50 protein-coding genes, 1 tRNA gene and 1 pseudogene (1 of these 52 running past the window's edge) are annotated in these 57671 nt (G+C 64.8%); 20 read left to right on the top strand and 32 right to left on the bottom strand.

What is annotated here, in order from left to right:
- The 4 genes in view from NKH52_RS13750 to NKH52_RS13735 are tightly spaced (at most 60 nt apart) and all read left to right on the top strand, a layout consistent with a single transcriptional unit that may run on beyond the window.
- Positions 1–210, top strand: the 3' portion of a protein-coding gene (locus NKH52_RS13750; protein ID WP_027040192.1) for a GntR family transcriptional regulator. Its footprint begins 573 nt before the window's first position; 210 of the gene's 783 nt are visible here — the last part of the coding sequence; the start codon falls outside the window, past its left edge; its stop codon occupies positions 208–210.
- A 17-nt stretch (positions 211–227) separates the two neighbouring features.
- Positions 228–1262 (top strand): SIS domain-containing protein, encoded by a 1035-nt coding sequence (locus NKH52_RS13745; RefSeq protein ID WP_352730516.1) that lies wholly within the window; start codon positions 228–230, stop codon positions 1260–1262.
- Entirely contained in the window at positions 1259–2437 is a 1179-nt protein-coding gene (gene nagA, locus NKH52_RS13740) for an N-acetylglucosamine-6-phosphate deacetylase (protein WP_352730234.1), read from the top strand. Before NKH52_RS13745 ends, nagA begins: the two co-directional genes overlap by 4 nt.
- A 60-nt stretch (positions 2438–2497) precedes the next feature.
- On the top strand, positions 2498–4537 hold the full coding sequence (locus NKH52_RS13735) for an ABC transporter ATP-binding protein/permease (RefSeq protein ID WP_352730514.1): 2040 nt from the start codon (positions 2498–2500) through the stop codon (positions 4535–4537).
- A 26-nt stretch (positions 4538–4563) separates the two neighbouring features.
- Here NKH52_RS13735 and NKH52_RS13730 read toward each other — a convergent pair whose 3' ends face one another.
- From NKH52_RS13730 to NKH52_RS13710, 5 genes are all read right to left on the bottom strand, one after another.
- Positions 4564–6078 carry a malonate--CoA ligase gene (locus tag NKH52_RS13730; RefSeq protein WP_352730232.1) on the bottom strand — a complete coding sequence of 505 codons (1515 nt, stop codon included), beginning with the start codon at positions 6076–6078 and terminating at the stop codon, positions 4564–4566.
- Positions 6079–6242: 164 nt separating this feature from the next.
- The gene (locus NKH52_RS13725) at positions 6243–6983 is read right to left on the bottom strand and encodes a GntR family transcriptional regulator (RefSeq protein ID WP_352730230.1); all 741 of its coding nucleotides are present in this window, start codon (positions 6981–6983) and stop codon (positions 6243–6245) included.
- A gap of 409 nt (positions 6984–7392) precedes the next feature.
- Positions 7393–8070, bottom strand: a complete 678-nt coding sequence (gene rpe / locus NKH52_RS13720) for a ribulose-phosphate 3-epimerase (RefSeq protein ID WP_352730229.1) — start codon at positions 8068–8070, stop codon at positions 7393–7395.
- 220 nt (positions 8071–8290) lie between these two features.
- Complete coding sequence (locus NKH52_RS13715; protein WP_352730227.1) at positions 8291–12136, bottom strand: DUF7929 domain-containing protein; 3846 nt, start codon at positions 12134–12136, stop codon at positions 8291–8293.
- 10 nt (positions 12137–12146) lie between these two features.
- Entirely contained in the window at positions 12147–14402 is a 2256-nt protein-coding gene (locus NKH52_RS13710) for a hypothetical protein (protein ID WP_352730225.1), read from the bottom strand.
- A gap of 213 nt (positions 14403–14615) precedes the next feature.
- Between NKH52_RS13710 and dnaK the strand changes: the two genes are divergently transcribed.
- The 9 genes from dnaK to NKH52_RS13665 all read left to right on the top strand — a co-directional run bounded on the left by dnaK (position 14616) and on the right by NKH52_RS13665 (position 22419).
- Complete coding sequence (gene dnaK / locus NKH52_RS13705) at positions 14616–16532, top strand: molecular chaperone DnaK (RefSeq protein ID WP_023810872.1); 1917 nt, start codon at positions 14616–14618, stop codon at positions 16530–16532.
- A gap of 212 nt (positions 16533–16744) precedes the next feature.
- On the top strand, positions 16745–17875 hold the full coding sequence (gene dnaJ / locus NKH52_RS13700) for a molecular chaperone DnaJ (RefSeq protein ID WP_013528587.1): 1131 nt from the start codon (positions 16745–16747) through the stop codon (positions 17873–17875).
- Between the two features lie 166 nt (positions 17876–18041).
- Positions 18042–18647, top strand: a complete 606-nt coding sequence (gene pmtA, locus NKH52_RS13695; RefSeq protein WP_128305147.1) for a phospholipid N-methyltransferase PmtA — start codon at positions 18042–18044, stop codon at positions 18645–18647.
- Positions 18648–18976: 329 nt separating this feature from the next.
- Positions 18977–19573 (top strand): NADPH-dependent FMN reductase, encoded by a 597-nt coding sequence (locus NKH52_RS13690; protein ID WP_023814188.1) that lies wholly within the window; start codon positions 18977–18979, stop codon positions 19571–19573.
- Positions 19574–19584: 11 nt separating this feature from the next.
- The gene (gene pyrF, locus NKH52_RS13685) at positions 19585–20298 is read left to right on the top strand and encodes an orotidine-5'-phosphate decarboxylase (RefSeq protein WP_352730512.1); all 714 of its coding nucleotides are present in this window, start codon (positions 19585–19587) and stop codon (positions 20296–20298) included.
- Positions 20299–20330: 32 nt separating this feature from the next.
- Entirely contained in the window at positions 20331–20618 is a 288-nt protein-coding gene (locus tag NKH52_RS13680; RefSeq protein WP_352730222.1) for a DUF1330 domain-containing protein, read from the top strand.
- A gap of 582 nt (positions 20619–21200) precedes the next feature.
- Complete coding sequence (locus NKH52_RS13675; protein ID WP_056592605.1) at positions 21201–21521, top strand: ArsR/SmtB family transcription factor; 321 nt, start codon at positions 21201–21203, stop codon at positions 21519–21521.
- Positions 21518–22000, top strand: a complete 483-nt coding sequence (locus NKH52_RS13670) for an SRPBCC family protein (RefSeq protein WP_128305149.1) — start codon at positions 21518–21520, stop codon at positions 21998–22000. Before NKH52_RS13675 ends, NKH52_RS13670 begins: the two co-directional genes overlap by 4 nt.
- Before the next feature lie 2 nt (positions 22001–22002).
- Positions 22003–22419 carry a GFA family protein gene (locus NKH52_RS13665; RefSeq protein ID WP_128305150.1) on the top strand — a complete coding sequence of 139 codons (417 nt, stop codon included), beginning with the start codon at positions 22003–22005 and terminating at the stop codon, positions 22417–22419.
- Positions 22420–22455: 36 nt separating this feature from the next.
- Here the strand turns inward: NKH52_RS13665 and NKH52_RS13660 are convergent, their stop codons facing one another.
- The 6 genes from NKH52_RS13660 to NKH52_RS13635 form a co-directional block, all read right to left on the bottom strand.
- On the bottom strand, positions 22456–23523 hold the full coding sequence (locus NKH52_RS13660; RefSeq protein ID WP_352730220.1) for a D-alanine--D-alanine ligase family protein: 1068 nt from the start codon (positions 23521–23523) through the stop codon (positions 22456–22458).
- A gap of 126 nt (positions 23524–23649) precedes the next feature.
- Positions 23650–24531 carry an SMP-30/gluconolactonase/LRE family protein gene (locus tag NKH52_RS13655; RefSeq protein WP_352730218.1) on the bottom strand — a complete coding sequence of 294 codons (882 nt, stop codon included), beginning with the start codon at positions 24529–24531 and terminating at the stop codon, positions 23650–23652.
- Positions 24528–25169, bottom strand: a complete 642-nt coding sequence (locus tag NKH52_RS13650; protein ID WP_128305153.1) for a 2-dehydro-3-deoxy-6-phosphogalactonate aldolase — start codon at positions 25167–25169, stop codon at positions 24528–24530. The genes NKH52_RS13655 and NKH52_RS13650 overlap by 4 nt, the downstream gene beginning before the upstream one ends.
- Complete coding sequence (locus NKH52_RS13645; protein WP_128305154.1) at positions 25166–26119, bottom strand: 2-dehydro-3-deoxygalactonokinase; 954 nt, start codon at positions 26117–26119, stop codon at positions 25166–25168. Before NKH52_RS13645 ends, NKH52_RS13650 begins: the two co-directional genes overlap by 4 nt.
- Complete coding sequence (locus tag NKH52_RS13640) at positions 26116–26883, bottom strand: SDR family NAD(P)-dependent oxidoreductase (RefSeq protein ID WP_352730216.1); 768 nt, start codon at positions 26881–26883, stop codon at positions 26116–26118. Before NKH52_RS13640 ends, NKH52_RS13645 begins: the two co-directional genes overlap by 4 nt.
- A gap of 270 nt (positions 26884–27153) precedes the next feature.
- Positions 27154–28503 (bottom strand): putative bifunctional diguanylate cyclase/phosphodiesterase, encoded by a 1350-nt coding sequence (locus NKH52_RS13635; protein WP_109667529.1) that lies wholly within the window; start codon positions 28501–28503, stop codon positions 27154–27156.
- A gap of 230 nt (positions 28504–28733) precedes the next feature.
- On the opposite strand from NKH52_RS13635, the gene gshB reads away from it, so the two are divergent.
- From gshB to NKH52_RS13620, 3 genes and pseudogenes are all read left to right on the top strand, one after another.
- Positions 28734–29675 (top strand): glutathione synthase, encoded by a 942-nt coding sequence (gshB, locus tag NKH52_RS13630; protein WP_352730213.1) that lies wholly within the window; start codon positions 28734–28736, stop codon positions 29673–29675.
- 183 nt (positions 29676–29858) lie between these two features.
- Positions 29859–31380: pseudogene (locus NKH52_RS13625) on the top strand (YifB family Mg chelatase-like AAA ATPase).
- Positions 31381–31658: 278 nt separating this feature from the next.
- Positions 31659–32198: a DnaJ domain-containing protein gene (locus NKH52_RS13620; RefSeq protein WP_127296986.1), complete on the top strand. Its 540-nt coding sequence runs from the start codon at positions 31659–31661 to the stop codon at positions 32196–32198.
- A 130-nt stretch (positions 32199–32328) separates the two neighbouring features.
- Here NKH52_RS13620 and NKH52_RS13615 read toward each other — a convergent pair whose 3' ends face one another.
- From NKH52_RS13615 to cysK, 8 genes are all read right to left on the bottom strand, one after another.
- The gene (locus NKH52_RS13615; RefSeq protein ID WP_352730211.1) at positions 32329–34497 is read right to left on the bottom strand and encodes a malate synthase G; all 2169 of its coding nucleotides are present in this window, start codon (positions 34495–34497) and stop codon (positions 32329–32331) included.
- Between the two features lie 98 nt (positions 34498–34595).
- Positions 34596–36638 (bottom strand): hydantoinase/oxoprolinase N-terminal domain-containing protein, encoded by a 2043-nt coding sequence (locus NKH52_RS13610; RefSeq protein WP_352730209.1) that lies wholly within the window; start codon positions 36636–36638, stop codon positions 34596–34598.
- Between the two features lie 125 nt (positions 36639–36763).
- Positions 36764–37159, bottom strand: a complete 396-nt coding sequence (locus NKH52_RS13605) for an endonuclease domain-containing protein (protein ID WP_352730207.1) — start codon at positions 37157–37159, stop codon at positions 36764–36766.
- Between the two features lie 104 nt (positions 37160–37263).
- A complete protein-coding gene (locus NKH52_RS13600) occupies positions 37264–37890 on the bottom strand; it encodes a CDGSH iron-sulfur domain-containing protein (RefSeq protein ID WP_352730205.1) in 627 nt (208 codons plus the stop codon).
- 113 nt (positions 37891–38003) lie between these two features.
- Positions 38004–38375, bottom strand: coding sequence for a hypothetical protein (locus NKH52_RS13595; RefSeq protein ID WP_352730203.1), 372 nt, complete (start codon positions 38373–38375; stop codon positions 38004–38006).
- 125 nt (positions 38376–38500) lie between these two features.
- Entirely contained in the window at positions 38501–38857 is a 357-nt protein-coding gene (locus NKH52_RS13590) for a hypothetical protein (protein WP_352730201.1), read from the bottom strand.
- A 49-nt stretch (positions 38858–38906) separates the two neighbouring features.
- On the bottom strand, positions 38907–40394 hold the full coding sequence (locus NKH52_RS13585; protein WP_352730200.1) for a pyridoxal phosphate-dependent decarboxylase family protein: 1488 nt from the start codon (positions 40392–40394) through the stop codon (positions 38907–38909).
- 13 nt (positions 40395–40407) lie between these two features.
- Positions 40408–41496 (bottom strand): cysteine synthase A, encoded by a 1089-nt coding sequence (cysK, locus tag NKH52_RS13580; RefSeq protein ID WP_352730510.1) that lies wholly within the window; start codon positions 41494–41496, stop codon positions 40408–40410.
- Between the two features lie 254 nt (positions 41497–41750).
- Between cysK and NKH52_RS13575 the strand changes: the two genes are divergently transcribed.
- The 3 genes from NKH52_RS13575 (at position 41751) to NKH52_RS13565 (ending at position 44509) form a co-directional block, all read left to right on the top strand.
- Positions 41751–43736 carry a BTAD domain-containing putative transcriptional regulator gene (locus NKH52_RS13575; protein WP_352730508.1) on the top strand — a complete coding sequence of 662 codons (1986 nt, stop codon included), beginning with the start codon at positions 41751–41753 and terminating at the stop codon, positions 43734–43736.
- Positions 43737–43862: 126 nt separating this feature from the next.
- On the top strand, positions 43863–44045 hold the full coding sequence (locus NKH52_RS13570; protein WP_013528612.1) for a hypothetical protein: 183 nt from the start codon (positions 43863–43865) through the stop codon (positions 44043–44045).
- An 89-nt stretch (positions 44046–44134) separates the two neighbouring features.
- On the top strand, positions 44135–44509 hold the full coding sequence (locus NKH52_RS13565) for a YkvA family protein (RefSeq protein WP_352442634.1): 375 nt from the start codon (positions 44135–44137) through the stop codon (positions 44507–44509).
- A gap of 87 nt (positions 44510–44596) precedes the next feature.
- On the opposite strand, the gene NKH52_RS13560 is transcribed toward NKH52_RS13565, so the two are convergent.
- From NKH52_RS13560 to NKH52_RS13510, 11 genes are all read right to left on the bottom strand, one after another.
- A complete protein-coding gene (locus NKH52_RS13560) occupies positions 44597–44905 on the bottom strand; it encodes a UBP-type zinc finger domain-containing protein (protein WP_352673182.1) in 309 nt (102 codons plus the stop codon).
- Positions 44902–46587, bottom strand: coding sequence for an FAD-dependent oxidoreductase (locus NKH52_RS13555; protein ID WP_352730197.1), 1686 nt, complete (start codon positions 46585–46587; stop codon positions 44902–44904). Before NKH52_RS13555 ends, NKH52_RS13560 begins: the two co-directional genes overlap by 4 nt.
- A 149-nt stretch (positions 46588–46736) precedes the next feature.
- Positions 46737–46821 (bottom strand) — tRNA-Leu (locus tag NKH52_RS13550).
- A gap of 73 nt (positions 46822–46894) precedes the next feature.
- A complete protein-coding gene (locus NKH52_RS13545; protein WP_352730196.1) occupies positions 46895–47515 on the bottom strand; it encodes a 2,3-bisphosphoglycerate-dependent phosphoglycerate mutase in 621 nt (206 codons plus the stop codon).
- Between the two features lie 32 nt (positions 47516–47547).
- Positions 47548–48369 carry a 4-hydroxy-tetrahydrodipicolinate reductase gene (gene dapB, locus NKH52_RS13540; protein ID WP_352730194.1) on the bottom strand — a complete coding sequence of 274 codons (822 nt, stop codon included), beginning with the start codon at positions 48367–48369 and terminating at the stop codon, positions 47548–47550.
- Positions 48366–50225 (bottom strand): ABC transporter ATP-binding protein, encoded by a 1860-nt coding sequence (locus tag NKH52_RS13535; RefSeq protein ID WP_352442639.1) that lies wholly within the window; start codon positions 50223–50225, stop codon positions 48366–48368. Before NKH52_RS13535 ends, dapB begins: the two co-directional genes overlap by 4 nt.
- Positions 50226–50363: 138 nt before the next feature.
- On the bottom strand, positions 50364–51389 hold the full coding sequence (locus NKH52_RS13530) for a glucokinase (protein ID WP_352730192.1): 1026 nt from the start codon (positions 51387–51389) through the stop codon (positions 50364–50366).
- A gap of 186 nt (positions 51390–51575) precedes the next feature.
- Entirely contained in the window at positions 51576–52664 is a 1089-nt protein-coding gene (mepA, locus tag NKH52_RS13525) for a penicillin-insensitive murein endopeptidase (RefSeq protein ID WP_352730190.1), read from the bottom strand.
- A gap of 65 nt (positions 52665–52729) precedes the next feature.
- Positions 52730–53629, bottom strand: coding sequence for an SDR family oxidoreductase (locus NKH52_RS13520; RefSeq protein WP_352730188.1), 900 nt, complete (start codon positions 53627–53629; stop codon positions 52730–52732).
- Positions 53626–54780, bottom strand: a complete 1155-nt coding sequence (queG, locus tag NKH52_RS13515) for a tRNA epoxyqueuosine(34) reductase QueG (RefSeq protein ID WP_352730186.1) — start codon at positions 54778–54780, stop codon at positions 53626–53628. The genes NKH52_RS13520 and queG overlap by 4 nt, the downstream gene beginning before the upstream one ends.
- Positions 54761–55453 (bottom strand): glutathione S-transferase family protein, encoded by a 693-nt coding sequence (locus NKH52_RS13510; protein WP_013528622.1) that lies wholly within the window; start codon positions 55451–55453, stop codon positions 54761–54763. Before NKH52_RS13510 ends, queG begins: the two co-directional genes overlap by 20 nt.
- A gap of 160 nt (positions 55454–55613) precedes the next feature.
- On the opposite strand from NKH52_RS13510, the gene NKH52_RS13505 reads away from it, so the two are divergent.
- The gene (locus NKH52_RS13505) at positions 55614–56420 is read left to right on the top strand and encodes an undecaprenyl-diphosphate phosphatase (RefSeq protein WP_352730184.1); all 807 of its coding nucleotides are present in this window, start codon (positions 55614–55616) and stop codon (positions 56418–56420) included.
- A 274-nt stretch (positions 56421–56694) separates the two neighbouring features.
- Here the strand turns inward: NKH52_RS13505 and NKH52_RS13500 are convergent, their stop codons facing one another.
- Both NKH52_RS13500 and rsmI read right to left on the bottom strand, forming a co-directional pair.
- Complete coding sequence (locus tag NKH52_RS13500) at positions 56695–57072, bottom strand: YraN family protein (RefSeq protein ID WP_352730182.1); 378 nt, start codon at positions 57070–57072, stop codon at positions 56695–56697.
- On the bottom strand, positions 57065–57671 hold a 607-nt coding region (rsmI, locus tag NKH52_RS13495), incomplete at its 5' end, for a 16S rRNA (cytidine(1402)-2'-O)-methyltransferase (RefSeq protein ID WP_352967161.1). The genes rsmI and NKH52_RS13500, both read right to left, overlap by 8 nt.

Below are 57671 nucleotides of genomic sequence, written 5' to 3'. Positions count from 1 at the left end.
GTGCAGCGCATTTCCGCCGCCAATCTCGGCGACAGCGACGCGCGCCTGCTCGAAGTGCCGCCAGGCATTGCCGGCCTGCACATCGAACGCATTTCCTATCTGGCGAGCGGCAAGGTGATCGAATTCACCCGCTCCATCTACCGGGGCGACGCCTATGATTTCGTCGCCGAACTGCGGCTGACAGGGCCGAGCGAAGAGGGCCGACCATGAGCACGACAGAGCCGACCATGTCGGCAGAAATGACCTATATGCGGCGCGAGATCGAGGAGGTCCCGCAAGCGGTCGCCCGCCTGCTCGACGGCTCCGGCGCCGTGTTGACCGAGGCCGGGCGCGGCATCCGCGAACGCGACCCGCAGTTTGTCGTCACCGTGGCGCGCGGCTCGTCCGACCATGCCGCCACCTTCATGAAATATGCCGTCGAACTGACCGCCGGCCTCGCCGTCGCATCGGTCGGCCCGTCGATCGCCTCGATCTATGGCCGCAAACTCAGGCTTGCCGGCTCGGCCTGCCTGGCGATCTCGCAGTCGGGCAAGAGCCCCGACATCGTCGCCATGGCCGAAACCGCGCGGGCGGGGGGCGCGCTGACCGTCGCCATCACCAACACCGCCGATTCGCCGCTGGCGCGCGCTTCGGACTATGCGATCGATATCCTGGCCGGCCCCGAGCGCAGCGTGGCGGCAACCAAGACCTTCATCAATTCGGCCGTCGCCGGCCTCGCTCTGATGGCGCATGCCACCGGCGACGATGCGCTGTTGGCCGCACTTGCCCGCCTGCCGGAGCATTTCGGCAAGGCGATCGCCTGCGACTGGATGAGCGTGCTGTCTGAGACGATCGAGAAGCAGAAGTCGCTGTTCATCCTCGGCCGCGGACCCTCGGCGGCGATGGCCAATGAGGCGGCGCTGAAATTCAAGGAAACCTGCGGCATGCATGCCGAGGCCTATAGTGCGGCCGAAGTCATGCATGGCCCGCTGGCGCTGATCGGCCCCGACTTTCCGGTGCTGGCGCTGGCCGCGCGCGATGCGTCCGAACCGTCGATCGCCGAGGCCGCCGACAGCCTGGCGGCCAAGGGCGCGCCGGTGTTCGTCACCTCCGCACTAGCCCAGCGCGCCGTGCGCCTGCCGCACGTCGCCACCGGCCATCCGCTGACCGATCCGCTGACGCTGATCGTCTCCTTCTACATGTTCGTCGAGGCCTTTGCCCGCCATCGCGGTCTCGACCCGGACACGCCGCGCAATCTTCGCAAGGTGACGGAGACAGTATGAGCGATCGCTTTGCCCTGACTGGCGCCCGGATTTTCGATGGAGACGACTGGCATGAAGGCCACGCACTTGTCGTGCGCGACGGTCTCGTCGAGGCCATTTTGCCCGCCGGCGCCATCCCCTCGGATATCCGCGTCGTCGACACCGGCAGCGGCGTGCTGGCGCCGGGCTTCGTCGACCTGCAGGTCAATGGCGGTGGCGGCGTCATGCTCAATGACCACCCCGATGTCGCTTCGATCGAGACCATCTGCCGCGCACATGCGCCCTTCGGCACGACGGCGCTGCTGCCGACGCTGATCACCGACACATCAGACATCACCGCCGCCGCTGTCGCCGCCGGCGAGGCAGCGGCGCGCCAAAAGGTGCCTGGATTTCTCGGGCTGCATCTCGAAGGCCCGCATCTGTCGGTCGCCCGCAAGGGTGCACATGATCCGGCACTGATCCGGCCGATGACGGATGCAGATCAGGCGATGCTGATCGCCGCGCGGCAGAAACTACCGGTGCTGCTCACCACCATTGCCCCGGAATCCGTCGAGCCGGCGCGCGTCGCGGCACTCGCCAAGGCCGGCATCATCGTCAGCCTTGGCCATTCCGATACCGGCTATGCCACCGCCAGCGCTTTTGCCGCGGGCGGCGCCTCGATGGTCACCCATCTGTTCAATGCGATGAGCCAGATCGGCAACCGCGAGCCCGGACTGGTCGGCGCGGCCATCGACATCGGCACCTTGTCGGCCGGTCTCATCGCCGACGGCATCCATGTCGATCCGGCCACGATCAAGATCGCGCTGCGCGCCAAGCAAGGTCCCGGCAAAATCGTGCTGGTCACCGACGCCATGGCGACAATCGGCACCGACATGACGTCGTTCACGCTCAACGGCCGCACCATCTATCGAAGGGATGGCAGCCTGAGGCTCGCCGACGGAACGCTGGCGGGCGCCGATCTCGATATGATCTCGGCCGTTCGTTTCATCCACCGCGTCGTCGGGGTCGAGCTTTCCGAGGCCTTGCGCATGGCTTCGCTCTATCCGGCGCAAGCAATCGGTCAGTCGCACCGGCTTGGCCGATTCGCCAACGGCACGGCTGCGGATATTGTCGCGCTGTCGGACGATCTCGACACGAAGGGCGTCTGGATCGGCGGCGAAAAGGTTTTTGCGGCCGGCTCCGACACTGTGCGTTGATATCAGGTCAAGTCGGCTGACGTCATGAAACCTTTTGATTTTGAGGTCGTTGTCGGACGTATGTCCGAGGCGAAACCCAAATTGAAACAGGCCGACGGCATCAAACCGCGCGGTGCCTTGAAGCCGCGACAGCAAGCGCCGCGTGACCAGAGGCCACGCCACGAGGAGCTGCGCGAAAAAAAGCCGTCGACCGCCGAAGCTGCCCCCGAGGTCGACGGCCAGCCGGGACCGCCGCCGGAGGCTGTCGAGCCCGATCCGCAGCTGACGCCGGAAGAGGCCGAGCAGGCGCGCAGAAAATACCTGCTACGGCGTTTCTGGATCAGCGGGCGCGGCTACTGGGCCCGGCGCGGCGACGGGCTTGCCTGGCCGCTCACGATCGGGCTGTTGATCCTGATCTGCGTCAATGTCGGCTTTCAATACGGGATCAACGTCTGGAACCGCGCGTTCTTCGACGCCATCGAGCAACGCAACGTCCACACCGTCTATGTGCTCAGCGCCATATTCCTGCCGCTCGTGGCTGGAAACGCGGGCCTTGTGGTCGCGCAGGTCTATCTGCGCATGACAATCCAGCGCCGCTGGCGTTCCTGGCTGACCACCGCCGTCATCGCGCGCTGGCTCGCCAATGGCCGCTACTATCAGTTGAACCTCGTCGCCGGAGACCACTCCAATCCCGAAGCCCGCCTCACGGAGGATCTGCGGATCGCCACCGAGTCACCCGTCGATTTCGTCTCCGGCGTCCTCAACGCGTTCCTGTCGGCCTCGACCTTCATCGTGGTGCTGTGGACGATCGGCGGCGCGCTCACTTTGCCGATCGGCGGCGAAAGTCTGACCATTCCGGGCTTCCTCGTCATCACCGCGGTCATCTATGCTGCCATCACCTCCACGTCGATGGTGGTCATCGGCCGCCATTTCGTCCGGCTCTCCGAGCAGAAGAACCAGGCGGAAGCCGAATTCCGCTATACGCTGACGCGCGTGCGCGAAAACGGCGAGAGCATCGCATTGCTCGGCGGCGAGGAGGAGGAGCGCAGCGGCATCGACAGGAATTTCGGCCATGTGCTCCGGCAATGGGCGCTGCTGACGGGCCAGCACATGCGCACGGCGCTGGTGTCGCAGGGGTCGAGCCTGTTTGCACCGGTCGTGCCGGTCCTGCTTTGCGCACCGAAATTCCTCGAAGGCTCGATGTCGCTCGGACAGGTGATGCAGGCTGCCTCCGCCTTCGCCATCGTGCAAGGCGCGTTCGGATGGCTGGTCGACAACTATCCGCGTCTTGCCGACTGGAACGCCTCGGCGCGGCGCATCGCCTCGCTGATGATGTCGCTCGACGGGCTCGAGCGTGCGGAGCAGAGCGACGCGCTTGGACGCATCCAGCACGGCGAAACCGAAGACGGTGCGATGCTCAGCCTCGACGATCTCTCCGTCACGCTCGACGACGGCACCTCCGTGGTCAAGGAAACCGAGGTTGCGATCGAACCGGGTGAGCGCGTGCTGGTGGCTGGCGAATCCGGCTCGGGAAAGTCGACGCTGGTGCGGGCGGTTGCTGGCCTGTGGCCATGGGGCGGCGGCAGCGTCAATTTCCACGCCGACAGGCGACTGTTCATGCTGCCGCAACGCCCCTACATCCCCTCGGGCACGCTTCGCCGCGCGGTCGCCTATCCCGCAGCGGCGGACAAGTGGACGATCAAACAGATCAAGGCCGCCCTGGACAAGGTCGGCCTTGCCTATCTTGCCGAAAGGATCAAGGAAGAAGCGCCATCGGACCAGACGCTGTCAGGCGGCGAAAAGCAGCGTCTTGCCTTCGCGCGCCTGCTGCTGCACCGCCCCGACATCGTCGTGCTGGATGAAGCAACCTCGGCGCTCGACGAGAAGAGCCAGGAAACCATGATGGCGACGGTGATCCGTGAATTGCCTGATGTCACCATCATCAGCGTGGCGCACCGGGCCGAGCTGGAAGCCTTCCACAGCCGCAAGATCACCCTGGAACGGCGCGAGGGCGGCGCCAAGCTTGTCAGCGACATCAACCTCGTCCCACGCAAGCGCAACCTGCTGAAGCGCGCGTTGTGGGGCTCCGGCAGTCGGGTCGAAAGGCCGCGCAAGGAGTAGGCGCCCCTGCCCCAGGCACCGCGCAACTATGATGCGTATATGTCCTTGTAGGTGTCGCGCAGCAGGTTCTTCTGTACCTTGCCCATGGTGTTGCGCGGCAGCTCATCGACGAAGATCACCCGTTTCGGGTGCTTGTATTTCGCCACCCGTCCGGCGATGGCGCCGAGAATTTCGGCACCGGTGATCCGCGATGACGGCGCCCGTACGACGACAGCGGTGACGCCCTCGCCGAAATCCGGATGGGCAACGCCGATGACGGCGCTTTCACTAACCCCGTCGAGCGCGTCGATCTCGCTTTCGAGCTCCTTCGGATAGATGTTGTAGCCGCCTGATATGATCAGGTCCTTGCCGCGGCCGACAATGTGGACGTAGCCGTCGGCGTCGACCATACCGAGATCGCCGGTGATGAAGAAGCCGTCGGGGCGGAATTCCGTCTTGGTCTTCTCCGGCATGCGCCAATAGCCGCCAAAGACGTTTGGGCCCTTGACCTCGATCATGCCGACCTCGCTTTGCGCAAGTGCTGCCCCGCTGTCGGGATCGGCGATGCGAAGCGTGACGCCGGGCAAGGGGAAACCGACCGTGCCGGCGCGCCGCTCGCCCTCATAGGGGTTCGAGGTGTTCATGTTGGTCTCGGTCATGCCGTAGCGTTCGAGGATCGCGTGGCCGGTGCGCTCGCGCCAGGCCTTGTGTGTCTCGGCCAGCAGCGGCGCCGACCCGGAAATGAACACACGGATGTTTTTTGCCGCCTCATGGTCCAGCCCATCCTGCTGCAGCAGGCGCACGTAGAAGGTCGGCACGCCCATCAGGGCCGTGGCACGCGGCATCAGCGAGACGATGCGGGCCGGATCGAACTTCTGCTCGAACAGCATCGAGGCGCCGGCCATCAGGATGACGTTGATGGCGACGAACAGGCCGTGCGTGTGGAAGATCGGCAGCGCGTGGATCAGCACGTCGTCCCCGGTGAAGCGCCAGTGCTCGACCAGCACGCGCGCGTTGGAGGCGAGGTTGTCGTGGCTGAGCATGGCGCCTTTCGAACGGCCGGTGGTTCCCGACGTGTAGAGGATTGCCGCGAGGTCATCCCGCCCGCGCGCCACGTCACGAAAATCCGTCGGCAGCCGCGAGGCCTGATCAGTCAGAGATCCCCGGCCTTCGCGGCCGAGCGTGACGGTGACGGCGCCCGTCCTTTCCGCCAGCGCGCCGATGTCGGCCGCTCTTGCCGGGTCGCAGACGACCAGGCGTGGTTCCGCGTCGCCGAAGAAATACTCCAGCTCGGCCAATGTGTAGGCGGTGTTGAGCGGCAGGAAGACGGCGCCGGCGCGCAGGCAGGCGAGATAGAGCAGGACCGCTTCCGGGCTCTTCTCGACCTGCACGGCAACGCGGTCACCGGGTTCGACATCCAGTTGCAAGAGCGCATGCGCAAGCTGCGCCGAGCGGGCCAGCATATCGCCATAGGTGAGCGAGCGGCCATCATCGGTTTCCATCAGCAAGCGCGCTGGCGACGGCATCCGGGACCGGAACGCATCGAACAGATGATTGCTCATGAAGACTTCCCTGGGTGCGGCGGCGCTGGGGCATGCGCCTGTCGCGGCATGCCTTGGCGGCGAGAGTTCGCGGTTCTTGGCCGCGCCGTCAAGTCCGCCGGCAGCGGTTCACGCCAGCCGCGCCGACGCAGGTCGAGCGCAAGAGACCCACCAGGAAACGACTGCTATCGCCGAGCGCGTTTGCCGGCGAGTTCCTTCGTTTCGTCGTCCTGCTCGAAGCGTTTCATGCACATGGCGGCAGTCAACCGGTAGTGGTTGAGCAGTGCCTCGACGGCACCGTCGGCATTGCCGTCCAGGGCACATTCGGCGATCAGGCGATGCTCGCCGAAATCATCGCGCTGGACGCCTTCGCCATCATTGGCCATTTGCCGGTAGCGATAGGCGTGATCGGAGAGCTGGTCGCAAAACCCCACCAGCCATTGCGACCGGCAGGCCGAAATCAGCACCCTGTGAAAGATGCGATGCAGCCTCTCCCAATCGGGATTGAGCGAGACGAGGTTCTGCGGCGAAAAACGTGACGCACGGCCCAGGCGATGCAGCGCCAGCACGAGTTGTTCTTCCCATTCGGCGGTGCGGTGGGCGATGGATTCGCGAAGCGCCCGCTCCTCGAGCCAGCAGCGGGTGCGCGTCAGCTCTTCGAGTTCCGACGCACTGACCGGCATGATGAAGAAGCCGCGCTGGTCGTGCCGGCCGAGAAGTCCTTCCGAGGCGAGGCGATTGAGAGCCTCGCGGACAGGTGAGGCGCCGGCCCCATATTTGGAGACAACCCATTCGACCCGCAGTTTGCTCTCGGTTTCAAGGACACCGCCGAGAAGATCGTCCCGCAATTGCTGATAGACCGTACTGGCAAGCGTGCTCTTCGGTCCCGCAGCGTCGTCGTTCAGATTGGCAGCTCCGTATGTCATAGCGACTCCTTGTCCCGAGGACTTGTCCTGGGCGATTCGAGTCCGAAAGCATTCGCCTTCTCGTACTTGTACCATACAGTGCGAGCATTCGCCTGCTCAAGCAGAAGATCACGTTATTGTACTTTAGCACAAAGGAATATGTGGCATTCCGGAGTTCAATGCTGTAATTCCGCGCATTTTCACAACCTGTGGAAACTTAACATGTTTTGTATGCACGCAGGAGAATCTGTCTTTCTGTTCTTTTGTATGCGCGCGAAATCAACTGTCTGCTTTGGCCATAGACCGGCGGACCTGAGACCGAATCAGGCAACCGCTCAGCCCGATGCCGTTGCGCATCAGATCTTCACAAGCCCCGCCCGGGACCAGAACCTTAGCCGGCATGTCGGGCTGAAGGCGGGAACAGCGCTGGTCAGCCGGCTGCGTTGTCGGCTGCCGCCCTGATCGCCTGGATGTTCTGACGATAAGCCTCGACGCTGCCGCCCTTGAAGATGGCGGCGCCCGCCACCAGCACGTCGGCGCCGGCAGCGGTGACCAGCGGCGCAGTTTCGGCTGAAACACCGCCGTCGATTTCGATGCGGATCGGCCGGCCGCCGATCAGGGCCTTGACCCGCTTCACCTTGTCGACAACCGCCGGGATGAAGGCCTGGCCGCCGAAGCCCGGATTGACGGTCATGATCAGGATCAGGTCGAGCCGGTCGAGCACATATTCGACCGCGCTTTCCGGCGTCGCCGGATTGAGCGACACACCGGCCTTCTTGCCAAGGTTTCTGATGGTCTGCAGCGAGCGGTCGAGATGCGGGCCGGCCTCGGCATGCACGGTCAAACCGTCGCAGCCGGCCTCGGCGAAAGCGGCCAGATAGGGGTCGGCCGGGGCAATCATCAGATGGCAGTCGAAGAAGGCCTTGGTGCGGTTGCGGATCGCCTTGATCACCGGCGGCCCAAAGGTGATGTTGGGCACGAAGTGCCCGTCCATCACATCGAGATGGATCCAGTCGGCGCCGGCCGCCGCCACGGCTTCGACCTCATCACCGAGCTTCGAAAAGTCCGACGCCAGCACCGATGGTGCAATCAGGGTCTTTCTGCTCATGGATGCGGCCTTTCCGAGCGGCCTTTTCGTCCGGCCACCCTATCGACTGCCTAATGCGCCACAGCCGACTTGTCGAGGGTGCAGGCGCGGTCGGCGCGCAGGCTGGGGTGCGTGCCGTTATCCGCGATCATGGTGCGGCCAATACCCGCTTGCTTCGGAGCCATAAGAAAAACCCGCCGGATTGCTCCGGCGGGTTTCTGGTCTCGTGTCGAGCAGGTGGTTATTGCTGCTGGAGCTTCAGGATTCTGTCTTGAACCGGATCCTGCTGCTGTTCGACCTGCGGCCTGCGCCGTGGCAGTACCTGCTGCAGCAGCAGGCCGGGGTTGAGCTCCAGCGACGGTTGTCCGCGGACCGGCCGGCAGTTCGGATAGCGTCCGATCGTGCCTTCCGGGCAGCGCCGCCTGATGATCGGTTGGCACTGGCCATTGATCATCTGCGAGCCCGGTGCGCATTCCACCTCCTGCCTGCGGCATGCGCCGTTGATCACCTCGGTCCCACGCGGGCAGACACACTCGCCGCGCTTGTTGTGGACCTGGCCGCGTATGTCGCATTGCTCCTGCGTCGGCTGCTTGCGCCGGCAGGCATTGCCCCGCACCTCGGTACCCCTCGGGCAGACACAAATGCCGTTGGCGTCGTGGACCTGACCACGGATCGTGCACTGCTCAGGCTTTGGCCGGATCGGACGGCAGGCGCCGTTTCTGACCTCGGTACCCCTTGGGCAGACACAATCGCCATCCGCGTCGTGGATCTGACCACGGATGATGCACTGCTCAGGCTTCGGCTGGATCGGGCGGCAGGCACCATTGCGCACCTCGGTCCCTCTCGGGCAGACGCAGTCTCCATCGGCGTCGTGAACCTGACCACGGATCGTGCACTGCTCAGGCTTTGGCTGGATCGGGCGGCAGGCATTGCCCCTGATCTCGGTTCCCCTGGGGCAGACGCAATCGCCATCCGCATTGTGGACCTGGCCACGGATGGCGCACTGCTCGGGCTTGTCGGTCCTGACACATCTGCCGTTCTCGAGCCCGGTTCCGCGTGGGCAGACGCAACGTCCGTCCGCGGTGCGGATCTGGCCTTCGAGCAGCACACAGCGCTTCGGCTGTTCCGGCTTCGGCACGATACCACCGCCCGGCGAGCACTGGCCGTTGCGGTAGGTGGTGCCTTCCGGGCAAACGCAGCGGCCGGCATCGTTCATGACGAAGCCTTGCGAGCATTCCTTCTTCGTCTCCTGGCTAATGGTGAAGGGATGGCAGGCATAGGCCTTGCCGCGATCGCCCTGCACATTGGTCTGATCGCCGCCGAGCACCTCGCCACCGCCTTGCACCCGTGTGTCGGGAGAGAGCACGCCGACGCAGTTCTGGCCGCTGACATTGCCCTGCAGATTGGCCAGGCGACCGTCGTCGGGAATGACCACGGTGACATGGTGCACCTGGCTTTCGCCGGCGCCGAGCGTCAGGTTGGCAATGCAGGACGCAGGCAAGGTTGCCGGTTCCGGCGAGCAGCCGAAGGGCGGATCGATCGACGTGATCTCAACGCCTTCCAGCCTGCCGAGACCGTCCACGCCGATCGCATCGCCGATGCGTACCGGCCCGGAGAAGGCGGTCGCTCCGTCATTGGTGATGGTGATCTCGAACGAGCAGGGTTGGCCGAGCCGGCATTCGCGGTCGCCGGTCTTTTCGACACGGATGGTCGAAGAACCGCCGCCCTTGGCGCAGGCCTGGCCAAAGGGATAGACGACGTCGTCGCCCGGCGCCGGACCATACGAACCGCGCGCGCAGTTCTCGAACGCCCCATTGGCCGAGACCGTCACGTCGAAGTGGCGGCTGGTTCCAGGTACCATGACGGCACCGGGAATCTGGCATGACAGCGCATTGGCCGGAACCGGTCCGCACGCCCACTCAGCGCCGTCAGGGGTGACGGTCTGGATCTGGACAGGCGCGCCGCCGGCCACCAGCGTGGCGGCATCGTTGACCCGCACCGGGCCGGGGGGGGCAGCGGTGCCAAGGCTGATGACGGTGATGCGGCAAGAGATGGCCGCAGCGCCGGCGAGCGAGCCGTTGCACACCTTGGTGATGCGCAAGGTCGGCTTGCCGCCATTGGGATGACGGAAGCGTTCCTTTGCGCAGGCCTTGTTGTTGGTGAGATCGTTTTCACCGGGGATGGGCTTCACCGTCGCGCAATTCTCGACAGTGTCCGACTGGTAGCCGGCCGGCATGACCGCCTTGACGACGATCGGCGTCGAGCCGCCCGGAGGCAGCGAGATGCCCGCATTGTCGCAGCGGAACAGCCCGGGGCCGGTTGGTGCGCAGGTCCATGGCGGGCTCGGGCCGAAGGTCGAGGAGGCTGGCGCGCCGGCCGGATAGCTGTCTATCACGGTCAGCGGCCCGTTATAGGTCGACGTGCCGTTATTGATGATGTCGATCACAAAATAGCAGATGCCGTCGGCCGTGCAGACCGGGACGCGGGCACGCTTCTTCAGGATCAGGTCGACCTTCTTTTCGACCGGCGGCCGGCAGTCGCGGTCACGGTCGCCACGTCGGCAGACCGGGATCGAGGCACAGCCGCGATCGTTCGACTGGCTGCCGAACAGTGGCTTGCCGCTGGCCCCGTAATTATAGGTGGCGCAGTTGCGCAAGACGCTGCCTTGCCAGCCTCCGGCCGGCTTGAAGCCGAGCTTGAGATCGACGGAGGCTCCCGGATTGAGCGTGGTCACCGGATAGGTGCAAATCATCGGGGTGGTGCCGGGTACGCATACCCAGGGCGGATTGGGCCCTGAATCGAGCGTCGATCCGGCCGGCAGCGTCACCTCGTCGAGCACGATCTTGCCGTGGTAGGCACCGGTGCCGACATTGGTGACCCTGATGGTGAAGCCGCAGCCGCCGCCCATCGTGCAACGCGTCACGTCGGCGCGTTTCTCGACCTTGAGGTCGGGCTCCTTGTCCTTGGGCGGGCACCTCTGGTCACGCGGGATGACGATGTCGATGGTCTGCGTGCAGCAAAGGCCCCAGCCTTCCTTCGGACCGGCATAGGTTTCGATGCCGGTGACGATGAGGTGGATGACGTCGCCGGGCGATGCACCGACGATCTTCCAGTTGAGGACACCGCCGCCCGCCGGCACCAGTTGCGTGTCGGGGACGATGGTGATGCCGGGCGTGGTTGTCGACACCTGCACCCACTTGCCGCCCATCTCCGGGCCGACCGGCATGTGGTAGATGAAGGCACCGCCGCCGGGCACGCAGTCGACGGTGCCGCGCTCCACCTTGAAGCATTCCTTGCCGGGAGGTAGTGGCGGCGGGTTGCACTTGGTGACGTCGATCTTGATCGAGGTCTTCACGCCGGTCTTGAAGTCGCCGTCGTCGGGCTTGATGGGATCCTGCGACGGGATGATGGTCCCGGTGCCCGGTCCGGCGGTCACCTTGATCATCCCCTGGTTGTCGACGATCGTCGGCGCGGGAAATGCCGCATGATCGATCTTGGCCGTGATCTTGAAGTTGATGACGCGCTCGTTGGGAGCGCCGGCGCCGTCGAGATCGGAAGTGGAGATGCGGAAGTCTGAAACAACAGCGGTATCGTTGGGACCCGCCGAGGTGCTGATCGTCGCGCCCGGCAGTGGTCCGCCGGATGAATCCGTGCCGTCGCCGGACACATTGACGTTGACGATCTCAAGGCCGTGCGGAAGCTGGTCCTTAAAGTCGACCCGGACCTTCTTCAGCCTGGCCTCAAGGCTTGGGTCGGCAAGACCCTGCGGATCGCCGCGCAGGCCGAAGCTCAGCGAATAGACGACGTAGTCGCAGCCTCGTTGAGTGCCTTTCTTGGTGAAGAAGGGCACGACCCGGTCGGGCCTCGGAGTGATGACGCGCGAACTGTCGAGATCGAGCTTCAGCTCCGAGGTGATCGGGGCAGCGCCTTCCGCAAAGCCTTGCACCGGGGTTAGCATGGCGACCGCGATACCGGCCGCCATCAGCCAGCGCGCGCTGCGCCTGGCGTATGACAGGGGTTTCATGATCGTCTCCATGACGGTTTCTTGAGTGTTGGTTGCGAACGGGGAGAGTGCGAGATTTTTCATCTTCCCCTCCTCAACGTTCGCAGCTGACGGCTGGGGTTCGGAGCGGCAAGATCATCTTGCAGCAAGGGTAGTAGCCGCCCTTGTCCTTGTCGGACTTCCTGTAGAAGCAAAGTCCAACATCCACTCTGTCGCCCGGATAGTGGCCGGTAATGTCGATCGTGTAAGGCTGGCCGGGCGCATGCGACTGGGATGACGTCACCCCGACGCCTGGCGTCCTGGACCTTGTCTCGGTCGAAGGCTGCGCCTTGATCGAATCGCCGCCGAAGCCAGCATGATCATGGAGATAGAGATCGGCCTGGAGGCCGCGAGGCGTGCAGTAGTACCTGATATCCTCGACATCGATGCACGGAGGCAGGTTACCGGGCGGTGGGAAGTCCGGCGGGTAGAAGGGGGGCAGGTAGCCGCCCGGGATTTCTTCATAATAGCCGGCGCGGCCCTCGCAAGGATGCCAGACGGCAACGTCGCCGACATGACCCTCGACCTCCGGGTCCTCGAAATAGCCGTCGAAGTCGACGAACCAGGAGCCGAAGGGCGGCACATTGGCCGGCTTGACCAGCTCTTTCGGCGTGATCTGCACGCCGTGCACGGCCAGCGGCCCGCCGGCGGCGAGCTGCTCGGCGAGAGCCGGATCGTCGCGCAGCTTGTCGCCGGTGTTGACCAGCGTCTGCGTGCAGATCGAGGTGTCGAGATTGCCGTCGGAATCATAGCCATACTGCAGGTCGAGACCGCCGGCCGACTGCCGGTTGCCCTGCGGGAAGCCGACCGCATATTCCTGCGGCACTTCGACCCAGACCGATTCCGTTTCCGGATCGTCCGGGTTCTCGCGCCAATAACGGATGACCTCGCCCTTGCCGGAATCGGCGAACTGGCTGTAATCGTAGCGGTTCTCGACCGGGCCGCGCTGGGCCAGATACATGAAGCCGCTGTTGTCGAAGGCGATGTCGGTGACTGCGTAGTCCTTGTCGGCCTTGACCGTCAGTTCCCAGCGCGGGTCGCCGGCAAAACTGCCGTCGCGGGCAATGCCCACCGACCAGATTTCAGACTTTTCACCGACCGAATAATAAAGCCGGCCGCCATGATAGGAAACGCCCCAGACGCGGCGTTCGTCCTGCGTGTAGCCCCAGCTGTCGGGGTCTTCGCTGTCGAAGGCCGCGCCCTTTATGTCCATCACCGAACTATCGTCGGCGACTGGAGCAAGTCCATGCGCGGGACGCCCGGCAACGCCGTGGTCGAAACTGTCGATCAGCGCGCCTTCGGCGTCGATGCGATGGACCAGGCCGGTATCGAGGTCGGAAGCGAAGAACTGACGGTGAGCGGCGTCGAAGGTGAGATTGCCGATGCCGGGACCGCTGTTGGTGTCGATGTCGGCGAACTTGGAGACCTGGCCGGTGATGCCGTCGATCTTCCAGACGGTGCCCGGCCCGCCACCGTTTTCGGTGCCGAACTGGCCGTCCATGAAGGTGGCGCCGGCCGCGCCGCGGCGCTGCCGCTCGGGGCGGCCGTCATCATCGGCGTCCGGGGTGACGATACGGATGCCGTGCAGCGAGGTGGCGCCGGCATAGAGATCGGGAATGCCCGAGGGAACGCCGTCGCGCACGCCGTCATCGTAGGTGACGCCGAACACCTGGCCGACCTGCTCCGCCGTCACCTCGAAGGGCGGCGGCGTGTTGACCAGTTGCCCGGAGGCCGGGCCGCCCAGATGCGAGACGTCGAACACGCGCAAGGTGGCGCGCGTGGTGTCGATGAAGGTTTCGTCGACCGGATCGACGCCGGGCGGCAGGCCCCCTTTTTCGGAATCAGGGGGGTCGAAATTGGGAATGACGGTGCCGGAAAACCCGGTCACCGCCATCGAACCGGGATAGATGATCCGGGTTTCCTGCGCCTGCGCGGCGCCCAGCCACAGGCCGAGTGCCAGCAACCCGCCTGGATGCACAGCGCGGCGCAAACCGCCAGCAAGAGACGACACGAACGAGCCACGGATGCGAGACATGACACTACCCCCCGTAGTCGACGGGAGAACGTCGGGTCTGGCCGCGCAAATCAGGGCAAGGCGCGGCGGTCCGGCTCGTTCTTCCCTGATCGAATTGTCTGCTTTCCTCAAAATCACGATACGCCTGCTCTTACGCAGGGTCAACGGAATCAGCGGAAAGCCCAGCGCATCGACCTCGTCCCGAAGGCGGTGGTCGCGCCGAGCTCCTGTTGTTCCCGGAGACCGCAGAGCCTCTGGGTTATTGGTCATGGGGGCTTCCTTTCCGGGCCGCACCATGCGGCACCTGGAGATCAGTCGCGGGCGGAAGTGGAAAGGTTCATGGAAGCCTTGCGCAGAATGCTTGCGCGCGATGCCGCCTGTTCTTATATACGCGCCAAGCCGTTCGGCGCCGGAATGCCGGTTGCCGGAACGGGATTTCTTGTGAACAGGGGCTTTCGTCGGAACGCCTGTACGGGTCCTGAGAGCCTGCTTAGCGGAGAGACTAGAAAAATGGCAAAAGTAATCGGTATCGATCTCGGCACCACCAACTCCTGCATCGCCATCATGGATGGCAAGGAACCGAAGGTAATCGAGAATGCGGAAGGCGCGCGCACGACGCCTTCCATCGTCGCCATCTCGGGCGATGATGAACGTCTGGTCGGCCAGCCGGCCAAGCGCCAGGCGGTCACCAATCCTGAAAACACCATCTTCGCGGTCAAGCGCCTGATCGGCCGCCGCTATGACGATCCGGTGACGGAGAAGGACAAGAAGCTTGTCCCCTACAAGATCGTCAAGGGCGACAATGGCGATGCCTGGGTCGAGGCCGGCGGCAGGAAGCAGTCGCCCTCGCAGATCTCGGCCATGATCCTGCAGAAGATGAAGGAGACGGCGGAAGCCTATCTCGGCGAAAAGGTCGAGAAGGCGGTCATCACAGTTCCGGCCTACTTCAACGACGCCCAGCGCCAGGCAACCAAGGACGCCGGCAAGATCGCCGGCCTCGAAGTGCTGCGCATCATCAATGAGCCGACGGCCGCGGCGCTTGCCTATGGCCTCGACAAGAAGGAAGGCAAGACCATCGCCGTCTATGACCTTGGCGGCGGCACGTTCGACATTTCGGTGCTCGAAATCGGCGACGGCGTGTTCGAGGTCAAGTCGACCAATGGCGACACCTTCCTCGGTGGCGAGGATTTCGATATGCGCCTGGTCGAATACCTGGCGGCCGAGTTCAAGAAGGAACAGGGTATCGACCTGAAGAACGACAAGCTTGCCCTGCAGCGCCTCAAGGAGGCGGCTGAAAAGGCCAAGATCGAGCTGTCGTCGACCACCCAGACCGAGATCAACCTGCCCTTCATCACCGCCGACGCGACCGGGCCGAAGCACCTGACGCTGAAGCTGACGCGCGCCAAGTTCGAGCAGCTGGTCGACGACCTGGTCCAGCGCACGATTGCCCCTTGCAAGGCGGCGCTCAAGGATGCCGGCCTGAAGGCGGGCGAGATCGACGAAGTCGTCCTGGTCGGCGGCATGACCCGCATGCCCAAGATCCAGGAGATCGTGAAGCAGTTCTTCGGCAAGGAGCCGCACAAGGGCGTCAATCCGGATGAAGTCGTCGCTCTCGGCGCCGCCATCCAGGCCGGCGTGCTGCAGGGCGACGTCAAGGACGTGCTGTTGCTCGACGTGACGCCGCTGTCGCTCGGCATCGAGACGCTGGGTGGCGTGTTCACCCGCCTGATCGAGCGCAACACGACGATCCCGACCAAGAAGAGCCAGGTGTTCTCGACGGCCGAGGACTCACAGTCGGCCGTGACCATCCGGGTCTTCCAGGGTGAGCGCGAAATGGCCGCCGACAACAAGGCGCTCGGCCAGTTCGACCTGGTTGGCATCCCGCCGGCGCCGCGTGGCGTGCCGCAGATCGAGGTCACCTTCGACATCGACGCCAACGGCATCGTCAACGTTTCGGCCAAGGACAAGGGCACCGGCAAGGAGCACCAGATCCGCATCCAGGCATCGGGCGGTCTTTCGGACGCCGACATCGAGAAGATGGTCAAGGACGCCGAGGCCAATGCCGAGACCGACAAGAAGCGGCGTGCTCTGGTCGAGGCCCGAAACCAGGCCGAAGCGCTGCTGCATTCCTCGGAGAAGTCGCTGAAGGAATATGGCGACAAGGTTTCGGAAGGCGAGCGCACGGCGATCTCCGACGCGATCGCGGCGCTGAAGACCGCGACCGAAGGCGACGACCCGGCCGACATCGAAGCCAAGAGCCAGGCGCTTGCCGAGGCTTCGATGAAGCTTGGCCAGGCCATGTACGAGGCTTCGCAGAAGGAAGCGGCGGAAGCCGACGCCAAGGCGGATGCCGCCAAGGACAGTGACGTTGTCGACGCCGATTTCGAGGAAATCGACGAGGACGACGACAAGAAGAAGTCGGCCTGAACCGTTTGACGGCAAGATAAAGCGAAAAGCCCGGCGAAGGCCGGGCTTTTTTGCAACCCCTTGCAGAAAAACAGCGGGCCTTGCTGAAAAAATGCAGGCAAAGCCGCGTCGACACTGGCATCCCCCTTCCATCGCACCTAAATCGAAGCGTCAGTGCCGGCAAGAGACGCAACAATGCTTCAAGACGTTGAGCATCCGGACAGCGGGAAAAAATGAAAGCTGATTTCTACGAGACGCTGGGCGTCCAAAAAGGCGCCGACGAGAAGGAGCTCAAGAGCGCTTTTCGCAAGCTCGCCATGCAGTTCCATCCCGACCGCAACCCCGGCGATCATTCCTGCGAGCACAAGTTCAAGGAAATCAACGAAGCCTACGAGACGCTAAAAGACCCGCAGAAGCGCGCAGCCTATGACCGCTTCGGCCACGCCGCCTTCGAACAGGGCGGCATGAATGGCGGCGCGCAAGGTTTCGGCGCCGGCGGTTTCGCCGACATCTTCGAGGACATTTTCGGCGACATGATGGGCGGGCGCCAGCGCCGCTCGTCGGGCGGCCGCGAGCGCGGCGCCGACCTGCGCTACAACATGGAAATCACCCTGGAAGAGGCTTTTGCCGGCAAGACCGCGCAGATCCGGGTGCCGGCGTCGATCTCCTGCTCCGAATGTTCGGGCAGCGGCGCCAAGCCCGGCACCCAGCCCGTCACCTGCTCGATGTGCAACGGCCACGGCAAGGTGCGCGCCACGCAAGGGTTCTTCTCGATCGAGCGGACCTGCCCGCAATGCCAGGGGCGCGGCCAGACGATCAAGGATCCGTGCCCGAAATGCGCCGGCCAGGGCCGCGTCACCGAGGAGCGTTCGCTGTCGGTCAACATCCCGGCCGGCATCGAGGACGGCACCCGCATCCGCCTTGCCAATGAGGGCGAAGCCGGCCTGCGCGGCGGGCCCTCGGGCGACCTCTACATTTTCCTGGCGGTCAAACCGCACGAGTTCTTCCAACGCGACGGCGCCGATCTGTATTGCAAGGTGCCGATCTCGATGACCACGGCCGCCCTTGGCGGCTCCTTCGAGGTGACGACGCTGGACGGGACGCAGACCAAGGTCAAGGTGACCGAGGGCACGCAGAACGGCCGCCAGTTCCGTCTCAAGGGCAAGGGCATGCCTGTGCTGCGTCAGCCCAATGTCGGCGACCTCTACATCCAGACCGCGGTCGAGACGCCGCAGAACCTCACCCGCCGCCAGCGCGAACTGCTGGAGGAGTTCGAACAGCTCTCCTCGCAGGACAATTCGCCACAATCGAGCGGCTTTTTCGCCCGCATGAAGGATTTCTTCGAGTCGTTCGGCGAACGTTGATGCACTTTGGCCCGCCCAAGCCGATTTGCAACGCGTAAATCCTTGAATCTCGTCACCCCTTGAGACGCGACGAAAATTATCTTATCCACGACATGCGTCCGGCCGCGCCTTGCCTAGCACCGCTCAGGTGCTAAGTAACTTGCGGGGAGCGCTGAGGAGAGCTTGCATGACACGTGGCCCTGGACTGCGGAAGGCGCTTGTCGAAAAGTTCGACGACGAACTCAAATTCTTCAAGGGCTGGATCGACAAGCCGAAGGCGGTTGGTTCGATCGTGCCGACCAGTTCGGTCACCGCGCGCAAGATGGCGTCGATCGTCAATCCTAAATCCGGCCTGCCGGTGCTCGAGGTCGGTCCCGGTACCGGCGTCATCACCCGCGCCATCCTCGCCCAGGGCGTGCGGCCCGAGAACCTCTACGCGGTCGAGTATTCCACGGATTTCGTCCGTCACCTGCGGCGACTCTATCCCGGCGTCAACGTCATCGAGGGCGACGCCTTCAACCTCAACGCCACGCTTGGCGACAAGAGCGGGATGATCTTCGATTCCGTCGTTTCCGGCGTGCCGCTGCTCAACTTCCCGGTCGCCCAGCGCATTGCCTATATCGAAAGCCTGCTCGACCGCATCCCGGCCGGACGGCCGATCGTGCAGCTGACCTACGGCCCGATGTCGCCGATCCCGGCCGGCCGTGGCAATTATACGGTCAAGCATTTCGATTTCATCCTCCGCAACATCCCGCCGACCCAGCTGTGGATCTACCGCCGCGAAGCGCATTAATTTCTCGGCGCAGGGTTGTTCGCGGATCGCCAGTGCTCACCGCATACCTTGGCGATGGCGGGAACGTCCCTCGCTTCGTCATCCACGGGCGGAGCAAGGAGCACAGCGACGCAGCGCAGCGACGCAGCGCAGACCCGAGGATCCATGCCGCGACTTCCGAGCGCCGCTACGGCGCAGAATTCTGTTCCGCTGCACTCCTGGATAGCTGTCACGGAATGGATTCCAAGGTCTCCACGACGGAGCTTCGCTCCTGCTTCGCCCAAGGATGACGAAGTTGGCGTTGATTTGCTCGATCCTTGGCTGTACCTGTCCGGGAACAAGGGTGGCCAATGGCAGTGATCCCGAAAATCCTCGTCTTCGCCGGCTCGGTTCGCAGCGGCGCCTATAGCGGCAGGACCGCCGACGTGGCGCAGAAGGAACTCGCCATGCAGGGCGCCGAGGTGACCCGCATCTCGCTTGCCGACTACCCCCTGCCGATCATGGACGAGGATTTGGAAAAGGAAAAAGGCGTTCCTGAAAACGCCCAGAAACTTGGCCGTCTGGTGATCGCCCATGACGGGCTGCTGATCGCCACGCCCGAATATAATGGCTCCATTCCGCCGCTGCTCAAGAACACGATCGACTGGGTGAGCCGGGTGCGCAGGGATGGCGGCCGGCCGGTGAGGCCGCTGGCCGGCAAGGTCGCCGGCCTCTGTTCGTCCTCCAGCGGGCACTTTGCCGGCATCCGCTGCATCAACCATCTGCGCGCGGTGCTGGTGCGCTGCCAGATGGAGGTGGTGACGCCGGAATGCTCGGTGCCCGACGGCGGCGGCGCCTTCGACGAGGATGGAAACTTCCGTGACGAAAGACTGCACAAATCGATGGAGCACCTATGCCGCACCCTGATCGAAACCTCGCGCATGCTGTCCACCCGGATCGAGGCGTGATCGCAACGACGATGCAGGCACAATCCATACAGGCACGATCCATGCAGGAAAGACTGATAGTCGGCCTCGATGTCCCGACCGTGAGGGAGGCCGAGCAGGCGGTGCGCGAACTCGACGGCGTCGTCTCCTTCTACAAGATCGGCTACCAGCTTGCCTTCGCCGGCGGGCTCGATTTCGCCAGGGAACTGGCCTGCGGCGGCACCAAGGTTTTCCTCGACATGAAGCTGCTCGACATCGACCACACGGTGGCCAAGGGCGTCGAGAACATCGTCAAGATGGGCATGACCATGCTGACCATCCACGCCTATCCCAAGGCTATGCAGGCCGCCGTAGAGGCGGCCAGAGGCAGCGACCTTTGCCTGCTTGCCGTAAGCGTGCTGACCTCGATGGACGAGCAGGACATGATCGACGTCGGCTATGAGTACGACCCGCATACGCTGGTGCTCCGGCGCTCGGAACAGGCGCTGCATGCCGGCATGGGGGGCATCGTCTGCTCGGCCGCGGAAGCCGAAGCGGTGCGCCGCATCGTCGGCCCCGACATGGCGGTGGTGACGCCCGGCATCCGGCCGGCGGGCAGCGATCATGGCGACCAGAAGCGCGTGGTGACGCCGGGCCAGGCGATCCGCAACGGCGCCAGCCACCTCGTCGTCGGCAGGCCTATCATTGCTGCGGCCAACAAACGGGAAGCGGCCGAAGCCATCCTCGACGAGATGCGCTCGGCCTGAGATTTCCAAGAACAAGTTCGGAGACCAAGAAAATGCCCAAGGGATACTGGATCGCCCGTGTCGATGTGCGCGACGCGGAAGGCTACAAGGACTACGTCGCCGCCGCCAAGCCTGCCTTCGATCGCTTCGGCGCGAAGTTCCTGGCGCGCGGCGGAGAGCATGAAAAGGCCGAAGGCCCCGGCCGGGCACGCAATGTCATCATAGAGTTCGAATCGCTCGCCGCCGCGCATGATTGCTACCATTCGCCGGAATACCAGCGCGCCGTCGCCATCCGTCAGAAGGTCGCCGACGGCGAGATCGTTCTGGTCGAGGGCGCCTAAAATCCGCCTCGAGCAGTTTTGACGAATCGCGGGTGTGACGGACGGCATACCTTGGCGATTGCCGCAAACGCCCAGCGCCTTCGTCATCCACGGGCGAAGCAAGGAGCGTAGCGACGCAGCGCAGACCCGAGGATCCATGCCGCGACTTCAAAGCGTTGCAGCGGTGTAGAATTCTGCTCCGCTGCATTCTTCGGCCAAGGTCGCGGCATGGATCCCAGAGTCTCCGCGACGGAGCTTCGCTCCTGCTTCGCCCTAGGATGACGAAGTTGGGAGGCTTCGGCCAATCTCGAACGCTTAGGATGGTCCACCAACGAACGATGAAATCTCGGCCGTCGATAGGCATCCTGTCAAATCCCTGCTGCAGCGCTAGTAGCAGGACTTCAGACGAAATCCTGCAGGTTTACGTCCGCAGTTTGGCGCCGCTAAGCAGGGCTCCGACATCAGGTACATGGCCGGGGCGGCCCATCGCGCAATCAACGTCCGAGTCCGAATAGCCGCATCCAGTCTTGCGATGCGGGGCGAACTGTAGGTTGACATGCAGGTATTTACCTGCATATTATGCCTTACAACAGAGTGAGGCAGATGGACGCCGACAAGGTTTTCAAAGCGCTGGGCGACCCGACACGCAGAAGGCTGCTTGACCTTCTGTGCGAGCAGAACGGGCAGACGCTCGGTCAGCTTTGCGAAAACCTGGACATGGCCAGGCAATCCGCCACCCAGCACCTCGATCTGCTGGAGGCGGCCAATCTGGTGAGCACGGTCAAGCGCGGCCGCGAAAAGCTGCATTTCATCAATCCCGTGCCCTTGCACGAAGTCTACGAGCGCTGGGTACGGAAATTCGAACGGCAGCGGCTCAGCCTGCTGCACGACCTGAAGCAAGAACTCGAAGGAGAAGACCAATGACCAGGGAAACGACCAGCTTTGTCTACGTGACCTATATCCGCTCGACGCCGCAGAAGGTGTTCGAGGCCATAATCAAGCCCGATGTCGCAAAGCGCTACTGGGGTCACGAGAACGTCTCCGAATGGACGCCGGGCTCGAAATGGGAGCATATCCGCGCCAATGACGAACGGACCGTCGAACTCGTCGGCAATGTCGTCGAGGTTTCGCCGCCGACCCGCCTCGTCATCACCTGGGCGAACGCTTCGCAGGCCGACGATCCGTCAAAAACGAGCCGGGTGACGTTCGCCATCGAGGAATACGACACCATGGTGCGGCTGACCGTCAGCCATGACGAACTCGAAGCCGGCAGCGGCATGGCGAAAGGCGTCAGCCAGGGCTGGCCGGCGGTGCTGTCGAGCATGAAATCCTTCCTCGAAACCGGCAGCGGCATCGACATTTTCGCCAAGCCGAAATCAGCCCTGATCGCCGCGGGAGAATAACGATGACCAAGCGCTATACCGGCGGCTGCGCATGCGGCGCGATCCGTTACGAAACCAATGACGAGCCGATCTTCCAGAACCACTGCCAGTGCAGCGATTGCCAGAAGCGCTCAGGCACCGGCCACGGATCCTACCTGACCTTCGGCCAGCGCACCGATATGGCAATTACCGGGGAGGTGAGCACCTGGCGCGTGGCGGGCGCCAGCGGCAATGAAAAAATCCACACCTTCTGTCCAACCTGCGGAACGCCGGTCTTTTTGATATCCGTCGCCATGCCGGAATTCATAGCGGTCCACGCGGCCAGCCTCGACGATCCGGAACAGTTCAGCCCGCAGATGGTGACCTACACGAGCCACGGCCATGCCTGGGACAAGATGGATCCGTCCTTGCAGGCGGCCGAGCGAATGCCTGGCGGGTAGCGTCTGCTGGTTAGCCCGCCGACACAAGGCGCACAGCTATCGGTCGACACCGGTCAGCCGGCTGGCCGCAGTTTCGGCCATGGCGTCGGCCAGATCGAGGCCCCATTGCTGGCGGCAATAGGCGCGAAAATCGAAGCAGGGCAGGCCGGGGCAAACCTCGAACTCGATGAGGTGGACGGTGTCGTCGGCCTCGACCCTGAGATCGATGGAAAACACATCGCGCAGGCCGAGCCCGCTCATCAGCCGCCCGGCGATCGCACGTATCGTGGCGTCGGCGGCCGGCTGGCTGTCGGCAACCGCAACGAGCTCCGGTTCGGCGTAATGTCCCTCCGCCTTCGCTGCCTCGCCGGTGTCGCCGTAGAGCGCCAGGCTGTCCGCCATGGTCTGGAAATCGGCGCCCGAATCGACAAAGGCCACGCCAAGCGCTTCGACGCCGGCGCCCGGCACCAGGCCGAGGAAACTGGCGCGCACGTTGCGGCCGGCGACATAGGGTTGGACGACGACATCGTCGCGATAGGCGGCGAACACACGCCGGCTGAGCTCGAGTGCGTGGCCGAGGTCGCTGCAGCGCGAATCCGGCCAGATGCCGATCTTGGCGCCGAGCCGGTTGGGCTTGACGAACCAGCCGGCGGGCGAGGCCGGCGGCTCGACCAGCCATTGGCCGTCGCGCGCGAGCCCGGCCTGCGGCACCGGCAGGCCGAGTGCGCCGAGCACGGCGCCGGAGCGGAACTTGTCCTGGCAGAGCGCGAACAGCGCATCGTCGGCGCCGACCGTCTTGAAACCGCCCAGTCGCGCCAAAGCGGGCGCCGCGCCGCCCCGGAAATAGGCAATGCCGTCGGTCAGCGTCCAGACCAGCGTTGTGCTGGGATGCTCGCCGGCGAGCACGCTCGCGGCGTCGTCCAGCGCCACCGGCGTGAACGACAGGCCGCGTGCCCGGCAGGCACGGCCAAGCATGTCGAATTCGGGGGCGAGGTCGGTCGACTGCGCCAGATAGGACGCGATTTCCGCGGCGCGCTGCGGTGCATGACCGTCGGCGACCAGACGGTCCAGGCAGGCCTTTTCCGGCTCATGGACGAGGATCAGTTTCGGCTTGCGGCTGGGCATGAGATGACGATCCCCGGCAGTAGGATTGCCTACCATCGCATGGTCAAGGCGTCAGGCTCTCGTGAAACCGACATGGCGCGGGCGGTTGCGTGACAACGCACCGTCCAACCGCAGAATCCAGTTCGCTCAGGCGATCAGCACGCGCGGCTCGAAGCGGCCGTTGACGGGAATGTCGAGCAGAAAGGTCATGCCGCCCTGCAGATCCAGCAGACGCTGCTTCTCATCCTTGCCCGACCAGGCGGAGGTGACCGCCAGCCGGTCGGCCTTGGCGCCGACAAAGGCCGGGCAGGACGGTTGCGTCACCGGCATGGCGACCGTGCGGACGAGCTTGCCGTCGGGTCCGTAGGCTTCGATGACGCTGCCGCCCCAGACGGCGTTCCACAGGATGCCGTCGCGGTCGAGCACGGATCCGTCAATATAGCCCTTGGCCGAGCGGTGATCGACGAACAGCTTTGGCTCACCGGCAGGCAGGCCGGTCGCCGGGTCGCAGGCGACGCGCATCAGCAGCCCGGTCGAGGTGTCGGTGTAGTAGGCGATTGCGCCATCCTCGGCAAAACAGATCGAATTGGAGACGGTGATGTCCGAAAACAGCCGGCGCAGTTCGCCTCTGAAAAACCAGTAGATCGAACCCGCACCCTTTTCCTCGCCCTTGCCCATGGTGCCCATCCACAAGGCGCCGCAGGGGTGGACCCGGGAATCGTTGGAGCGCGTAACCGGATTGCCGGCCTCGACAGGCGTGTGCAGCGTCAGTTTGCCGGTCGCGACGTCGCGCACATAAAGGCCGGTCTCGGCGGCGATAAGCTGGCGCTTGTCGTCGATGACGGCGATGGCGCTCGCCATTTGGCCAAGCTCATGGACGGTGGTCGCGCCGCCGGACAGCCGCTTTTCCAGGAGCTGGCTGTTGACGATGTCGAACCAATACAGCGTATCGGTGGCGGGATCGTAGCTCGGCCCTTCGCCGAGCTGGCAGACGTGGTCGGAAAAAACCGAAACGATCGCTTCGCTCATCCTGCTTCTCCGAACGCCGCATCCCAGGCTGTCACCGCCGCCTCGGCCCGCGCGGCCACCTCGTCGACGCTCATGCCCGGCTTGAACAGGCTGGATCCCAGTCCAAAGGCGGTAACGCCGGCCGCCTTGTAGCCGGCAAAATCTTTTTCGGAGACGCCGCCGACGGCACCGACCAGCGTCTGCGCCGGCAACACAGCGCGCATCGCTGAAATGCCGCCGGCACCCAGCACGCTCGCCGGGAAAAATTTCAGGGCTGAGGCGCCGAGCTTGATCGCCAGCAAGGCTTCGGTCGGCGTGAACACGCCGGGCATCGTCACCATGCCGTAATGCATGGCGCGCGCCATGACCTCGGCATCGATGTTGGGACTGACCAGCAGCCGCCCTCCGGCCTGGTGCAAGCCATCGACATCGGCCGGCGTCAGCACCGTGCCGGCACCGACCAGTGCCGTTTTCGGCAGCACTTGGACGATGCGGGCGATCGACGAGAACGGTTGCGGTGAGTTCAGCGGCACTTCGATCGCCTCGATGCCGGCGTCGAACAGCGCCTGGCCCATGGCCATCGCCTCGGTGGGCTTGAGCCCGCGAAGGATGGCGACCAGCCCGCGCTTGAGTTTTGGAAACGGTGCGGTCTGGCTCATCGGGCTGCTCCAATTCTGGCGATCATGCCGTTCTCACGCGCCGCCTCGACGAGACCGGCACGCACCGCTTCGTCGGCGTCGACGGTCCGGACCTTAAGCCCGGCAGAACCAAGTGCGGCCCGGTAGAGCGCGGCGAGCGCGCCGGACGCAATCAGCACCACGGGTTCCGTGCCAGCGCCATGCCGGCGGCTGGCGGAGGCGATCTCGCCGCCGATCAGAAGGCCGGACAGGCAGGCGGCGGCATCGTCGGCTTTCAAATCCTGCAGCAGGCCGGCGGCGCGAATGGAAAACAGCCGCGAGGTGACATCGCCGCCATCAGCCAATGCGGTTTCGCACCAGCGGCGGAAGAACGGATTGTCCGATGTAACGGGTTTCGGATGTTCGCCGAGCGAATGGCGCAGGATCGAATGCGCGGCAAGCACGGAAAACAGCTCGCCGGTCGGCCAGGTGCCGAAGCCGGTGACAGTACCGTCCTCGACCAGCACCCATTTCGAATGGGTGCCGGGCATGCAGACCAGTTGGCGCCCCTTGGGCGGCAGGCCGGCGCCGGCGAGCTGGGTTTCCTCGCCGCGCATGACGTCGGGCGCATCGGTCAGCCGCTGGGCAAGACCCGGAACGATGCGGATGTCGCGGCTCTGGCCGGGCACGCTGGCGGCACCAGCAAGAATGGCGCTAAGCGGCGCCGGCACGGTGACATAGGGCGCTTCCAGCCAGCCCTGGCGGGATCCGGCCATGCCGCAGATGATGACGGGCAGCGCCGCTGGTGCTCCCATCGCCGCCAGGTGCCCTTCGAGGATGGTCGAAAAGCCCTTTTGCTGGGCGGTGATCAGGCCATCATCGCCACGGCGTTCGGCAAGCACCTTGCCTTGCCCGTCGATCAGCCAGACCCGCATGCGGGTCGTGCCCCAGTCGACGGCGGCGACCGCCGGTGCGTTGCCGGCTGGGCTCACAGGAAGCCTCCATCGACGATCAGCATCTGCGCGGTCAGCATGCGCGAGGCGTCCGATGCGAGGAACAGCACGGTGCCGACGATGTCGTCGGGCTGCATCACCTGTTTGATGCACTGCTTGGCGACATGGGCGGCAAGCCCCTGTTCGGTCACCCAGAGCTCCTTCTGCCGCTCGGTGATCACCCAGCCAGGCGCAATGGCGTTGACGCGGATGCCGTCGACACCGAGCTTGCCGGCCAGCCCCTTGGTCAGGCCGAGGATACCGGCCTTGGCGGCCGTGTAGGATGGCATGTCAGGGTGATTGATGAGATACGATGTCGAGGTGAAGTTGATGATCGAGCCGCCGCCCGCCCGCTTCATGCCCGGCGCCACCGCCTGCGCGGTGAAGAAATGCGGCCGCAGATTGATGGCTTGGTTGTTGTCCCAGAACTCGACCGTCACATCCTCGACGGCGTGGCGTTCATCCCAGGCCGCATTGTTGACCAGCACGGTGACATCGCCATGCGCCTCGGCCGCCCTGGCTGCCGACGCCCGCAGGGCCTCGACGTCGCGCAAATCGGTCTTGAGATAGAGAGGCCGGCGGCCGAATTCTTTCTCGATGCGGTCGGCAAGGGCAGTGCTCGGACCGTCGGCGATGTCGATGAAGGCGACATTGGCGCCCTGGCGCACAAAACCCTCGGTCAGTGCAGCACCTATTCCGGAGCCGCCGCCGGTGATCAGCACCGAGGCTCCTTCGAGGTCGGCAAAATGCGCCGATGGCATCATCGTTCCTGTCTCCCAGCGCATGACCCCGAAAATCGGATCGATTTTCGGAAAGGGATCATGCGCAAAATGTAAATTGCTACAGCGTCCTTTGCGCGTCCAAGAGGACGCGCGGCGCTGTAGTCGTGATCGGCGCGCATCCTAGCCACGCAAGGCGCGCGGGCAAGGGCGAACCGCCGGATTTCAGGGCTTATGTCAGACAAAACGACAATACGCCGCGCTGGACACCCGAGGTGAAGTCACCAGGATCGCAAACCGCTTCGAGATCGCCGGTCAGATCGCCTTGGCGCGCAGGGCGCCGCGGAAGGAATCACGGAGATAGCCGAGCGTGGCGTCGGCATCGACCGGCTTGCCGAACAGATAGCCTTGCCCGCCGGCACAGCCGAACTGGACGAGGCGGTCGGCTTGCGCTTCCTGCTCGATGCCTTCGGCGACGACGTCCATGCCGAGCCCCTCGCACATGGCGAGAATGGCGCGGATGATGTGTTCCGATGGACGGTCGTCGAGAATGGAGGAGACGAAGGCGCGATCGATCTTGAGCTTGTCGAAATGGAATTCGCGCAGACGGCCGAGCGAGGACTGGCCGGTGCCGAAATCGTCGAGCGAGACGCGGATGCCGACGCGGCGCAGATCCTCGACAATCTGCGCCGCAGAGGCCGGGTCGTTCATCAGGCCGGTCTCGGTGATCTCGATCTCCAGCCGGCGCGGATCGAAGCCGGTGCGGTCGAGGATCGCCAGTATGTGCAGGCCGGTGTTCTGGTCGACGAGCTGCGAGGGCGACAGGTTGAACGACAGGAACAGGTCCTTCGGCCAGCTTCGGGCCGCCTCGGTCGCCTTGCGCAGCACCAGCTGCGACAGCGGGCCGATGATGCCGCGCTCCTCGGCGATGGGGATGAAGACGGTGGGCGGCACCGAGCCGAGGTCGCGGTCGGTCCACCGCGCCAGCGTCTCGAAGCCGATGGTCCGGCGCGTGTTGAGGTCGACGATGGGCTGGAAATGCGGCTCGACCTCGCCGGCCGAGACAGCCCGGCGCAGCGCCTGTTCGATGCGGGTGACGCGCTTGGCCGCCTCTTCCATCTCACGGGTGTAGACGACGACGCGGCCACGGCCGGAACGCTTGGCGTGATAGAGCGCCGTCTCTGCCTTGTTGATGAGGATTTCCGTGGTCTCGTCGCCCGAATAGAACAGCGAGCAGCCGACCGAGGCCGAAAGCCTGGCGGTGCGTTCGCCGACATCATAGGGCGCCGACAGGATCTCGATCAGCATGCGGGACTTTTCGGCCGCTGCATCCTCGCTGAACACCAGGGGATAGAGAAAGGCGAATTCGTCGGCGCCGATGCGGCAGACCGTGGAATGGCCGTCCATCGAGGCGCGCAGCCGCATCGCCACCTGGATCAGGATGTCATCGCCGGCCTTGTGGCCGAACAGATCGTTGATCGGCTTGAAGCCGTCGAGGTCGAGAATGCCGACGGTAAAGGGTGCGGGATCGTCGGCACGGTCGCTGATCAGGCGATCGACCTTGTCGAAGAAGCGGCGATGGTTGCCAAGCCCGGTCAACGGATCGGTGAATGCCAGATCCGTGCTCTCCCTGTTTGCCTGACCGGTGCCAAACGAAGTTTGCATCGGTGTCCCTGTTTTGTGACGTCGGAATTTATTTTCAGACTGGCAGCAAACCCTTTAGGAAACGTATCGCGAAATCGATTTTCCACGGGCAATCGCGACTGTTTCGAAGGATCGATGAAAGCAGCGCATTCGGGGGTCGGGTGCCAATCCTAGGAATGTCGCGATTGGCAGACGGGCAGTGAGCCTGTACAGGCAAGACAGTCGTCCATCCGAGCCTCCGGAGACCCGCAATGAAGCTGAAAATCGCCGTCCAGATGGACCACATCTCCACCGTGTCGATCGCCGGCGACACCTCGTTCGCGCTGTCGCTGGAAGCGCAGCGGCGCGGCCATGAGCTGTTCCACTACACGCCGGATCGGCTGTCGCTGCGCGACGGCAAGGTGTTTGCCCGCATCGAGGAGATGCAGGTGCGCGACGAGAAGGGCAGCCACTATTCGCTGGGCGAGAAGGTGCGCACCGATCTGTCGGAAATGGATGTCGTCCTGCTGCGCCAGGATCCGCCCTTCGACATGAACTACATCACCACCACGCACATTCTCGAACGCATCCATCCCGGGACGCTCGTGGTCAACGACCCGGCCTGGGTGCGCAACAGCCCCGAAAAGATCTTCGTCACCGAATTTGCCGACCTGATGCCGGACACGCTGATCACCAAGGATCCACTCGAAGTTGCCGCCTTCCGCAAGGAATTCGGCGACATCATCGTCAAGCCGCTCTACGGCAATGGCGGCGCCGGTATCTTCCACATGCTGGAGGCCGACCGGAACCTTGCCTCGCTGCTGGAAATGTTCGGCCAGATGTTCCGCGAACCCTATATCGTGCAGCGCTATCTCAAGGACGTGCGCAAGGGCGACAAGCGCATCATCCTGATCGACGGCGAGCCGGTCGGCGCCATCAACCGGGTGCCGGCCGAACACGATTCCCGCTCCAACATGCATGTCGGCGGCCGCGCCGAAAAGACCGAACTGACGGCGCGCGAACGCGAGATCTGCGCCCGCATCGGTCCATCACTGAAGGAGCGCGGCTTCATCCTGGTCGGCATCGACGTCATCGGCGACTACATGACCGAGATCAACGTGACCTCGCCGACCGGCGTGCGCGAGGTCAAGCGCTTCGGCGGCGCCGACATCGCCAGCCTGTTCTGGGACGCGGTCGAGGGCAAGCGCGGGTAAGCCGTTTTAATTTTGTCTTAACCATGTTCCGTTTTTGCAACCGCGCTCAATTCGACTGCAACCCAGGCGGTCATGCGTTCCCGTAATGTTCTTGATTTGACCGTGGAAGTGTGATTGTCTGCCCTAGGGGCCCTTCCTGGCCTGAACGCAGGGCTGGGGGCCAGCCTGAATTGGGGTTGCACGATGGTGGCGCGGGTTCGCACGGTCGCTTTCCAGGGCATCGAGGCCGTGCCGGTCGACGTGCAGGTGATGATCGCGCCCGGCAAGGTCAACATGCACATCGTCGGCCTGGGCGACAAGGCGGTGGCTGAAAGCCGCGAGCGGGTGCAGGCCGCACTGCATGCGTCCGGCCTGTCGATGCCGTCGAAGAAAGTAACGGTCAATCTGGCGCCGGCCGACCTGCCGAAGGAAGGCAGCCACTACGACCTGCCGATCGCGCTTGGCCTCATGGCTGCCCTTGGCGCCATTCCGGGCGACATGCTGGCCGGCTATGTCGTGCTTGGAGAATTATCGCTCGACGGCACGATTGCCGCGGTCGCCGGCGGCGATCGCGGCCAATGCCGAGGGCAAGGGCCTGATCTGCCCGTTCGCCTGCGGACCTGAGGCGGCCTGGGCTGGAAAGGATTTCGACATTCTGGCACCGCGCAGCCTGATCGCCATCGCCAATCATTTTCGTGGCACGCAGGTGCTGTCGCGCCCCGAGGCCGGCATCCACGCCGCGGCGCTGGATTTGCCCGACCTCGCCGACATCAAGGGCCAGGAGACCGCCAAGCGGGCGCTGGAAGTCGCCGCCGCCGGTGGTCATAATCTGCTTATGATCGGACCGCCTGGATCCGGCAAATCGATGCTGGCGCAGCGGCTGCCGTCGATCCTGCCGCCGCTGGCGCCGAAGGAATTGCTCGAAGTCTCGATGATCGCCTCGGTGGCGGGAGAGCTCGGCGAAGGCAAATTGACCGACCGGCGGCCGTTCCGCGCCCCGCACCATTCGGCCTCGATGGCGGCGATGGTCGGCGGCGGCATCCGCGCACGGCCGGGTGAGGTGTCGCTTGCCCACCACGGCGTGCTGTTCCTCGACGAGTTTCCCGAGTTCACGCCGCAGACGCTCGATGCGCTGCGCCAGCCGCTGGAGACTGGCGACTGCATGATCGCGCGCGCCAACCATCGCGTCACCTATCCGGCACGCATCCAGCTGGTCGCGGCGATGAACCCGTGCCGCTGCGGCATGGCCGGCGAGCCGGGCTATCGCTGCCTGCGCGGCGATCGCTGCCGCACCGACTATCAGGCGCGCATTTCGGGTCCGCTGCTCGACCGCATCGATCTCAGGATCGAAGTGCCCGCGGTGTCGGCCAGCGACTTGATCCGGCCCGACCGGGCGGAGAAAAGTGCCGATGTGGCGCTGCGTGTGGCACGCGCCCGCACCATCCAGCGCGAACGTTTCGAGCGGCTCGGCGCCACCCGCGCCACCACCAACGCGCATTGCGCGCCCTCGGTCATCGAGGAGATCGCCATGCCGGACGCCGCCGGCCTGTCGCTGCTCAAGGACGCCAGCGAAAAGCTCGCCTTTTCGGCGCGCGCCTATCACCGCGTGCTGAAAGTGGCACGGACACTCGCAGATCTCGACGCCAGCGAAACCGTCGGCCGAATCCATCTGGCCGAAGCGATCTCCTACCGCATGAGCTCGGAGCGGATGGCGCAGGCGGCGTAGGTCACTCGCCGCCCGACAAGCCGACCTCGCCAAATTGCCTTCCGCGATCACGCCATAACCCGGCCTCCGCGAATCGATCATCTCCACGGTGCGGCGGACCTGATTGTCCGCTTGGCCGGCGTCCTCACCACCCAACGGCCCCCACCGAGCGGGCGCCGGCCATTTTTTTCCTCTTCCAGAAGCGTGGACGTCATCGACGCCGGACCAAAGTCTTGGTCTCTGCATTGGACATTCCTTATTTAGATGATGCGAATATGATTGCGGTCGGGGAGCCCGCTATGTTCATTGACTACTACGAAGTTTTGGAAGTTAGCCCGAACGCCAACTCGGAGACGCTGGAGCGCATATTTCGCTATTTTGCGATGCGCTATCATCCCGACAATCGCGAAACCGGCGATGAAGCCCGCTTCAGCGAAATCGTGGAAGCCCACAATACGCTCAAGGATCCGGTCAAACGCGCTCAATACGACATCGCGTACAAGGACCATGCCGGCCTTCGCCGTGAATTGACCGAGGAAGCCAGCAGCACCAAGGGCGTCGAGCGGGATGTCGTGATCCAGGCCAGGCTGCTGTCGCTGCTTTACGCGAAGCGCCGGCACGACGTCAGCAATCCCGGGATCGGAGATGTGGAGCTCGAACGTTTGTCAGGCTGTCCGCGAGAGCATCTCGAGTTTCATCTCTGGTATCTGAAAGCGAAGGGCTGGATAGCAAGAGTGGAAAACGGCACGATCGCGATTACGGTGGAAGGCGTCGATAGGGTCAACTCCGAACACCGCCGAGATCCCACCATCCGGCTCCTGGACCATACAGCTTCCTGACGCCTCACCTCCGGAGGAAGCAGGCCGAAAACTTGCCGCCCCATTCACGGCAGCGCCGCCGGTTGAGAGAAACGCGGCCGATCAAGACCGTTGGCGGCAATCACGCCACCGATCCGCCGTTTGTGCCTGCTCAGCCCTGCTTCGCCTTCAGTTCCAGCCGCCGCGCGTGCAGCACCGGCTCGGTGTAGCCGTTGGGCTGGACCCGGCCCTTGAAGACGAGATCGCAGGCGGCGAGGAAGGCTATCGACTTGTCAAAGTCGGCCGCCATCGGCTGGTAAAGCGGGTCGCCCTCGTTCTGGCGGTCGACTATGTCAGCCATGCGCTTCATCGTCGCCATCACCTGGTCCTCGCTGCACACGCCGTGGTGCAGCCAGTTGGCGATGTGCTGTGAGGAAATACGCAGCGTGGCGCGGTCTTCCATCAGGCCGACATCGTTGATGTCAGGCACTTTCGAGCAGCCGACGCCCTGGTCGATCCAGCGCACGACATAGCCAAGAATGCCCTGCGCGTTGTTGTCGAGTTCCTTCTGGATGTCCTCGGGCGACCAGTTCGGCCGCACCGCGACCGGCACCGACAGGATGTCGTCGAGCTTTGCCTTGGGCCGGTTCTTGAGTGCGGCCTGCACGGCATGGACATCGACCTTGTGATAGTGCGTGGCATGCAGCGTCGCCGCCGTTGGCGACGGCACCCAGGCGGTGTTGGCGCCCGCCTTGGGGTGGGCGATCTTCTCGACCAGCATCGCCGCCATCAGATCGGGCATCGCCCACATGCCCTTGCCGATCTGGGCGTGGCCGGCCAAGCCGCATTCCAGCCCGGTGTCGACATTCCACGCCTCGTAGGCGGAAATCCAGGCGGCCTGCTTCATGTCGCCCTTGCGGATCATCGGGCCGGCTTCCATCGAGGTGTGGATCTCGTCGCCGGTGCGGTCGAGGAAGCCGGTGTTGATGAACACCACGCGCTCTTTTGCGGCGCGGATCGCCTCCTTGAGGTTGACGGTGGTGCGCCGCTCCTCGTCCATGATGCCCATCTTGATGGTATTCTCAGTCATGCCGAGCAGGGCTTCGACGCGATCGAATATCTCGACGGCGAAGGCGACTTCCTCCGGTCCGTGCATCTTGGGCTTCACGACGTACATCGAACCGGCGCGGGAATTGGCGCGGCGGCCGTTCGGCCCTACATCGTGCAGCGCGATCAGCGCCGTCATCGCCGCATCCATGATGCCTTCCGGAACCTCGTTGCCGTCGCGATCCAGTATCGCCGGATTGGTCATGAGGTGGCCGACATTCCTGACCAGCATCAGCGAGCGGCCGGGCACGGTCAGCGTGCCGCCGGCGGGCGCGGTGTAGGAGCGGTCAGGATTGAGCTTGCGGACAAAACTCTTGCCGCCCTTGGTGATCTCTTCCGTCAGATCGCCCTTCATCAGGCCGAGCCAGTTGCGGTAGACGACGACCTTGTCTGGCGCATCCACCGCCGCGACCGAATCCTCGCAGTCCTGGATGGTGGTCAGCGCCGATTCCAGGATGACATCGGCGATGCCTGCCGGATCGGTGCGGCCGATCTGGTTGTTGCGGTCGATCACGATCTCGATGTGCAGGCCGTTCCTGACCAGCAGCACGGCGTCGGGATTGGCGGCGTCGCCGCGATAGCCGACGAATTGCTTCGGATTGGCCAGCGTCGTCGAGCCGGCCCCGGCGCTCAGCCGCAAGGCGCCTTGCGCCAGCGACAGTCCGTTGACCCCGGCCCATTTGCCTAGGGTGAGCGGGGCAGCCTCGTCGAGGAAGGTCTTCGTCCAGGCAACGACCTTGGCGCCGCGCGCCGGATTGAAGGCTTTGCCCTTTTCGGCGCCATCCGTTTCGGGGATGGCATCGGTGCCGTAGAGCGCATCGTAGAGCGAACCCCAGCGCGCATTGGCGGCGTTGAGCGCATAGCGCGCATTCATCACCGGCACGACCAGCTGCGGTCCGGCAACATCAGCGATTTCGGGGTCGACATTGTCGGTCGACACGCTGAAGGCCGGGCCCTCCGGAACGATATAGCCGATCTCTTTCAGGAAGCCCTTGTAGGCCTCCATGTCGACCGGCGCGCCGTGATCGCGATACCAGCCATCTACCTGTTCCTGGATGGCGTCACGCGCTGCCAGCAGCGCCCGGTTCTTCGGCGCCAAATCATGGATGATGGCCGAAAAACCGTTCCAGAAGGCGTCCGCTTCGATCCCCGTGCCCGGCAGCGCTTCCCTGACCACGAACTTATGCAGCTCGCGGGCAATCCGCAATCCGGCGATCTCGATGCGGTCGGTCATCAGGCTACTCCAGATGAAAGGCTTTGCGGGCCTTTGGCATGTCAGGTTTGCCGGGTCAATTCAGCTTAGGGTGAAGGTGGCGTATTTCGCCGCCCCGCTCAAACCGCAATGCGCGGCCTTCCCGAGGCCACGGCCACGACATGCGCCTCGATGAACATGCGCTGGGCTTCGACGGTCGAGACCCGGAATTCGGTGGCAACGTCGATCTCGGCGCTGTCGGTGCCGGCATCCCTGGCACGCTCCGCGACGATGGCGCGGACATCGGCCTCGGCCGCCGCGATCGCCGTCGCCTCGTCGAGGAAATCGCGCACGGTCTCGCCCGAGGCGAGACGAAACAGCCCTTCCATGGGCTGGCTGACCCGCGCCTCGGCCGATACCCTGACCTGGCCGACGACGGCGCCGAGCGCGTTGGCGACATCGGTATCCCTGGGCACCACGCAGTCATTGCCGATCAGCGGCGGCAGCCCGGCATAATGCAGCGGCGCCGAGGCGCCGAGGCCGATGACCGGGCGATCGAGCGCCACGCTCAGCCGGGCGATGCCGGGATGCGCGTCGACCGCGCGCTGCACCAGGGCGTGCGCCACCGTCGACGCGCCATCGAGCCCATCCTCGGCAAAGGCGGTCTCGAGGATATATTCGGCCGACCAGCGCGTCAGCGTCACCAGCACCCGTTCCGAAATCGCTTCCGGCGAAGCGGCGATGAACTGGCCACGGCCGTCACGCTTGCGGGCGAACAGTTCGGCACCGAGGCGCGCGGCGATGGGATCCCAGTTCGCCTGCTTGCCGAGCACATGGGCGGCGTCCGACGGGGTGAAGCCGGCGACATGCACCAGCCCGCGCGACACCAGCCGGTTCAGCGTCGCGTTCTGGGCGTTCGAGGTCAAAAGCCTGTCGACGGCGAGCGGCACGGCACCGATGGCCTCGTAAAGCCTGGCTTCGGCGCCGGTCAGGCCGGCGGCGAGCCGGTCGGGCACGCCGGTGCGCACCGCGAAACGGCCGTCCATACGGCCGGGATTGGGGGCGCGCAGCTGACGCTCCAGCTCTGAGGTCACCGCCGCGCCATGCGCCATGCCGGCCAGCGCCAACGGCACCAGGCGGCGCGGCCCAAGCAGGATCTTCGGGTTGAGCGCGCCATCTTCCAGCGCCACTTCGGAATCGCCGCCGAGGCCGAAAGTGCGCATGGCGACGGCCTCGACCATGGTGCGGAAGCCGCCGACGGTGGCGCCTTCCGGATCGAGCCTGGGACGGCCGCCGTCGAGCACGGCGACGTCGGTGGTGGTGCCGCCGATGTCGGACACCACAGCGTTGTCGAGCCCGGTCATGTGGCGGGCGCCGACCAGGCTGGCGGCCGGGCCGGACAGAATGGTCTCGATCGGCCGCTGGCGGGCAAAGGCGGCCGAAACCAGCGCACCATCGCCGCGCACGACCATCAGCGGTGCTGCGATGTTGCGCGCCTCGAGAAAACCTTCGGTTGCCGCCACCAGCCGGTCGATCATCGAGATCAGCCTGGCGTTGAGCAAAGTGGTCAGCGCCCGGCGCGGGCCGCCGAGCTTGGCCGACAGCTCGTGGCTCGATGTGACCGGCAGGCCTGTCTTCTCGCGGATCAACTCGCGAGCGGCGATCTCATGTGCCGGATTGCGGGTGGCGAAGTAGGCGCAGACGGCAAAGCCGGACACCGAGGCACCGAGTTCCGGCAGCGCCGCTTCCAGTCCGGACAGATCGAGCTTGGCGGCATTGCCATGGACGTCGTGGCCGCCCGGACAAAAAACCACCGGATCGGTGCCGAGCGCGGCCTTGAGCCCGTCGCGGGCGAGGTCGCCCTCGGAAAAGCCGATCATCACCAGCGCGACGCGGCCGCCCTGGCCCTCGACGAGCGCGTTGGTGGCAAGCGTCGTCGACATCGACACCAGCTTGATATCAGCCGGATCGGTTCCCGCTTTCTGCAGCACCGCGTCGACGGCGCCGGAAATGCCCACGGCAAGATCATGCCTGGTGGTCAGCGCCTTGGCCTTGGCCAGCACCTTGCCTTTGTTCGGGCCTTCTTGCGGGCCTTCCGTTTCAGACCACAGCACGGCATCGGTATAGGTCCCGCCGGTGTCGATCCCGAGGAACAGCGGCTTTGGCTTGGTCTTGGCGGTCATTTTTGGCGGCGGTCCGGATTTGTTTGTCCATGCCCTTAGCCCATGCGTGGCTGGTGATAAAGTCACGAGCGCTGTGCCAAGGGAGGTGTTCGATCTCCCCCGCTGTCCCGCCGACCCTACTGCGACTACAGCTCCTCCAGCCGATTCGTTGAAGACGCGTCTCCAAGCCCGGCAGCAATCACAATATGCTGGCAGACATTGTCGATGTCGCGGATGATGTCGTCGTTCCAGAAGCGCAGTACGGTCCAACCATCCTGTTGCAGACGCGCTGTCCGTGCTTCATCGCCGGCGACGACATGTGCCTCCGCATGCTGGGAGCCATCGACCTCAACGACGAGTTTCTTGTCCGGGCAAGCGAAGTCGACTATGTAACCAGCGACCGGAAATTGTCGGCGGAAGCCAAGCCCCATCAGACGGTGCGCGCGAAGCTCGTTCCAAAGCTTCAATTCGGCTGATGTCATGACCCTGCGCATCGATCTGGCGTTTGCGCGGTGTCTTGGCGGCAATGGCGTATGAGGCATTGCGATGCTCGGTGGCTGTTGACGTTAGTACCCTACGGCGCCCCCCTCTGTCCTGCCGGACATCTCCCCCACGAGGGGGGAGATTGGCAGCTTCGGTCGCTCAGCTACCCCACAAACCCGACCTTCTTGTGCGTGCCATCGCAAAACGGCTTGTTGGCGGAATGGCCGCAGCGGCAGAGGAAGGCGCGTTGCGTACGGTCGACCGTATGGCCGGTTCCGGTGACGATCTCGAGATTGCCCTCCAGCTTGAGCGGGCCGTTGGTGGTCGGCGTCACTTTCAGCTGACCATTCCTCGCCTCGAGCGCCGGTGTGTCCTTCAGCGGCGGCTCGCCGGTGGCGGCAAAACCGGATTTGTTGTGGCTGCCGTCGCAAAACGGCTTGTTTTCCGAAGCGCCGCAGCGGCAGAGCGTGGCACGATAAGAAGTCTCGCCGTCGAGCACGATCTCGGCGTGTACCGCCAGCGGGCCGTTTTCCCGCAGCCGCACCGTGTTGACCACCGGCGGCTGCTCCTGCGGCCCGCCATCCTTCCTGATGTAGGTGATGGCGCCCGACGGGCAGCTTTCGGCGATGGCAACGATCTTCTCGACGCTGGCCGCCTCGGGATGGATCCACTGGCCCGGTGCGTTGGGCACGAAGACATGCGGATCGCCGAGCACGCAATTGCGCGAATGGATGCAACGCTTGCCGGAAAACCCGACGTCGATCTTGTCGCTTTCGACCATGCCGGCCATAGCTGGGCTCCTTTTGCCTGAAGCACGGCGCGTCTGAACAGTTCGAGGCGGCGCGCTGGGTATTTGCACAGGCTATGGCTTCCGGCCCGAAGACCGTCAAGCTGGCAAACCGGTCAGGGGACCAGCTCGATCTCCTCGGTCTCACCGCCGTTGCAGGTGTAGCAGCAATCCTCGCATTTTTCCGTGTTGCCTGGACCGACGCCCCAATAGGTGCCCTCATCGCCATCGACCCAGGCGCCGTAGCAGATCGATTCGCCCGCGTTGCAGGATATCGGCAGCTGCTTGGTCTCGCCGTCGTCGAGGAGGTAGTCCTTGTCCTCGCCCGGCCAGACATAGTCGCGATCCTGGCTGTAGAGCTCGACGCGCATGGCGTTCGGGTGACTGTTCTTGATGGCGAAGGTAACATCGTCGGCTTGCGCCGCCGACGCAACCAGCATGACGAAGGACAGCGCGGCCAGCATGCGGCGCGCATAGGCATGGAACATGATAACCCCCGAACAAGCGGCCCACCCGGCCGTGGGGCGACCATTGCATGCAGCGTTGAATCGCGGAAGTGGGCCGGACGAGCCGATCCCCGACTTAATTTGGGTCCAACGGAAACTTCCGCGCTCTACGGCACCAGATCGATCGTCTCGGTGGAATGTTCCACGCAGATGAAGCAGCAGGTGTCGCAGGGCTGGTCATTGTCCGGCCCGACGCCGGCCGAGAGGCTGTCATTGCCGTCAACCCAGGCGCCATAGCAGATATGTTCGCCCTGATTGCAGGACAGCGGCACGGATTTCTGCGACTCGGGTTCGATCAGGAACACTTTGTCATTGCCCGGCCAGACCGTCTCACGGTCGCGGCTGAACAGCTCGACCGCGACGAATTCCTTGCGCAGGTTCTTGACGAAGAAGGCCATGTCGGCGGCCTGCGCCGGGGCGGTGAAGACCAGCGCTGCCAGTGCAACCATACGAAACAGCGTCACGGCCTGGATCTCCCGAATCATCGCGGCAGAATCGCATGCCTGCCCGTAACTAGGAAGGCGCGGAACCCTGCGTTGCGATGTCATGCCCCAGCCGCACCGTTTCATGCACCAGAAGGTCGAGATCCTCGCGCCGTGTGCGATGGTTGGTGATCGCCACGCGCAACCAGTGCTCGCCATGCACCGTGGTGTCCGAAAGGGCCGCAATGCCCTGTTCCTGCAGCCGCAGCATGATCTCCGTGTTGAGCGCCTTCAGAGCCTCGCCTGTCAGACCGGGCTGATAGCGGAAGCAGACGATGTTGACGGTCGGCGATGCCGCCAGCTGCAACCGCGGCGCGGCCTCGATCAGGCCGGCAAGATAGACGGCCTGGGCAATGTTCTGGTCGATCAGGCGGCCGAATTTTTCGACACCGTGCTCCTTCAGCGCCATCCACACCTTCAGCGCGCGAAAACCGCGCGACGTCTGCAGGCCGTAATCGTGCAGCCATTCGCCGGAAGCAAGGCCGCGCGGCGTCGATTCCAGATATTCCGGCGTCACCGCGAAGGCCCCGCGATGCGCGGCGGCATCCCTGACCAGGGCGCAGCCGACTTCGAACGGCGCGTGCAGCCATTTGTGCGGATCGAGCGCGACCGAATCCGCCCGTTCGATGCCGGCGACGCGATGGGCATTTTCAGGCGCAATCGCGATCAGCGCGCCGATGCAGCCGTCGACATGGAACCAGAGGCCTTCCTCATGTGCCAGCTTCGCAAGCGCCTGCAAATCGTCGATCGCCCCGGTGTTGACCGTGCCGGCCGTACCGATGACGCAGGCCGGCTTGAACCCTGCGGCGCGGTCCTCGGTGATCGCCGCACGCAAGGCATTGATATCGATGCGCAGCCCGGCATCGGTCGGGATGCGGCGCAGTGCCCGGTTGCCGAGGCCGAGTGCCTCCATCGCCTTGCGGTGGCACGAATGGATCTGCTCCGAGCCGTAGAAGCGCAGCGGCTTTTCGATGGCGGCGACACCGTGCTCACGCACGTCGATGCCAGCCTTGACGTTGCGCGCCACGGTCAGCCCTATGATGTTGGCCATCGAGCCGCCGCTGACCAGCGTGCCGCCTGCAGAAGCTGGAAAGCCCAGCATCTCCTTGCACCAGTTCACCACCTGGCTGTCCATCAGCCCGGCGGCGTGGTTGCCGCCGCCGAGGTTCGAGCCCTGGATAGCCGCCAGGAAATCGCCGAGCGCGCCGGTGAAGTTGCTCGACCCCATATACCAGGACCAGAAGCGCGGATGGATATTGCCCATCGGATAGGACATCACCGTGCGGGACACCTCGGCATAGACAGCATCCAGCGGCGCCGGGGAGCGCGGCAGCGGCGCCGCGAAGGCCTTTCTCACATCGGCCGGCATCTCCCGCCAGACCGGGCGGTCGCGCACGTCGCGGAGATAATCGACGGCATCGTCGATGACCCGGTGCGACAGGGCCTGCACATCGGCCCAGTCCGGGGGATCGAGCGTTTCCTCGGCCATCAGGCCGAGGTTTTCTTGCATGGCGTCCATGCCAGATCTCCCGTCAAGCCGCCGGGAACTGGCAGCCGGGCGTCGAGCGCGACAGGGCGGTCTCGTCGGCATCCATCTCGGCCTCGATGCCGTCGAACAGCGGCGTCGACATGTAGCGCTCGCCGGTGTCGGGCAGCATGCACAGGATCACCGCCCCGGCCGGCGCCTTCTCCGCGACCTGCCGTGCCACGGCGAAGGTGGCGCCGCCGGAAATGCCGGTGAAGATGCCCTCTTTCCGCGCCAATTCTCTGGCCCATTTGATGCCCTCGGGTCCGGCGATCGGCATCACCTCGTCATAGAGGCTGGTGTCGATCGCCTCCTGCAGCACGTTGGGGATGAAATCCGGCGTCCAGCCCTGGATCGGGTGCGGTTCGAAGGCTGGATGGCTGGCGGCCGGGGCACCATCGGCGCCGCGCTGCTGCACCTTGCCGCTGCCTATGAGCTGCGCGTTGGCCGGCTCGGAGAGCACGATGCGGGTTTCCGGACGCTCGCGGCGCAGCACGCGCGCCACGCCGACCACCGTGCCGCCGGTGCCATAGCCGGTGACGAAGCAATCGAGCCGCGAGCCGGCGAAATCATTGACGATCTCGCGCGCCGTCGTTGCCTCGTGGATGGCGGCGTTGGCCGCTGTCTCGAACTGGCGGGCAAGGAACCAGCCATTGGCCTCGGCCAGTTCCACCGCCTTCTTGTACATGCCGAAACCTTTTTCGGCGCGCGGCGTCAGCACCACCTTGGCGCCCAGCATGCGCATCAGCTTGCGGCGCTCGACCGAAAAACTGTCGGCCATGGTGACGACCAGCGGGTAGCCCTTTTGCGCGCAAACCATGGCGAGGCCGATGCCGGTGTTGCCGCTGGTCGCCTCGACCACCGTCTGGCCCGGCTTCAGCGCACCGCTGCGCTCGCCCTCCTCGATGATGTTGAGCGCCAGCCGGTCCTTCACCGAGGCGCCGGGATTGAAATACTCGGCCTTGACGTAGATCGTCGCGTGGGACGGTCCGAGATTGTTGATGCGAATCACCGGCGTGTCGCCGACGGTGTCGAGAATGCTGTCGAACAGGCGGCCGCGCCCGGCCGTGGTTCTGATCTTCTGCTGCTGCAACATCTTGGTCTCCTTGATCGTCATCGCGTTTTGTCTTCACGGGCCGGTTACAAACCGGCGGGTTGGGCGGCGAGGTTTGGTGACCTTGCCGCGCTAGGACTGACATGCCGCACAGCGGCAATGGCTGTATCCGGCGCTGAAATCCGCTGCCGGATGCGCCGTGTCGTGTTTGGTGATACAGGAGAGGCCGACAGGCCAGCGTGGGAGCAGGCGTGGAAACGCACGTGGAATCCAACCGATCGAGGCTGGACGTCGAGATGCCGGTCCTTTCCGTGCGCCTGCTCGGGCCGCTGATGATCTCCCACGACGGCGCTCCGGTTGCCCTCCCCGCGTCACGCAAGCTGCGCGCGCTGCTCGCCTATCTGGCGCTGGCGCCGCATCCGGTTGGCCGCAGTCGCCTGTGCGAGTTGTTGTGGGATGTGCCGAACGACCCGCGTGGCGAGTTGCGCTGGTGCCTGAGCAAGCTGCGCGGCGTTCTCGACCAACCGGACCGGCGCCGGGTCTCCACCCAAGGCGACACGGTCGCGCTTGATCTGAGCGATTGCCTGGTCGATGTACTCGAAGTCACCGGCGCCGCCACAGAAGGGCTCGGCACCCTTGATGTCGAGCGCTTGCGGACGCTGGCCAAACTGTTTGCCGGCGATTTCCTCGACGGGCTGGAGCTCGAGCGCAGCCCGCATTTCAACAGCTGGCTGACCGTGCAGCGCCGCCGCTTCCACTCGTGCCACGTCGCCGTGCTGGAGCAACTCGTCGGCAGTCTGGCGGCAGACAGCGACGAGGCGATCGCCCATCTCGACACATGGGTGGAACTGGCGCCGTTCGACCGGCGTGCACATGCGGCACTGTTGGCAGGTCTGGCCGGACGCGGCGAGATCGGCGCGGCTGAAGAGCATCTGGCGGCGGCAGAACAGTTGTTCAAATCGGAAGAACTGGATTTCGCACCGCTTCGCGCGGCCTGGCGGGCGATCCGTGACCGACAGTCGGGCATCTCGCTTCGGACGGCCTGCCTGTCCACACTATCGCCATTGGTGGCCACGCCGACCGCACCCGGCCCGGTCGAGCCCAGCCATGCTTCGCTGGCGGTGATGCCGTTTGTCGAGGAAAGCGGCGGCATGCGCGGCGGATTGGCCGACGGTTTCACCCACGACATCATCACCCGCCTGGCCAAGCTCAGGGATTTCTTCGTCATCGCGCGCGGATCGGTGTTTGCGCTGGCAGAGCAGAACATCGCGCCCGAGGATGCCGGACGCCGGCTGAATGTCGACTATGTCGCCACCGGTACGGTGCGCAGCCCGTCCGGCCGCCTCATCGTCAGCGTCGAACTGATCGAGGTGCGCAGCGCCAGGATCGTCTGGGCCGAGACCTTCGAGCGCGGGCCCGATGACATCTTTTCCGTGCTTGACGACATCGGCAACAGCATCGTCTCCTCGATCTCGGCCGAGATCGAAACGGTCGAGCGCAACCGCGCCATGCTGAAGGCGCCCAGCTCGCTCAACGCCTGGGAGGCCTATCATCGCGGCCTCTGGCACATGTACCGCTTCACCCAGGCCGAAAACGAGCAGGCGCGGCATTTCTTTACCCAGGCCTTGCAGCTCGACCCGACCTTCGCCCGCGCCTATGCCGGCCTGTCCTTCACCCACTGGCAGAACGCCTTCCAGCGCTGGGGCGACCGCGACCGCGAAAGCGCGCTGGCCTTCGAGAGCGCCGGGCACAGCCTGCTGGTCGACGACCACAATCCGGCCGCGCATTGGGCGATGGGCCGGGCGCTGTGGCTGCGCGGCGAGCAGGACGGTTCGCTGCTCGAACTCGAGCGGGCTGTCGATCTCAGCCCCAACTTCGCGCTCGGCCACTACGCGTTGTCCTTCGTGCATTCGCAGTCGGGCGACCCGCAAGCGGCGATCGGCTCTTCCGACCATTCGCGCCATCTCAGCCCGTTCGACCCGCTGCTGTTCGGCATGCTGGGCGCACGCGCCATGGCGCATGTCCGGCTCGGCCAGTTCGAGGAAGCGGCCGAATGGGCGCTGAAGGCGGCGGCGCGGCCCAACGCTCACGCCATCATCCTGGCGATCGCCGCACACTGCCTGGCGCTGGCCGGACGGCTCGACGAGGCGCGCGGCTTCGCCGCCGCCATCCGCAAGACAAGGCCGGACTATTGCGCCGACGATTTCATCGGCACCTTCCGCTTCGAACCGGATGCCGTAGCGCTGTTCCGGCAAGGCGCCAGCCGCATCGGGCTGAACTGAAGCCCGGGATCGCCATCTGGGGCATCGCTTGGGATTTCGCCTCAATTCCGCTGGGTTAACGAAGTCGGAAGGAGTTGTTTAACCGTTCGCGGCTATGTCACCGCGTGGGGGACCGACAAAGTGAGTATGATGAGCAACAGCCCCGACAAGCGCAATGAATGGCGCGCCATCTTTTACGTGCAAGCTCGCGTCGCCATCCTGTTTGTCCCGGTGGTTGCCAGCCTGCTGATCATAGCGGCGCTTGCCGGAAACGAACGCAAGTCCGTTCCCAGCATGATCGACCCGACCGTCACCGGCTCCGTGCGGTAGACGGCGGTCATCGGTTCTTCGAGACGCTCCCGGAGGCGGGCGCCTGGCGTGCGCTATCGGCGGTTTTCATTTGGCGTTAAAATCATCCGATGGCACTGAATGAGTGGGCCCGAACGATCAAGCGCGATGTGCATGCGCTCTACCTCGCCGCTCGCGATCCCCGAACGCCCTGGTATGCCAAGGCGCTTGCCGTGTGTGTTGCAGGCTATGCCTTGTCGCCAATCGACCTGATCCCCGATTTCATTCCGGTGATAGGCTATCTCGACGACGTGATCCTTGTCCCTTTGGGCGTCCTTGCCGTGGTCAGGATGATACCGCCCGAGGTGATGGCGGAACACAGAAAGACCGCCGCGCTGGCCGCCGACAGGCCGGTGAGCCGCTACGCGGCGGTGATCATTGTTTGTATCTGGGCTGCCTCAATCGTGCTGGCCGGGTGGCTGGGATATCTATATTTCGCCGACTGACTGCCAAGCCGTTCTGCAGGGAGGCGGCCGCCAAGAAAGCCCGGACGGATCGCGCATTCTCGGGATTCCGTCGCCATGCGGCGCCGCTCAAACAAAGCGCGGGATCGGGCCGTTCTGCGGGGTCACATCGTCGCCAAGCTCGATGAAAACCTCGTCGACATAGCACCATGCCCAGCCTTCCGGCGGATCGTAGCCCTCGATGATCGGATGCTTGGTGGCGTGGAAATGCTTGGTGGCGTGGCGGTTGGGCGAGTCGTCGCAGCAGCCGACATGGCCGCAGGTGCGGCAGAGCCGCAGATGCACCCATTGCGATCCACTCTGCAGGCATTCCTCGCAGCCGAGCGCGCTCGGCGTCACCTTCCTGATGTCGCGCGTATGTCTGCATTCATCCATCATGGTCTCCCTGCCATTCGAGGTGTATCGGCGTTGCCGCGCGCGAGATAGGCATGCAATGCCGCCACCACCTGGGCGCCTTCGCCCACAGCCGCCGCGACGCGTTTGACCGAGCCGGCGCGGACGTCGCCTATGGCGAACACGCCGCTGCGGCTGGTCTCCATCTGCGCCGATCCTATGTCCGATCCGGTGCGCACGAAACCGCTGGCGTCCAGCGCCACATCGCAGTTCGCCAGCCAATCGGTGTTCGGATCGGCGCCAATGAAGAGGAACAGATGGCGGATCGGGCGCGTTGTTTCCGCGCCGTTGGCGCGGTTGCGCCAGCGCACTGTGGCAAGATTGCCCTCTTCGCCCTCCAGAGCCTCGATTTCGGTCCCGGTCAGGACCTCGATGTTCGGTTGCGCCCTGATGCGCTCGACCAGATAGCGCGACATGCTGGCATCGAGGCTACCGCCGCGCGCCAGCAGCGCCACTTTCCGCGCATGGCTGGCCAGATAGACGGCCGCCTGTCCGGCCGAATTGCCGGCGCCGACCAGCGCCACTTCCTGGCCCGCGCAAAGCCGGCCTTCGATGGGCGACGCCCAATAATGCACGGACGTTCCCTCGAACCGCGCCAGATTGGCGATGTCGAGGCGGCGATAGCGCGCGCCGCTGGCGATCACCACGCTGCGCGTGCGCACGGTCTCGCCGTCGCCGACATCGAGCAGATAGCGGGCGCCTGACGCGTCGGTGGCGGCACTCAGCAGCTTCGCCTCATCTGGGATGACCATTTCGACGCCGAATTTCTGCGCCTGGTTGTAGGCGCGCGCCATCAGCGCCATGCCCGAAATGCCCGTGGGGAAACCGAGATAATTCTCGATGCGCGAGGAGGCGCCGGCCTGTCCGCCGAAGGCACGGCAATCGAGCACGATCGTCGACAGGCCTTCGGATGCCGCATAGACTGCCGCCGCCAGCCCTGCCGGGCCGGCGCCGACGATGGCCACGTCATACACCGTACCGGCATCGATCGGCCGCAGCAGGCCGATGCAGCGGGCGAGGTCCTTTTCACCGGGATTCATCAGCAGCCTGCCGTTTGGACAGAGCACGATCGGCAGGTGGTGAGGATCGACCTCGAAGCGTTCGACCAAGGTTTTGGCGCAGGGATCGCTGTCTGAATCGAGCACGCGGTGCGGCTGGCCGCTGCGGGCGAGGAAACCTTGCAGCCGCAACACGTCGGCATTGTCCTGGGGTCCGATGATGATCGGCCCGCTGGTGGCGCTCTCCAAAAGCCCGACGCGGCGCAAGATCAGCGCCCGCATGATGCGCTCGCCGAGATTGGCCTCCTGCACCATCAGGTCGCGCAGCCGCTGCGAGGCGATGACGAACGCCTCCACCGGTTCGGCGGCCTGCGCATTGACCAGCGAAGGACGGGCCGAAAGCTGCGCCAGCTCGCCGACAAAACTGCCTGGGCCATGCGTGACGATCGTCTCGTGCCGGCCGAGCCCCCCGTCCTGGGTGATATCCACGCTGCCCGACAGCACGACGATCAGACCGGGCGCCACATCGCCCGCTGTGACGATGTTCTCGCCGGCCGCATAGGCGCTGGCCTCGCCGAACCGGCGCATGCGGTCGATGTCCACCTCGGCCAGCGTGGGGAACGCCTGGTCGCGGCGAGCACCGAAGATCTGGGTGGTGGATTGAGACATGGTTTTGAGCGTAGCGAAGCGGGCGCGGAGTTTGAAGTGGTTTGTGAGGGGCCTGACCAGGAGGGAGGTCTGGCTGAAAAGAAAAAGCCCGGACGAACCGGGCTTCTTCTCTAAGTTTCTGAACCGTCGAAGGGTTCGAAACGGGAATTTGGTGCCCAGAAGAGGACTCGAACCTCCACTCCTTGCGGAACACGGACCTGAACCGTGCGCGTCTACCAATTCCGCCATCTGGGCTGGTGCGGGCTCATGTAAGCGGGCAAGCGATGTGTGTCAACGCGCTTTTTTCGCGGTTGCTCCGTTCGCCGGCTCAGTCCTCCAGCACTTCCTTCGAAGCCACGGTGGAATCGGCGTTGAGCTGGTAGATGACCGGCACGCCGGTGCCGAGTTCCAGCTTGACGATCTCCTCGCCCGACTTGCCGTCGAGCGCCATGATCAGCGCGCGCAGCGAGTTGCCGTGCGCGGCGACCAGCACGGTGCCGCCGCGCAGCACATGCGGCTGCAGATCGTGCAGGTAATAGGGCCAGACCCGGGCGCCGGTGTCCTTAAGGCTTTCGCCGGCGGGCGGCGGTACGTCGTAGGAGCGGCGCCAGACATGCACCTGCTCCTCGCCCCATTTCTTGCGGGCATCGTCCTTGTTGAGGCCGGAAAGATCGCCATAGTCGCGCTCGTTGAGCGCCTGGTCGCGGATGGTCTTCAGGTCGCTTTGACCGACGGCGTCGAGGATGTGCTGACAGGTCTTTTGCGCCCGGATCAGCGCCGAGGTGAAGGCGATGTCGAATTTCAGGCCGCGCGCCTTGAGCCTCTCACCGGCGGCCTTGGCCTCGGCGTGGCCCAGCTCGGTCAGGTCGACGTCGCGCCAGCCGGTGAACAGGTTCTTCAGGTTCCATTCGCTCTGGCCGTGGCGCACGAGCACGAGGGTTCTCGACATTTTCGCTCCATTCAAAGTTGGCAGTCGGCTGCTCAGCTCAGGCCGAGCACGTCCCGCATCGAATACAGTCCGGGCTTCTTGCCGCGCGCCCAAAGTGCTGCCTTGACGGCGCCGCGGGCGAAGATGGCGCGGTCCTCGGCGTGATGGGCCAGCGTGATGCGCTCGCCGGTGCCGGCCAGCAGCACGCTGTGATCGCCGACCACCGAGCCGCCGCGCAGCGTGGCGAAGCCGATCGAGCCCGTCTTGCGCACCCCGGTGTGGCCGTCGCGGACGCGCACATCATTGCCGGCAAGCGCAATGCCGCGCCCGGCAGCAGCGGCCTCGCCGAGCAGCAGTGCGGTGCCCGACGGCGCATCAACCTTGTGCTTGTGGTGCATTTCGAGGATCTCGATGTCGAAATCGTCGGCGTCGAGCGCGCGCGCGGCCTGTTCGACCAGCACCGCCAGAAGATTGACGCCGAGACTCATATTGCCCGATTTGACGATCGTCGCGTGGCGCGCCGCCGCCGCTATTTTCGCGTTATCGTCGGCTGAACAGCCCGTCGTGCCGATGACATGGACGATGCGCGCCTGCGCCGCGTAGCCGGCGAATTCGACTGTCGAAGCAGGCGTGGTGAAGTCGAGCACGCCGTCTGCCTTGGCGAAGACCGGGAGCGGGTCGTCACCGATCGGCACATTGATGATGCCGATGCCCGCCAGTTCGCCGGCATCCTTACCCAGATGCGGCGAATCCGCCCGCTCGACCGCGCCGATAACTCGAGCGCCTGATATAGAGTGGATGGCACGGATCAGCGTCTGGCCCATGCGGCCGGCAGCGCCCACCACCACAAGGCCCATATCGCTTGCTTCGCTCATGTGCTCCTCACCGCAGTCTTCTTCGCACGCGTGGCCCGGACCGGAGTTTGGATCGGCTTGCTGTCATCGACAAGCCCCAGCCCCTTCTTGCCCTGGATGCGGTGGAAGCGGGAATAGATGCTGTCCGGGTCGGCCATCAGCGTCGCATGGGTGCCTTCCTCGACCAACCGTCCCTCTTCCAGCACGATGATGTGGTCGGCATTGACCACCGTCGATAGCCTATGCGCTATGACGATGGTCGTGCGGCCTTGCATGACTTGGGTCAGCGCTTCCTGGACGCGCGCCTCCGCCTCGTTGTCGAGCGCCGATGTCGCCTCGTCGAGCAGCAGGATCGGTGCCTGGCGCACGATCGCGCGGGCGATCGAGACGCGCTGGCGCTGGCCGCCGGAAAGGGTCGAGCCGCCTTCGCCGACCGGCGTGTCGTAACCTTGCGGCTGCTGGCGGATGAACTCGTCGGCTGCCGCCTGTTTCGCCGCCTGCTCGATCTCGGCGTCCGTGGCCGACAGACGGCCGTAGCGGATGTTGTCGCGGATCGTGCCCTCGAACAGATATGGCGCCTGCGCCACATAGGCGATCGACTGCCGCAGCGAATGCTTGGTTACCTTCGAGATGTCCTGGCCATCGACCTCGATGCTGCCCCGGTCGACGTCGTAGAAGCGCTGCAAGAGCGCCACCAGCGTCGATTTGCCGGCGCCCGACGCACCGACGATCGCCGTCACCTTGCCGGCCGCGGCGGTAAAGCTCAGGTCCCTAAGCACCGGCATGTCGGCGCTGTAGCCGAACGTCACATTGTCGAAACGCACCTCGCCGGTGGTGATCCTCGCCTCGACGGCATCGGGTGCGTCGCCCTGTTTCGGCTCCAGGTCGAGCAACTCGTAGATCATGCGCGCGTTGACCAGGGCACGTTCCATGCCCACCTGTGTGCGCGCCAGGCGTCTTGCCGGATCGTAAGCCATGATCAGTGCGGTGATGAAGGAGAAAACCGCGCCCGGCGGCTGCCCAAGATACAGCGCCCGGTAGCCGGAATAGGCAAGCACGGAGGTGATGGCGAGACCGCCCAGAATCTCGGAAATCGGCGACAGCCGCTCCGAGACGCGGGCGATCTTGTTGTTACGCTGCTCGGCCGTGTCCGCCATGATGCCGATGCGGCGCGCCAGCTCGGCCTCCAAGGTGAAGGCCTTGACGATGGCGATGCCTTGCGTGGCTTCCTGCACGGACCCGTTCAGCCGCGAATTGATCAGGACGGATTCCCGGTTGATACGCCGCAGTCGGCGGGTGATATAGACGACGGCCCAGATCAGTGGAGGGCCGATCAGCAGCGAGCTGAGCGACAACACCGGATCCTGATAGATCATCACGCCGACGAGAGCGACCAGCGTGACCGCGTCGCGGCTGATGGAGGTCAGTGTCAGCGACAGCAGATCGCGAACGCCGCCGACATTCTCGCTGACCTGTGCCGCCAGCCGACCGGAACGCGTATCGTTGAAGAAGTTGACGCCGAGCTTCATCAGATGGTCGAAGCTGCGCTTCTGGTAGCGCGCGACCAGATTGTTGCCGATACTGGCCAGCGCGACTGCTTGGCCGTAACCGGCGAAGCCGCGCAGCAGGGAGGCTCCCATGAAACCGGCGCAGATCAACCAGAGCATATCGCCGCGTCGTTCGTAGAAGATCTGGTTGATCATCGGGGCCATGATCCACGCCGTGAAGGCAGTGGTGCCGGAAACGATCAGCAGGCAAGAGACGGCGACGACATAGGTCCAGCGATACTCGTTGCCGTTTTCAGCGAGGATGCGGCGGAGCACCGCTGTGACCTCGCCGGGCCGGGCTTTTTGTTTGTTTGGAGCTTGAAGTGTCAAATCGGGAGCGCTTTGTGGTTTTCCGCCTCGTGGGACCGGGGCTGCAAATTCGGCACCCCTCTTAACGCCCTGCGGCCTGATTGCCTATGCCCGCACCTGATTAACTTCGTCGCGGGGGCGCGAGCGCTTCGCTGGCTTTCAGGCCTGCCAGCGCCGGCCCTCGGTCTGGACGCCGAACAGCGAGGGGTTCCTGGCATAGGCGGCAAGGCCCAGAAGTGCGGCCAGCGGGTGGGTGATGACGTAGACCGGCATGGTGCGCATCATCGCGCTGTGCGGCGCCTTGTCCTCGAAAGCGGCCCGGAAATTGCCGGCTTTCAGCGCCGGCACGATCTTCTGCGCGATGCCACCGGTGAGGAACACGCCGCCGCGGCTCATGAACACCAGAGCAAGGTCGCCTGCGGTGCGCCCAAGGCAGGTGACGAAGATCTCCAGCGCTTCCTCGGCAACCGGATCGGTTTTCGCAAGTGCCGCGGCAGTGATCTCTGCCGGCGTGGTGAAGGGCGACGGCTTGCCGTCCGCCTTGGCCACCGCCCTGTAGACATTGACCAGACCGCGTCCGCACAGGATCTGCTCGCCCGAAACGCGGCCTTCGAGCTTCTCGATATGCGGAAAAACCTCGAAATCGCGCGGTGTGCGCGGGCCGATGTCCATATGGCCGCCCTCGCCGGGGACCGGTATCCAGTGGTGCAGCGCATGGACCAGCCCGGCGACGCCGAGCCCGGTTCCCGGACCGAGCACGACGCGCCCGGCATTGGGCTCCGGCGTGCCGCCGCCGATCTTTTCCATGTGCTCCTCGCCGAGCGCGACGACGGCCAGCGCCTGCGCCTCGAAATCGTTGAGCACGACGATGTCGCTCAGGCCGAGGCTGGCGAACATTTTCCTCGGCTTGACGATCCAGGGGCAGTTGGTCAGCTCGATCTCGTCGCCGTCGACCGGGCCAGCCACCGCCAGCACCGCCGAATTGGGACGCACCGACGAGCGGTCGAGCACGGCCGCCTGGATCGCCTCGTCGATGGTGTTGTAGTTTGCCGTCTGGACGATGGTCGGCTCGCCAGCCTCGGAATTGGCGTCGAGCACGATCGAAAAGCGCGCATTGGTGCCGCCGATGTCGCCGATCAGGATCGGAAACCGCAGCAAAGTGTCGTCGTCGCCTGTGCGTGGCATGCTCTCGTCCGTCTCCGGCGCCCCCGATGGCATCTGGCCGTTCTTCCGTTGACTAGCGCATGGGTTTGAAAAGGGAAACGGTTTTCGACCCCGGCGGCGCGCTGAGGCCGGCTCTGCGGCCAAACCGCCACGGTTTCGCAAAAATGAGGCGCTGAACCGATTGAGTCTGCCTATAAGCCGTGATCGTCAGTTTCCAGGCGGCCGCGGTCGCGGCAGCGGCACGCCGATCTCGGGAGTCGCCGTGAAAGCGTTCACCGTGCTTGGCAAGCCGGCGGCGGCCGGGGTGGCGGGCAATGACGGCGCTTCGGGTTCGGGCGCGGCGGCCGCAACCGGCACGCCGCCACCATGGTAGGTCGCCGCCTCGGCCGACGACGGCCCCGGCGCGTCGAGCACGGCGCGGCATTCGCTCGGCAGGTTCGCCATCGTCATCAGGTCGCGGGCCTTGGGCGCATCGGGGTTCTTGTTGGGGCGCCAGGGCTCCTGCGTGAACCACCAGGCCAGCGGCTTGCCGCAACCGTCATCGTCCGGCGTCGCTTCCTGCGCCTTGCAGCCGGGCGATCCGGGCTGACAGCCGATGCGCATGTGGAAATGATAGTCGTGGCCCCAGAACGGCCTGACCTTGCGCAGCCAGAAGCGGTCGCCCTTGACGGTGTCGCAGAGCTTTTTCTTGATGCCCGGATTGACCAGGATGCGCTCGACCTGGCTGTAGCTCGCCGCCCGCTTCAAAAGCCTTGTGTGCGCTGGCGTCCACAGCGCGTCCTTCACCAGATGGGTCTTCTCATCGACCATCAAGGTGGCGCTCATCGATTCGCGCTGCGCCATCGACAGCGGGCGGCTGGGCATCGGCGTCAGCCAGATGTCGGCGTCGAGCCCGATCTGGTGCGAGGCATGTCCTGTCAGCATCGGGCCGCCGCGCGGCTGCGAAATGTCGCCGATCAGCAGGCCTGGCCAACCATCGGCCGCTGCGTCGCGCGACAATTTCTCGACTACCGCGATCATCGCCGGATGGCCCCAGCGGCGGTTGCGCGACGGCCGCATCACCTGCCAGGTCGGACCGTCCAAGGGAATGGCGACGCCGCCGGCAAAACAGCCCTTGGAATAGAATCCGATCGACTGCACCGCGGTCGCGGCCGGCAGTTTCTTGGCGCCGAACAGGTCTTTTGCCCGCTCCTCGGCGCTCGCCGGCTGAACGGCTAACCCAAGCACGGCAAGCAGGCCGAGCGCAGCGGCCAACAGGGGCGTTTTGCCGAAAGGTGGCCTCATCGCTGTCTTCATGAACCCGGTTCTCCACCGCAATCCCAAGCCCGAATCATAGCACGCCGCGCCCGCGGCTTCGATCGTCAGCGCTTCATCGGGCTGCGCGCTTCGCCGTCACGCCAATCGCCGCTTGCCCACATATGATCGAAGGCGGCGCGGTAGTCTGGAAAGCGCATGGAATAGCCCGCCGCCTTGATCGCCGCGTTGGCGACACGCTTGTTCTCGCCATAGAAGGACCGCGCCATGGGCGAAAGTTGGGCGGCGTCGAAGGGAATCTCGGGCGGCGGCTCTATGCCCATCAGCGAAGCGGCATAGGCGACGACATCCTGTGGCGGCGCCGGCAGATCGTCGGTGACGTTGAAGATGCCGCCTGTGTTTCCTTCGATGAGCTGCCACAGGGAGCCTGCAATGTCCTCGCAATGGATGCGGTTGAACACCTGGTCTGGCTTGACCAGCCGCCTTGCGGTGCCGTTTTCCAGATTGACCAGCGCGTTGCGGCCGGGGCCGTAGATGCCGGACAGGCGCAGGATCGCCCCCGGTCGGCTGATCTCGCGGCCCAGCTCCAGCCAGTCCTGTTCGGCGGCAACTCGCATCACCGAGCGCTTCGACACCGGCCGGCATTCAGCCGTTTCATCAACCCAGGCGCCGTCATAATTGCCATAAACCCCGACCGTAGAGAGATAGCCGATCCATTCCAGCAAAGGCATTTGAGCGATTGCCGCGCGCGCGGCACTCAAAACGGGATCGCCGGCCTCTTCCGGGGCAATCGAAATCAGCAGATGCGTTGTTTTTCCCAATGCATCACCGATTTCGCCGGTCATCGCGCCGTCGAACAGGAACGGCGCGATACCGGCTTGCCGCAGCGTCTCGAATTTTTCCGGCGAGCGTGTCGTGCCGAAGATCGTCGCGGCGCCTTTGTTGGCCCGAGCAAAAGCCCTGCCGGAATAGCCGGCGCCGAAGATGAATATGTGCTTTTCACTCATGCCTTCGCCCTGGTTGGCCGCGCCAGACGCCATTCGTCGCGCACGGCTTCGTCGCTCTCGGTTTTCAGGCCGATGGCTGCCCTTTCTGAATATTCGGCATCGGGCACCAGCCGCGCCAGCGCCCATATTGCCGCGCCCCGCACCAGCGGCGAAGCATCGTCCAGCAAGATGCGCACAGTGTCGGCAAGAGAGGCATCGCCGGAATTGCCGGCGGCGATCAGCACGTTGCGGATGAACCGGTCGCGGCCGATGCGTTTTATCGGCGAACCGGAGAAGAAAGCGCGGAAGGCCGCGTCATCGAGACCCAAAAGGTCGGCGAGCGGCGGCTCGCGCAAATCATCGCGCGCGACGAGTTTTGCTTCGGAAGCCGCCCTGGCGAATTTGTTCCACGGGCAGGCGGCAAGACAATCGTCGCAGCCATAGATGCGGTTGCCGATCTTTTCACGGAACTCATGCGGGATCGGCCCCTTGTTCTCGATGGTGAGATAGGAAATGCAGCGCCGCGCATCGAGCCGGTAGGGCGCCGGAAAAGCATCGGTCGGGCACGCGTCGAGGCAGGCGCGGCAGGAGCCGCAATGATCGTTCTCGGCGCGGTCGGGCACGAGTTCGGCGGTGGTGAAGATGGTGCCGAGGAACAGCCAGGAGCCGTGCTCGCGGCTGACCAGATTGGTGTGCTTGCCTTGCCAGCCGAGCCCGGCGGCCTCGGCCAGCGGCTTTTCCATCACCGGCGCAGTGTCGACGAACACCTTCACATCACCGCCGGCGCGCGCCACGAGCTTGCCGGCGATCTCCTTCAGCCGCCCCTTCATGACATCGTGATAGTCGCGGTTTTGCGCATAGACCGAGATGGCGCCACGGTCACGCTTGGCCAGCACGCCGCGCGGATCATGGTCGGGGCCGTAGTTCATCGCCAGCACGACGATCGACCGCACCTGCGGCCACAGTGCCGCCGGTTCGGCCCGGCGTTGCAGCGTCTCGGCGATCCAGTCCATCGAGCCGTGAAAGCCATCGGCGACGAATTCGGCCAGGCGCGCCGGCGCCAGCGGGATCGCATCGGGGGAGGTGACGGCGACGGCATCGAAGCCGGCGCGCTGCGCCTCCGCGTCGATCAGCGCGCGCAGTTTTGCGGCGTCAGAAGTCGAGGTCCGCATAGTGCGACACCGGTGACAGGCCACGCACCCGGTCGGTCAAAAGCGGCCGAAAGGATGGCCGCGATTTGACCCGCGTGTACCACTCGCGTGCAGCGCTGTGCTCGCGCCAGTCGATCTCGCCGAGATAATCGAGCACCGACAGCGTCGCCGCGGCCGCGAGATCGGCATAGGTGACCCTCGAACCGGCCAGCCAATGGCGGGTGCCGGCCAGCCAGTTGGTGTATTTCATGTGCTGGCGGATGTTGGCGCGCGCGGCACGGATCGCGCCCGAATCGGGCGAGCCGCCGCCCGCCGTTTCCGGCATGACCGGCTTCAGCACGCGCTCGCGCACCAGATGGCGGGTAACTTCGCTTTCAGCCTTGTTGAGATACCAGTCGATGAGCCGGCGGATTTCGGCGCGCTGCATCGGGTCCTCGGCGAACAGCCGCTTGTCGCGCTTCAGCACACCGCGCGTTTCATCGAGATATTCCGATATGACCGTCGCGCCGACGATCGGCACGTCGCCTTCGGCCAGCAGGATCGGCAGCGTGCCGGCCGGGTTCAGCGCCAGGAACTCCTTGCGCCGGGTCCACGGCTTTTCCTCGATCAAAGCCAGCTCCTCGCCATACTCGCCGAATGCGAGGCGGACGAAGCGACAGGTGGCGAACATGGGATGGTGGAAAAGCGTCAGCATGGTTCCGCGATGATAAAGCGCACTGGCGAATCGCAGGGCGCACCGGTAAGTCTTGGCCGCCCGGTTAGCGGGCCGTCAGGGTGTTGCGACCTATAGGGGGACTTCAACGCCATGACAAGCAAGCCCTTCTGTCAGCCGTCACGCCAATGCCGAGGTAGCCATGGAAAGCCAGACCATCGTCGAAGCCCTGCTGCTCGGCCTGCTGGAGGGGCTGACCGAGTTCATCCCGGTGTCGTCGACCGGCCATATTCTGCTTGCCGGTCATTTCCTCGGCTTCCATTCGACCGGCAAGGCCTTCGAGATCCTGATCCAGCTCGGCGCCATCCTGGCGATCCTCAGCGTCTATTTCCGCCGGCTGTGGAAGATGCTGCTCGACCTGTCGCATGACCGGCTGACGCGGCATTTCGCCATCGGCATCCTGATCGCCTTCCTGCCGGCGGCGATCATCGGCGCGCTGGCGCATGATTTCATCAAGACGGTGCTGTTCGAATCGCCAAGGCTGATCTGCATCATGCTGATCATCGGCGGCGTCGTGCTGCTGGCTGTCGATCGGATGAATCTCAAGCCGGTCTACCGCGATGTCGAGCGCTTCCCTACCCGGCTTTACCTGCAGATCGGGCTTTTCCAGTGCCTGTCGCTCATTCCCGGCACATCGCGTTCGGGCTCGACCATCGTCGGCGCCCTGCTTTTGGGCGTCGACAAGCGGGCGGCGGCGGAATTTTCGTTCTTCCTCGCGATCCCGACCATGGTCGGCGCCTTCGCCTTCGACCTGTTCAAGAACCGCAACGTGCTGAGCAGTGCCGACCTGCCGATCATCGCCGTCGGCTTCGTCGCCGCCTTCGTCACGGCGCTGATCGTCGTGCGCTTCCTGCTCGACTACGTCTCGCGCAAAGGCTACGCGCTGTTCGGCTGGTGGCGGCTGGTGGTGGGCGGTGTCGGACTGGTGGCACTGATGATCTGGGGATGAGGAGTGATCCGCGAAGCGGACCCTACGCTTCGTCATCCACGGGCGGAGCAAGGAGCGTAGCGACGCGGCGCAGACCCGAGGATCCATGCCGCGACGTGGATCGGAGGGTTCGGCGATCGAGAATAGCCATCGCCAAGCTCGCCAAATCCGGCGAAAAGTCTCCCAATTCCTGCATCGTAGAAGCGCTCAGAGGTCGCGGCACGGATCCTCGGGTCTCCGCGACGGAGCTTCGCTCCTGCTCCGCCCGTGGATGACGAAACATATGATTCGTCCCTCAATTCCTTCCGTAAAACGCGTTCTCGACATGCACCGGCCAGCGCCAGGGCAGCACCGCGACCATGTCGAAGCGCATCGACAATCTGCCGTAGTCCGCTTGGCGTGACAGCCAGATGTCGGCCGCGCCTTCTATGCGACGCTCCGATTCGTGACTGATCGCCTCCATGGCTTCTATCAGCGTGCGCCGCGCCTTGACCTCGACGAACAGCACCAAATCGCCGCGCCGCGCGATCAGGTCGATCTCGCCGAAGCGTGTGCGGTGGCGGCGCGCCAGAATCCGGTAGCCCTTGACCATCAGCGCTGCAGCAGCCAGCCATTCGCCGCGATGGCCGCGCCGATAGGCTTTTTGGCGGCTGGCGCTCGGGCGTTCAGCCACGGCCCTCTCCGGAAGCATCCTTGAGCTCCAGCAATCGCCGATAGAGCGCCTGTTTCTGGCCGCCGGTCATTTTCGCGGCTTCCGCCGCCGCTTTGGAGGCCGGCATCTCGGCGGCGAGCGACAGCAGCAGCCGGTCGATGTCGGCGGGCTCGTCCGCCGTGGCCTCGGCCGGACCGACGCAGACAACGATCTCGCCCTTCGGCGTATCGGCCGCAGCATAGTGGTCGGCCAGCGCCTGCAGCGTGCCGGTGCGCATCTCCTCGAAGGTCTTGGTCAATTCACGGCCGATCGCCGCCTTTCGCTCACCGCCGAGTGCTTCGACCATGGCAGACAGGGAGTCAGCCAGCCGGCGCGGCGATTCAAAGAAAATCAATGTCGCCGGCACGGCCTTCAGTGCTTCCAGTCGTGTCAGCCGCTGCCCTGATTTGACCGGCAGGAAGCCGGCGAACAGGAAGGCATCGGAGGGCAGGCCGGATGCCGTGAGCGCCCCCCCCCGGGCGGACCGGCCGGGGGTAGGGCCCCCGCGCAATGCCGGGGGGCGCGCCCAGCCCCCCCCCCCGGTTCCCGGGGCGGGCACCCGCCGGCTGGCCGGCGAGGGG

The organism is Mesorhizobium sp. M1066 (assembly GCF_040318635.1).
GTDB lineage: Bacteria > Pseudomonadota > Alphaproteobacteria > Rhizobiales > Rhizobiaceae > Mesorhizobium.
The sequence above is the reverse complement of the archived record's forward strand: the minus strand, read 5'-3'. Positions and strand labels throughout refer to the sequence as shown.

Bases quoted from the DNA above. Each gene is read 5' to 3' on its own strand.
- NKH52_RS13745 (WP_352730516.1), top strand. From the start codon at position 228: ATGTCGGCAGAAATGACCTATATGCGGCGCGAGATCGAGGAGGTCCCG.
- nagA (WP_352730234.1), top strand. From the start codon at position 1,259: ATGAGCGATCGCTTTGCCCTGACTGGCGCCCGGATTTTCGATGGAGAC.
- NKH52_RS13735 (WP_352730514.1), top strand. From the start codon at position 2,498: ATGTCCGAGGCGAAACCCAAATTGAAACAGGCCGACGGCATCAAACCG.
- NKH52_RS13730 (WP_352730232.1), bottom strand. From the start codon at position 6,078: ATGAGCAATCATCTGTTCGATGCGTTCCGGTCCCGGATGCCGTCGCCA.
- NKH52_RS13725 (WP_352730230.1), bottom strand. From the start codon at position 6,983: ATGACATACGGAGCTGCCAATCTGAACGACGACGCTGCGGGACCGAAG.
- rpe (WP_352730229.1), bottom strand. From the start codon at position 8,070: ATGAGCAGAAAGACCCTGATTGCACCATCGGTGCTGGCGTCGGACTTT.
- NKH52_RS13715 (WP_352730227.1), bottom strand. From the start codon at position 12,136: ATGAAAAATCTCGCACTCTCCCCGTTCGCAACCAACACTCAAGAAACC.
- NKH52_RS13710 (WP_352730225.1), bottom strand. From the start codon at position 14,402: ATGGTGCGGCCCGGAAAGGAAGCCCCCATGACCAATAACCCAGAGGCT.
- dnaK (WP_023810872.1), top strand. From the start codon at position 14,616: ATGGCAAAAGTAATCGGTATCGATCTCGGCACCACCAACTCCTGCATC.
- dnaJ (WP_013528587.1), top strand. From the start codon at position 16,745: ATGAAAGCTGATTTCTACGAGACGCTGGGCGTCCAAAAAGGCGCCGAC.
- pmtA (WP_128305147.1), top strand. From the start codon at position 18,042: ATGACACGTGGCCCTGGACTGCGGAAGGCGCTTGTCGAAAAGTTCGAC.
- NKH52_RS13690 (WP_023814188.1), top strand. From the start codon at position 18,977: ATGGCAGTGATCCCGAAAATCCTCGTCTTCGCCGGCTCGGTTCGCAGC.
- pyrF (WP_352730512.1), top strand. From the start codon at position 19,585: ATGCAGGCACAATCCATACAGGCACGATCCATGCAGGAAAGACTGATA.
- NKH52_RS13680 (WP_352730222.1), top strand. From the start codon at position 20,331: ATGCCCAAGGGATACTGGATCGCCCGTGTCGATGTGCGCGACGCGGAA.
- NKH52_RS13675 (WP_056592605.1), top strand. From the start codon at position 21,201: ATGGACGCCGACAAGGTTTTCAAAGCGCTGGGCGACCCGACACGCAGA.
- NKH52_RS13670 (WP_128305149.1), top strand. From the start codon at position 21,518: ATGACCAGGGAAACGACCAGCTTTGTCTACGTGACCTATATCCGCTCG.
- NKH52_RS13665 (WP_128305150.1), top strand. From the start codon at position 22,003: ATGACCAAGCGCTATACCGGCGGCTGCGCATGCGGCGCGATCCGTTAC.
- NKH52_RS13660 (WP_352730220.1), bottom strand. From the start codon at position 23,523: ATGCCCAGCCGCAAGCCGAAACTGATCCTCGTCCATGAGCCGGAAAAG.
- NKH52_RS13655 (WP_352730218.1), bottom strand. From the start codon at position 24,531: ATGAGCGAAGCGATCGTTTCGGTTTTTTCCGACCACGTCTGCCAGCTC.
- NKH52_RS13650 (WP_128305153.1), bottom strand. From the start codon at position 25,169: ATGAGCCAGACCGCACCGTTTCCAAAACTCAAGCGCGGGCTGGTCGCC.
- NKH52_RS13640 (WP_352730216.1), bottom strand. From the start codon at position 26,883: ATGATGCCATCGGCGCATTTTGCCGACCTCGAAGGAGCCTCGGTGCTG.
- NKH52_RS13635 (WP_109667529.1), bottom strand. From the start codon at position 28,503: ATGCAAACTTCGTTTGGCACCGGTCAGGCAAACAGGGAGAGCACGGAT.
- gshB (WP_352730213.1), top strand. From the start codon at position 28,734: ATGAAGCTGAAAATCGCCGTCCAGATGGACCACATCTCCACCGTGTCG.
- NKH52_RS13620 (WP_127296986.1), top strand. From the start codon at position 31,659: ATGTTCATTGACTACTACGAAGTTTTGGAAGTTAGCCCGAACGCCAAC.
- NKH52_RS13615 (WP_352730211.1), bottom strand. From the start codon at position 34,497: ATGACCGACCGCATCGAGATCGCCGGATTGCGGATTGCCCGCGAGCTG.
- NKH52_RS13610 (WP_352730209.1), bottom strand. From the start codon at position 36,638: ATGACCGCCAAGACCAAGCCAAAGCCGCTGTTCCTCGGGATCGACACC.
- NKH52_RS13605 (WP_352730207.1), bottom strand. From the start codon at position 37,159: ATGCCTCATACGCCATTGCCGCCAAGACACCGCGCAAACGCCAGATCG.
- NKH52_RS13600 (WP_352730205.1), bottom strand. From the start codon at position 37,890: ATGGCCGGCATGGTCGAAAGCGACAAGATCGACGTCGGGTTTTCCGGC.
- NKH52_RS13595 (WP_352730203.1), bottom strand. From the start codon at position 38,375: ATGTTCCATGCCTATGCGCGCCGCATGCTGGCCGCGCTGTCCTTCGTC.
- NKH52_RS13585 (WP_352730200.1), bottom strand. From the start codon at position 40,394: ATGGACGCCATGCAAGAAAACCTCGGCCTGATGGCCGAGGAAACGCTC.
- cysK (WP_352730510.1), bottom strand. From the start codon at position 41,496: ATGTTGCAGCAGCAGAAGATCAGAACCACGGCCGGGCGCGGCCGCCTG.
- NKH52_RS13575 (WP_352730508.1), top strand. From the start codon at position 41,751: ATGCCGGTCCTTTCCGTGCGCCTGCTCGGGCCGCTGATGATCTCCCAC.
- NKH52_RS13570 (WP_013528612.1), top strand. From the start codon at position 43,863: ATGATGAGCAACAGCCCCGACAAGCGCAATGAATGGCGCGCCATCTTT.
- NKH52_RS13565 (WP_352442634.1), top strand. From the start codon at position 44,135: ATGGCACTGAATGAGTGGGCCCGAACGATCAAGCGCGATGTGCATGCG.
- NKH52_RS13560 (WP_352673182.1), bottom strand. From the start codon at position 44,905: ATGATGGATGAATGCAGACATACGCGCGACATCAGGAAGGTGACGCCG.
- NKH52_RS13555 (WP_352730197.1), bottom strand. From the start codon at position 46,587: ATGTCTCAATCCACCACCCAGATCTTCGGTGCTCGCCGCGACCAGGCG.
- NKH52_RS13545 (WP_352730196.1), bottom strand. From the start codon at position 47,515: ATGTCGAGAACCCTCGTGCTCGTGCGCCACGGCCAGAGCGAATGGAAC.
- dapB (WP_352730194.1), bottom strand. From the start codon at position 48,369: ATGAGCGAAGCAAGCGATATGGGCCTTGTGGTGGTGGGCGCTGCCGGC.
- NKH52_RS13530 (WP_352730192.1), bottom strand. From the start codon at position 51,389: ATGCCACGCACAGGCGACGACGACACTTTGCTGCGGTTTCCGATCCTG.
- mepA (WP_352730190.1), bottom strand. From the start codon at position 52,664: ATGAAGACAGCGATGAGGCCACCTTTCGGCAAAACGCCCCTGTTGGCC.
- NKH52_RS13520 (WP_352730188.1), bottom strand. From the start codon at position 53,629: ATGAGTGAAAAGCACATATTCATCTTCGGCGCCGGCTATTCCGGCAGG.
- queG (WP_352730186.1), bottom strand. From the start codon at position 54,780: ATGCGGACCTCGACTTCTGACGCCGCAAAACTGCGCGCGCTGATCGAC.
- NKH52_RS13510 (WP_013528622.1), bottom strand. From the start codon at position 55,453: ATGCTGACGCTTTTCCACCATCCCATGTTCGCCACCTGTCGCTTCGTC.
- NKH52_RS13505 (WP_352730184.1), top strand. From the start codon at position 55,614: ATGGAAAGCCAGACCATCGTCGAAGCCCTGCTGCTCGGCCTGCTGGAG.